41 protein-coding genes, 1 pseudogene and 1 other annotated feature (1 of these 43 only partly in view) are annotated in these 48173 nt (G+C 27.8%); of the genes and pseudogenes, 32 read left to right on the forward strand and 10 right to left on the reverse strand.

The window, feature by feature from the left end:
* The 6 genes from BUB01_RS17470 to BUB01_RS17495 all read left to right on the forward strand — a co-directional run.
* A protein-coding gene (locus tag BUB01_RS17470) for a class I SAM-dependent methyltransferase (protein ID WP_072991062.1) crosses the window boundary here: on the forward strand, positions 1-221 show its final stretch. The gene continues 517 nt to the left of window position 1, outside the view; 221 of the gene's 738 nt are visible here — the last part of the coding sequence; the start codon falls outside the window, past its left edge; the stop codon is at positions 219-221.
* Between the two features lie 212 nt (positions 222-433).
* Positions 434-1516 carry a BMP family lipoprotein gene (locus BUB01_RS17475; RefSeq protein ID WP_072991065.1) on the forward strand — a complete coding sequence of 361 codons (1083 nt, stop codon included), beginning with the start codon at positions 434-436 and terminating at the stop codon, positions 1514-1516.
* Between the two features lie 206 nt (positions 1517-1722).
* Positions 1723-2238 (forward strand): RNA polymerase sigma factor, encoded by a 516-nt coding sequence (locus BUB01_RS17480; protein WP_084108959.1) that lies wholly within the window; start codon positions 1723-1725, stop codon positions 2236-2238.
* On the forward strand, positions 2235-3014 hold the full coding sequence (locus BUB01_RS17485; RefSeq protein WP_072991067.1) for a hypothetical protein: 780 nt from the start codon (positions 2235-2237) through the stop codon (positions 3012-3014). Before BUB01_RS17480 ends, BUB01_RS17485 begins: the two co-directional genes overlap by 4 nt.
* Positions 3011-3886 (forward strand): ABC transporter ATP-binding protein, encoded by an 876-nt coding sequence (locus BUB01_RS17490; protein WP_072991069.1) that lies wholly within the window; start codon positions 3011-3013, stop codon positions 3884-3886. The genes BUB01_RS17485 and BUB01_RS17490 overlap by 4 nt, the downstream gene beginning before the upstream one ends.
* Before the next feature lie 12 nt (positions 3887-3898).
* On the forward strand, positions 3899-5131 hold the full coding sequence (locus BUB01_RS17495) for a hypothetical protein (protein WP_072991071.1): 1233 nt from the start codon (positions 3899-3901) through the stop codon (positions 5129-5131).
* Between the two features lie 266 nt (positions 5132-5397).
* Here the strand turns inward: BUB01_RS17495 and BUB01_RS17500 are convergent, their stop codons facing one another.
* On the reverse strand, positions 5398-5799 hold the full coding sequence (locus tag BUB01_RS17500) for a hypothetical protein (protein WP_072991073.1): 402 nt from the start codon (positions 5797-5799) through the stop codon (positions 5398-5400).
* A gap of 572 nt (positions 5800-6371) precedes the next feature.
* On the opposite strand from BUB01_RS17500, the gene hypB reads away from it, so the two are divergent.
* The 6 genes from hypB to BUB01_RS17530 all read left to right on the forward strand — a co-directional run bounded on the left by hypB (position 6372) and on the right by BUB01_RS17530 (position 13440).
* Complete coding sequence (hypB, locus tag BUB01_RS17505) at positions 6372-7043, forward strand: hydrogenase nickel incorporation protein HypB (RefSeq protein ID WP_072991075.1); 672 nt, start codon at positions 6372-6374, stop codon at positions 7041-7043.
* 91 nt (positions 7044-7134) lie between these two features.
* Positions 7135-9825 (forward strand): FAD-dependent oxidoreductase, encoded by a 2691-nt coding sequence (locus BUB01_RS17510; protein ID WP_072991077.1) that lies wholly within the window; start codon positions 7135-7137, stop codon positions 9823-9825.
* Between the two features lie 194 nt (positions 9826-10019).
* The gene (locus tag BUB01_RS17515; RefSeq protein ID WP_072991080.1) at positions 10020-10361 is read left to right on the forward strand and encodes a hydrogenase maturation nickel metallochaperone HypA/HybF; all 342 of its coding nucleotides are present in this window, start codon (positions 10020-10022) and stop codon (positions 10359-10361) included.
* A gap of 138 nt (positions 10362-10499) precedes the next feature.
* Positions 10500-11522: an ABC transporter substrate-binding protein gene (locus BUB01_RS17520; RefSeq protein WP_072991083.1), complete on the forward strand. Its 1023-nt coding sequence runs from the start codon at positions 10500-10502 to the stop codon at positions 11520-11522.
* 11 nt (positions 11523-11533) lie between these two features.
* A complete protein-coding gene (locus tag BUB01_RS17525; RefSeq protein ID WP_242958431.1) occupies positions 11534-12604 on the forward strand; it encodes a FecCD family ABC transporter permease in 1071 nt (356 codons plus the stop codon).
* Positions 12604-13440, forward strand: coding sequence for an ABC transporter ATP-binding protein (locus BUB01_RS17530; RefSeq protein WP_072991089.1), 837 nt, complete (start codon positions 12604-12606; stop codon positions 13438-13440). Before BUB01_RS17525 ends, BUB01_RS17530 begins: the two co-directional genes overlap by 1 nt.
* A 142-nt stretch (positions 13441-13582) precedes the next feature.
* On the opposite strand, the gene cooS is transcribed toward BUB01_RS17530, so the two are convergent.
* Entirely contained in the window at positions 13583-15496 is a 1914-nt protein-coding gene (cooS, locus tag BUB01_RS17535) for an anaerobic carbon-monoxide dehydrogenase catalytic subunit (protein ID WP_072991092.1), read from the reverse strand.
* Positions 15497-15773: 277 nt separating this feature from the next.
* On the opposite strand from cooS, the gene BUB01_RS23735 reads away from it, so the two are divergent.
* Positions 15774-15959 (forward strand): Ig-like domain-containing protein, encoded by a 186-nt coding sequence (locus BUB01_RS23735; RefSeq protein ID WP_072991095.1) that lies wholly within the window; start codon positions 15774-15776, stop codon positions 15957-15959.
* Between the two features lie 276 nt (positions 15960-16235).
* On the opposite strand, the gene BUB01_RS17545 is transcribed toward BUB01_RS23735, so the two are convergent.
* On the reverse strand, positions 16236-16478 hold the full coding sequence (locus BUB01_RS17545) for a DUF4318 domain-containing protein (protein WP_242958432.1): 243 nt from the start codon (positions 16476-16478) through the stop codon (positions 16236-16238).
* A gap of 387 nt (positions 16479-16865) precedes the next feature.
* On the opposite strand from BUB01_RS17545, the gene BUB01_RS17550 reads away from it, so the two are divergent.
* From BUB01_RS17550 to BUB01_RS17575, 6 genes are all read left to right on the forward strand, one after another.
* A complete protein-coding gene (locus tag BUB01_RS17550; RefSeq protein WP_072991098.1) occupies positions 16866-17348 on the forward strand; it encodes a flavodoxin family protein in 483 nt (160 codons plus the stop codon).
* A 334-nt stretch (positions 17349-17682) separates the two neighbouring features.
* A complete protein-coding gene (locus tag BUB01_RS17555) occupies positions 17683-18024 on the forward strand; it encodes a zinc ribbon domain-containing protein YjdM (RefSeq protein ID WP_072991101.1) in 342 nt (113 codons plus the stop codon).
* 544 nt (positions 18025-18568) lie between these two features.
* Complete coding sequence (locus tag BUB01_RS23525) at positions 18569-19063, forward strand: DUF1284 domain-containing protein (protein ID WP_072991104.1); 495 nt, start codon at positions 18569-18571, stop codon at positions 19061-19063.
* A 51-nt stretch (positions 19064-19114) separates the two neighbouring features.
* A complete protein-coding gene (locus BUB01_RS17565; protein WP_072991107.1) occupies positions 19115-19948 on the forward strand; it encodes a PHP domain-containing protein in 834 nt (277 codons plus the stop codon).
* 130 nt (positions 19949-20078) lie between these two features.
* Entirely contained in the window at positions 20079-20516 is a 438-nt protein-coding gene (locus BUB01_RS17570; RefSeq protein WP_072991110.1) for a MarR family winged helix-turn-helix transcriptional regulator, read from the forward strand.
* 23 nt (positions 20517-20539) lie between these two features.
* Positions 20540-21964, forward strand: a complete 1425-nt coding sequence (locus BUB01_RS17575; RefSeq protein ID WP_072991196.1) for an MFS transporter — start codon at positions 20540-20542, stop codon at positions 21962-21964.
* Between the two features lie 90 nt (positions 21965-22054).
* Here the strand turns inward: BUB01_RS17575 and tyrS are convergent, their stop codons facing one another.
* Positions 22055-23281, reverse strand: a complete 1227-nt coding sequence (gene tyrS, locus BUB01_RS17580) for a tyrosine--tRNA ligase (RefSeq protein WP_072991113.1) — start codon at positions 23279-23281, stop codon at positions 22055-22057.
* Between the two features lie 96 nt (positions 23282-23377).
* Positions 23378-23637 (reverse strand) — a binding site (T-box leader).
* A gap of 937 nt (positions 23638-24574) precedes the next feature.
* On the opposite strand from tyrS, the gene tyrP reads away from it, so the two are divergent.
* The 4 genes from tyrP (at position 24575) to BUB01_RS17600 (ending at position 29917) form a co-directional block, all read left to right on the forward strand.
* A complete protein-coding gene (tyrP, locus tag BUB01_RS17585; RefSeq protein WP_072991115.1) occupies positions 24575-25978 on the forward strand; it encodes a tyrosine-tyramine antiporter in 1404 nt (467 codons plus the stop codon).
* A gap of 89 nt (positions 25979-26067) precedes the next feature.
* Entirely contained in the window at positions 26068-27921 is a 1854-nt protein-coding gene (gene tdc / locus BUB01_RS17590) for a tyrosine decarboxylase (protein WP_072991117.1), read from the forward strand.
* Positions 27922-28356: 435 nt separating this feature from the next.
* Positions 28357-29124, forward strand: coding sequence for a flagellar motor stator protein MotA (gene motA / locus BUB01_RS17595; protein WP_072991119.1), 768 nt, complete (start codon positions 28357-28359; stop codon positions 29122-29124).
* Between the two features lie 31 nt (positions 29125-29155).
* On the forward strand, positions 29156-29917 hold the full coding sequence (locus BUB01_RS17600) for a flagellar motor protein MotB (protein WP_072991121.1): 762 nt from the start codon (positions 29156-29158) through the stop codon (positions 29915-29917).
* 128 nt (positions 29918-30045) lie between these two features.
* On the opposite strand, the gene BUB01_RS17605 is transcribed toward BUB01_RS17600, so the two are convergent.
* On the reverse strand, positions 30046-30942 hold the full coding sequence (locus tag BUB01_RS17605; RefSeq protein WP_072991123.1) for a cation diffusion facilitator family transporter: 897 nt from the start codon (positions 30940-30942) through the stop codon (positions 30046-30048).
* Positions 30943-31326: 384 nt separating this feature from the next.
* Between BUB01_RS17605 and BUB01_RS17610 the strand changes: the two genes are divergently transcribed.
* Both BUB01_RS17610 and BUB01_RS17615 read left to right on the forward strand, forming a co-directional pair.
* Positions 31327-31503: an HTH domain-containing protein gene (locus BUB01_RS17610; RefSeq protein ID WP_072991125.1), complete on the forward strand. Its 177-nt coding sequence runs from the start codon at positions 31327-31329 to the stop codon at positions 31501-31503.
* A 390-nt stretch (positions 31504-31893) separates the two neighbouring features.
* Complete coding sequence (locus tag BUB01_RS17615) at positions 31894-33090, forward strand: glycosyltransferase family 4 protein (protein WP_072991127.1); 1197 nt, start codon at positions 31894-31896, stop codon at positions 33088-33090.
* 93 nt (positions 33091-33183) lie between these two features.
* Here the strand turns inward: BUB01_RS17615 and BUB01_RS17620 are convergent, their stop codons facing one another.
* The 3 genes from BUB01_RS17620 to BUB01_RS17630 form a co-directional block, all read right to left on the reverse strand.
* Positions 33184-34206, reverse strand: a complete 1023-nt coding sequence (locus BUB01_RS17620) for a lysylphosphatidylglycerol synthase transmembrane domain-containing protein (protein WP_072991129.1) — start codon at positions 34204-34206, stop codon at positions 33184-33186.
* The gene (locus tag BUB01_RS17625; protein ID WP_072991131.1) at positions 34196-35254 is read right to left on the reverse strand and encodes a glycosyltransferase family 4 protein; all 1059 of its coding nucleotides are present in this window, start codon (positions 35252-35254) and stop codon (positions 34196-34198) included. The genes BUB01_RS17620 and BUB01_RS17625 overlap by 11 nt, the downstream gene beginning before the upstream one ends.
* Positions 35255-35450: 196 nt before the next feature.
* Positions 35451-36788: an aminotransferase-like domain-containing protein gene (locus BUB01_RS17630; RefSeq protein WP_072991135.1), complete on the reverse strand. Its 1338-nt coding sequence runs from the start codon at positions 36786-36788 to the stop codon at positions 35451-35453.
* 139 nt (positions 36789-36927) lie between these two features.
* Here BUB01_RS17630 and BUB01_RS17635 point away from each other — a divergent pair, with 139 nt between their 5' ends.
* Positions 36928-37425: a P-loop NTPase family protein gene (locus BUB01_RS17635; protein WP_072991138.1), complete on the forward strand. Its 498-nt coding sequence runs from the start codon at positions 36928-36930 to the stop codon at positions 37423-37425.
* A 210-nt stretch (positions 37426-37635) separates the two neighbouring features.
* On the forward strand, positions 37636-38178 hold the full coding sequence (locus BUB01_RS17640; RefSeq protein WP_072991141.1) for a metal-dependent hydrolase: 543 nt from the start codon (positions 37636-37638) through the stop codon (positions 38176-38178).
* A 73-nt stretch (positions 38179-38251) separates the two neighbouring features.
* Here BUB01_RS17640 and BUB01_RS17645 read toward each other — a convergent pair whose 3' ends face one another.
* Together BUB01_RS17645 and BUB01_RS17650 are read right to left on the reverse strand one after the other, a co-directional pair.
* Positions 38252-38554, reverse strand: coding sequence for a hypothetical protein (locus tag BUB01_RS17645; RefSeq protein ID WP_072991144.1), 303 nt, complete (start codon positions 38552-38554; stop codon positions 38252-38254).
* A 575-nt stretch (positions 38555-39129) separates the two neighbouring features.
* Positions 39130-40449 (reverse strand): MATE family efflux transporter, encoded by a 1320-nt coding sequence (locus BUB01_RS17650; RefSeq protein WP_072991147.1) that lies wholly within the window; start codon positions 40447-40449, stop codon positions 39130-39132.
* 108 nt (positions 40450-40557) lie between these two features.
* Here BUB01_RS17650 and BUB01_RS17655 point away from each other — a divergent pair, with 108 nt between their 5' ends.
* From BUB01_RS17655 to BUB01_RS17675, 5 genes and pseudogenes are all read left to right on the forward strand, one after another.
* Positions 40558-41385: a MerR family transcriptional regulator gene (locus BUB01_RS17655; protein ID WP_072991150.1), complete on the forward strand. Its 828-nt coding sequence runs from the start codon at positions 40558-40560 to the stop codon at positions 41383-41385.
* A 313-nt stretch (positions 41386-41698) separates the two neighbouring features.
* Positions 41699-43024, forward strand: coding sequence for an erythromycin esterase family protein (locus BUB01_RS17660; RefSeq protein WP_072991154.1), 1326 nt, complete (start codon positions 41699-41701; stop codon positions 43022-43024).
* Positions 43025-43474: 450 nt separating this feature from the next.
* Positions 43475-43921, forward strand: a complete 447-nt coding sequence (locus tag BUB01_RS17665; protein ID WP_072991157.1) for a hypothetical protein — start codon at positions 43475-43477, stop codon at positions 43919-43921.
* A gap of 186 nt (positions 43922-44107) precedes the next feature.
* Positions 44108-45808 carry an ABC-ATPase domain-containing protein gene (locus tag BUB01_RS17670; RefSeq protein WP_072991160.1) on the forward strand — a complete coding sequence of 567 codons (1701 nt, stop codon included), beginning with the start codon at positions 44108-44110 and terminating at the stop codon, positions 45806-45808.
* 438 nt (positions 45809-46246) lie between these two features.
* Positions 46247-48173: pseudogene (locus BUB01_RS17675) on the forward strand (hypothetical protein); the annotation flags it as partial.

Raw genomic sequence — 48173 nt, forward strand, 5'->3', positions numbered from 1 at the left:
TTGATGAGGGGATTCGTAAGGCTAATTTTTTAGGAAAAGAGGTAATTAAATATCATAAAACACTAACTACATATATTAATACTTTGCTAAATTGTGGCTTCAAGGTAAAAGAGGTTATTGAACCAAAGCCACCAGAAGAAATGCTAAGAGATGATAGAGATATGCAAGATGAGTTACGTAGGCCTATGATGTTACTAATATCAGCGAGAAAAGATAAGTAAGTTCAAGTTATGTGGATGTTGAAGTACTATGTTTAAGTATTAATAGCCAAAAAGATAAATAATTAAATCTCTAAGTAGAGAAAAAAAGTGGCAGATGGGATTTACAATGTAGCATGTATTATTTAATAAGAATATGCTTAAAATAAATTTAATGTATAATAAAAAAGTGCAATATGTATTAAAAGTAGTAAGAGGATATTTGGGGAGGGGTTATGAGAAAGAGAATACTTATAGTTACAATGGTTTTGATAATAGTTTTTACATTTATTAACTATGGGGAGAATACAAATGCTAAAGTTATAGAGTTGCAAGATATTAGGGTTGGAATGGTTACGGATTCGGGTACTCTTTATGATAATTCATTTAATCAATCTACTTGGGAAGGTATACAAAAAGCAGCCAAAGAATTTAATTTAGATAGTACATATTTCAAACCTATTGAGCCAACGGAGAGTTCATTTATTCAACAAATTAATAATTTAATTGATTCTGGATACAATCTTATAGTAACTCCAGGAGTTAGATTTGAAAGTACTATATTTAAGGCTCAGAACCAATATAAAAATGTAAAATTTATAATAGTAAATACAGTACCAACAGATAAGGGAAAAGTATATGTAGCAGATAATACAGTTGCAATATTACTTTCAGAACATGAGGCTGGGTTTTTAGTAGGGGTAGCAACAGCCATTCAATTAAAGGATGGAAAGGTAGGCTTTATAGGTGGATTAGAGGTGCCAACAGTGCAAAGATTTAATTGGGGATTTCAGCAGGGCATAAAATATGCAAATAAAAATTTTGGGACTAAGATTGAAATAAGCCCAGAAGATGTTGTTTATACAGGTTCATTTACTAATTCTACTGAGACTCAAAAATTAGCAGCAGAAATGTATAATAGAGGTGTTAGGGCTATATTTGTTAAAGCCAGTGAATCAGCAATAGGTGCTATAAATGAGGCTAAAAAGAGGGCTTTTTCAGGGAAGGAAGCTTGGATAATTGGAGTTGAGAGAGATCAGTATGATGAGGGTATATATATGCCTAGAAAATCTGTTATTTTAACTTCAGCAATTAGAAAATTAGGTGATGCTACCTATGAGGTTATTAAAGATTCAGTAGAAGGTAAATTTCCTGGAGGAAAAACATTAATATATGATACTAAAAATAATGGCGTAGGTATACCGGAAAAGAATCCTAATTTAAGTGAAGAAACTATTAAAAAAGTTAATGAAGTATATGAAAAAATAAAATCAGGAGAGATAAAAATATCTCCAGAAAAAGATGGTTTAATAAAATAAAATACATAATTATTAAGTATTATATATTATGTATTTCTAAGTATTAATTTTATGAATTAACAGAATATTTAATTTAGAAGAGTAGAAGTTTGATTAAATTTCTACTTTTTTTATTTGAAATAAAAAATTTTGAAAAAATTTTGATATGTTGACTTTTTTAGGGTTACAATCGTTATAGTGTATGAAACGTTTCGGAGGTGATAATAGTGGATGATACTAAATTAATATTAGAAATAAAAAATGGTAAAGTGCATTTGTTTGATGAACTGATAAAAAAGTATTATGAAAAAGTATACTACTATTGTTACAGGCATTTAGAAAATAAGCAGGCTGCACAGGATTTAACACAGGAAGTTTTTATGAAGGTAATAAAAAGTATTGAAAATTATAAGCATTACGGAAAGTTTGAAAATTATCTTTATGTAATAGCGGGAAACTTATGCAAAGATTTTTATAAAAAGGAGTCACGATATATTTTAAAGGAAGTAGAGGAGGGAACTTCAGAAGAAGAAATTTCTAGGTTAGAAGATAAAGTGATGATTAAAGAAGTGTTAAATAAGCTTTCAAAAGAAGAACGTGAAATAGTAATACTAAGGTTTTATCATGATTTAAAAATCAAAGATATTGCTAAAATTATGAATTCTGGTATTTCTATAACGAAGTATAGATTGAAAAAAGCAATGAAGATAATCGGTGAGAATATGAAAGGAGGACAACTATGAATAATAAGGAAAGAGAAATAAAAGAAATGTTAAATAAGTATTCTGTACCTAGTTATGATAAGGATGCACCTATGAAAGTAATTGAATTTATTCATGAGAATTCTTTAAGCATACCAAAGTTTAGAACAAGTAATAAGCAGTTCGTTATATCACAAATTGGTTTTATCAGAAAAAGAACATGGGCTCTTCAACTTATAATTTTAGGATTTCTATGTTTAGGTTTTTATAATGTAGGAACTGGAGACGTTTTAAACTTTAGAACTTTTTCTTTAATGTCAATTTTAGCTCCTCTTTTACTGATTATTAATGTTGAGGAAATATCAAGAATTTACAATAAGAGTATGTTAGAAATCGAATTTTCAACAAGGAATTCAATTAAAAAAGTTTTAGTTACTAGGATGCTTATATTAGGAGTTGTAGATTGTATTTTACTAATAATTATGATGATATTTGCAGGCAATTTAACTAATGTAAGTATACTTAGAGTTATTATGTACACACTTGTACCTTTTAATTTTGTATGTATAGGGTTTATGAAGCTTATGAATTATTTTAAAGGAAAAGAACTTAATTATGCATGTATGGCTTATAGTGTTTTATTAATAGCAGTTCTTCTTTTTGCAAGAGTTGATGATTTAGGAATTTACACACAAGAATTTATAACAGGTTGGATTTTAATATATGTTGTGACTACAATTATGTTTTCTGTTGAAGTGAAAAAAGTGATAAGGCGACTAGAGAATTTTGATGATGTCATTAAGGAGGCTATTATATGAATTTAACAATAGAGAAACTAACAAAAAGATATGGCAATAAACTTGCAGTAGATGAACTTTCTTTAGATTTAAAGGAAGGAGTATATGGTCTTTTAGGTGCTAATGGTGCTGGGAAAACTACTTTAATGAGAATGATTTGTGGAGTGTTAACTCCGAGTGAAGGAGAAGTTAAAGTAGATGGTAAAAATAATATTGATATGGGGGAGGACTATAGAGAGCTTATAGGATATCTTCCTCAGGACTTTGGGTATTATCCTGATTTTACAGCAAAGGAATTTATGTTATATGTAGCATCTTTAAAAGGGTTAATGCCAGGTTTTGCAAAAGAAAAAACTAAAGAATTATTAACTATGGTCGGCTTAGAGGCCGTTATGAATAAAAAAATTAGAACTTTTTCAGGAGGAATGAAACAAAGACTAGGGATTGCTCAAGCGGTATTAAATGATCCTAAAATATTAGTCTTAGATGAACCAACGGCTGGACTTGACCCAAAAGAGAGGGTAAGATTTCGTAATATAATATCAGATTTTTCTGAAGATAAAATAGTAATATTATCTACTCATATTGTATCTGATGTTGAGTATATAGCAAATGAAATACTTATAATGAAAAATGGAAGTATTATTGCAAAGAACTCAGTTGATGAGTTAACAAAAGGAATTTCAAATTGTGTATGGCAATGTACAGTAGCAAAATCACAAGTAGATTACTTATGCAATAAATATTGTATTATAAATTTACAACACAATAATGATAATTCTGTAGATTTAAGGATAGTTAGTGACACTAAACCAATAGATAATGCAATTAATGTACCTCCATGTTTAGAGGATTTATACTTATATCATTTTCAAGATAAGTTAGAAGGATAGGAGGGAAAGCTTATGAGTAGTTTAATAAAGTTTGAATTTAAAAAATTAGCAAAAAAGAGAACTAACATTATAACTGTAGTAGTAACTACAATATTAACTATAATCTTTTTTTCATTACCTGCTATAAACTTTGAATGTCTTGATGCAAAGGGATTTAAGGCGATAAGCTTAGCAAGAGATAATATAAAAAACATCTCAATTAAAATGACGGAAGAACAAGTAACAAAAGATATTAAAGAAATTCAGAGTCTATATGCAGATCCCAAAAATGTTACAAAAGATGAAAAAGGTGAAAAATGGTTTAACAACGATGTTTATGATAAGTTTATAAACCCAAGGCGTGATTATCTTTCGATGATATCTGAAAATTATGCTAACCCTAAGGAGTTCTTATGGATTTCTGGATTAGTAGATATAAAACTTAAAGATGGTGCAAAGTTTTATGAAACTAGGGATAGTAAAGTTTCTAAGCTATTAAATCAGAATCATGAAGGTGGTAATTATTCTGAGCAAGAAAAGAAATTTTGGCTTGATAAAAATTCTAAAATAGATAAGCCATATACTTATGGTTATTATCACGGGTGGGATGGAATACTTGGAATTTTTGGCTCATTAATTTTTATGCTTTTAGCTATATGCATAACTGTTGCACCAGTTTTTGCTGGTGAATATCAATGTGGGGCTGATGCGGTTATTTTATCATCAAAGTATGGTAAAACCAAAGTAATAAGAGCTAAAATAGGAGCAGTATTTATATTTGTAACTATGGTATATTTTGTAAATGCTATTTTTGCAGTTGGAATGCCTCTTTTAACCTTTGGAGTTGATGGGTGGAATTTACCTATTCAAATTTGTAATACAATAATACCTTATAATCTTACATTTGCATCGTGTACTCTTATAAGTGTTGGAATATTTTATTTAGTTATGCTTGGTATAGTATCATTTACACTTTTTATATCAGCTAAATGTAAGTCTCCGTTTACTGTTTTAATAGTTGATGTGCTAATTTTATTTGTTCCGTTATTTTTGGGTGACGGGGCGGATAATGGTTTATATCAGCATATAATATATCTATTACCTTATCAAAAATCTATGATACATCTGTTTTCAGCTTATATATCATATTCCTTTGGAGGATTAACATTAAGCTTAATTTCAATGCGTATGTTAGCTTATATAGTTATGACAATTGCATTCTTGCCTTTTATAGGAAATGCTTTTAGAAAACATCAAGTACAATAATTTTAAAATATGATATCATTTAATTTTTTATAAGAAAGATAATTAGTTTTATCAATGAAGCTAAAGCTGATTGTTTAGTAATAAAAAAATTAGGAAATCAAAGATAAGCTTTACTAAGAAGAATTTAACAAATAGCATTAATATTTAATTAGAGAATATTAATGCTATTTTTTTATGTATAGAAAAATAATTGATTAGATATTACAACATAAACTAGGAAAATTGTACAAAACTACTTTTGTTTATGGATTATTTATATAAATTATTTAATTCAATTGTACTATATTTTCATCTTTAGTATTAAAAAAGAATATAATGCTAGATATTAAAATTAGCATTAATGGAACCCAGAATGCTCCATCCCTAGTATATTCAACACTTTTTTTTAATACTTCTATTAAAGAAATTGTGTTAAATGATATAGAATTGATTAACTCTACAATAAAAAGTGCTAAAATTGAAAAAGAAAATAATATCATACATGATTTCTTTTTATCAAAGTCCAATATTTTAAGTAATAAGAATATCAATAAGTCGAAAACAACCATATAAAAACATTTAGTTTTATCTTCAGTTTGATAAGCATAATTAAGAAAAAATAAATATAAATCTCTAAGTAACTGTAATTTAGCGCCTAGATAGCCTATCTGATATGCAGCTTTTTTCATAAATTTTTACCATCTCCTATAAATGCATCATATAAATTTATATAAATATTAACATTAAATTTATTGTTTTTCAATATAAAATTTATATTAAACAATATTGGGATTATAAAAAAATATTATTAAAACTTAAATTAATTATTGAATCTTCTGCGTCCATAGTTAAAACTACTCCCAAAAGCATAGTTTTAAGATTTAAATTATTATGTCTAGGTATAAAGGTATAGCTTAGAAATATTAAAATAGAAAAGGATAGTATACATTTTTTATTATATATGCTATTTTTTAATGAATAATAATTATATTTTTTAAGAACTTTTAGGCATAAAAAAGATACGTTTAGGAATTAATATTAGTTTAAAATATAAATAGAAAATATATAGAAAAAATGAGGTAGTATGCGCTAGAAATACTTATTTTTACCATATTGCAACGCATACGAATATAACGCATACGAAATATATTTCATTAATAAAGAGTTTGTGATACAATTTGCTTATGGGGAATACTTTTTTATTATTTAAAAATAAAAAGTTAAAAGATAAAATTTAAATTAAGATGGAGGTATGGATGATATGGAAAAATTTAAGGTTCTAGAAATTAAGCAAAGTGTTTTTGAAGATAACGATAGACAAGCGGATTTGCTTAGAGAAGAATTAAAAAAAGAGAAGACATTTCTATTAAATCTAATGTCATCACCAGGTTCTGGAAAAACAACAACTGTTTTAAGAACGATTAATGCTTTAAAAGATGAGATGAAAATTGGAGTTTTAGAAGCTGATATTGACTCAGATGTGGATGCGCTTACTGTTTCAAAGACAGGAGCAAAAGTAATCCAATTACATACAGGGGGAATGTGTCATCTTGACGCAGACATGACAAAACAAGGTCTATTAGGACTTGGAACAGAAGAAATCGATTTCGCTATATTGGAAAACGTGGGAAATTTAGTATGTCCGGCTGAATTCGATACTGGTGCATCAAAAAATGCTATGATTTTAAGTGTTCCAGAAGGTCATGATAAACCTTTAAAATATCCTTTAATGTTTTCAATTGTGGATGTTGTATTAATTAATAAGATTGATGCAATAGATTATTTTGATTTTGATTTGGAGGCAGTTAAAAAATACATAACAAAGATAAATCCGAATGCAAAAATAATTCCAATATCAGCTAAGACTGGAGAAGGAATTGATGAGTGGGCAGATTGGGTACGTGCTCAAGTTAAGGGATGGAATGAAAAATAGATAATAGATTTATAAAGTTTTGATTCTTGATTTATAAGTTAAAAAGATAGGGATAAAATTATAATAAAGATAAAAGATAGGGGAATATATTATGGTAAATCAAAAAGTATTGGATCTTGCTAATCATATAAGTATGAAAAAAAGTGGTTCAAAATCTGAAATTAAGCCTGATCATCCTGAATATAAGGTTCTTGAGCCTGTTGTTACAGATGAAATGGCAGAAATAGGGATGTATCTTGAATTCCGTAAGAAGAAAAGTGCAGAAGAAGTTGCAGCTGAATGTGGTAAGTCTGTAGAGGAAACAGCAAAGTTATTATGGGATTTAGCTGTTGCTGGTGTTTGCTTTGTTAATGAGATAGATGGTGTTGATAGATACTGGTTTGATCTTTGGGTTCCAGGACAAATGGAAATGATAGTTAATCACCCTAATAGAAAAGATATAGAAAATTACAAACAAATAGCAGAAGCTTTTGAAGCGTATGGAAGAAAAAAAGCCCCTATGACAGCAGGTGTTTTTTCAGTTGGAACAGGTCCTATGCGTGTTATACCTATAGAAACAGCTATTGAAGGTGAAACTAGAAGAGCTTCGTATGAAGAAGTTTCTAGATATCTTAATGAAAATACTGTATTCTCAGTTTCAGACTGTTCTTGCCGTACATCGAGAGAAGCTATGGGAGAAGGTTGTGGCCATTTAAAAGAAGATATGTGTATTCAACTTGGCCACGCTGCAGAATATTATATACGTACAGGTAGAGGGAGAAAAATCACTAGAGAAGAAGCTTTTGATATAATTAAAAGAGCTGAAGAAAATGGATTAATGCATCAAATACCAAATGCAGATGGTCCAGGACATACTCATGCTATCTGTAACTGTTGTGGATGTTCATGTTATGCTACAAGACTTGCTGGAATGTTCAGAAATAATGATATGGTACGTTCAAACTATGTTTCAAAAGTAGACAAAGACAAATGTGTTGCTTGTGGAGAATGTGTACAAGTTTGTCCTGTTAATGCATTAAAATTAGGACAAAAATTATGTACTAAAACACCAATAGTTGAAAAGAAACAAGAAGATTTTGCTCACAATACAGAGTGGGGAGAAGACAAGTGGGATGTTGATCATCGTATTAATAGAAAAAATGTTGTTGAAACTGGTACAAGCCCATGTAAAACAAATTGTCCAGCTCACATTTCAGTTCAAGGTTATATTAAATTAGCTTCCCAAGGAAGATATAAAGAAGCACTTGAACTTATAAAGCATGAAAATCCATTTCCAGCGGTTTGTGGACGTATTTGTCCAAGAAAATGTGAATCAGCTTGTACTAGAGGAGAAATTGATGAAGCTGTTGCTGTAGACGATATTAAAAAATTCCTTGCTGAACAAGATCTAAATATGGAACATCGTTATGTGCCAAAGAAAAGACATGATTATGGTAAGAAGATTGCTATTGTTGGAGCAGGTCCTTCAGGTTTATCATGTGCTTTCTACTTAGCAATTGATGGGTATAAAGTAACTGTATTTGAAAAGCAACCAGTACTTGGTGGTATGTTAACGCTTGGAATACCATCTTACAGACTAGAAAAAGATGTAATAAATGCTGAAATAGATGTATTAAGAGAATTAGGAGTAGAATTCAAAACTGGTGTTGAAGTAGGTAAAGATGTAACTCTTAATGACTTAAGAGAACAAGGTTATGAAGCTTTCTATCTTGCAATAGGTGCACAATCAGGAAGAATGCTTGGTATAGAAGGAGAAAATGGAGAAGGTGTTATGACTGGAGTTGATTTCTTACGTGAAGTTAACTTAGGAAATGATATTAACCTAGATGGAGAAGTAGTTGTAATTGGTGGTGGTAATGTTGCCATTGATGTTGCAAGAACAGCTACAAGAGTAGGAGCGACTAAAACTTCTATGTTCTGTCTTGAATCAAGAAAAGAAATGCCTGCTTTAGATGAAGAAATAGATGAAGCTTTAGGTGAAGATATTGAGGTTAATAATTCTTGGGGACCAAAGAGAATATTAACTGAAAATGGTAAAGTAGTTGGTATCGAATTTAAGAAATGTCTTTCTGTTTTTGATGAAAACAGAAGATTCAATCCAAAATTTGATGAAAATGAAGTTAAAGTTGTTAAAGCAAGTCATATTCTAATTTCTGTTGGACAAGGAATGGATTGGGGTAACCTTTTAGAAGGAAGTAAAGTAGAATTAAACCCAAATAAAACAGCTAAAGCTGATTCATTTACGCTACAAACTGGAGAGCCTGATGTATTTGTAGGTGGAGATGCATTAACTGGACCTAGATTTGCTATAGATGCTATTGCACAAGGTAAAGAAGGGGCAATATCAATTCATCGTTTTGTTCATCCAGGACAAAGCTTAATATATGGTCGTGATAGAAGAGAATATCGTGAATTTGATAAAGGAAATTTAGTTTTAGAAAGTTATGATCATATTAAAAGACAAAAAATAGCTCATATAGATGGAGCTAAGTCAAAACAAACATTTAGAGATTTACGTGCTACATTTACAGAAGAACAAATGAAGAAGGAAACTGAACGTTGTCTTGGATGTGGTGCTACAACGGTAGATCAATATCAATGTATAGGTTGTGGAGCATGTACAACTAGATGTAAGTTTGATGCAATTAAACTTGAAAGAAAGTATGATGCACAAACTGTAGAACTTAATGAACTTAAAAAAATAGTTATAAAAAATGTAATTAAGCGTAAAATTGTAATTAAGGCTAGAAAAATTAAGAAGAGCCTTACAGGAAACTCTTAATTAGTTAATAGAATATTGCATAGTTAGGATTAAGGGGGACTTAGAGTTCCCCTTAACTTTTGAAACTTTAAGTAGTCTTATAGCATTCAAAGGGAACTAGTAGAAATTTTTGATGGCTTGGAAACTATTAAGGTGAAGTAAAAAATTCTATAAGTTACTTTTTCTTATTTAAATAAAGGTGGAGGTGAATTAATATGCATGAATTAGGCGTTGTATTTCAAGTAGTTAAAACAGTTGAGACATTTGCAGAAAAAAATGCATTAACTAAGATAGATAAAATAGTTCTTCAAATAGGAGAGCTCTCATCAATGATTCCTAAATATATAGAATCTTGCTATCCAGCAGCAGTAGATGGAACATTATTGGAAAATACCAAACTGGAAATTGAAATACTACCAGGTAATGTTTTATGTAGAGAGTGTAGTAAAGTTTATAACCTTCTTCAAAATAAGGATGAATGTCCATATTGCAAAGAGAACAATTGGGAATTATTAAGTGGTAAAGAGTTTATTATCAAGGAGATTGTTGCTTGTTAAACAAGAGATTTAAGAATTAGTTTAGATATGTAAATTAGAGAAATAATATTTCAGTATATAATATTTTGAGATATTATTAGTTAACATAGCTGAGGAGTGCTTTATATAAAAACATATGATAGGGGAGAAAAGTAAGGGATGAATAAAAGATTAAGAAATTTTGTTATAACATTAACTATAATGGGATTAGCTTTAGGTGCAATGGGTTGCTCTAATAGTTCAAAGGATAAGGACAAAAAAGCAACAAATGAAGTTCAAGAAAGCAAATTTGAACCTGTAAAATTTGTATATTCAAATGGAGCTAAGAATTATGATGTAACGGTAAAATCTCCAAGACAAAAGGCTGTAACATTATCTCAATTCATGACAGAGATGTTATTGGCTTTAGGCTTAGAGGATAGAATGGTAGGAACAGCGCTTTTAGATAATCCTATACTACCAGAATTTGAAGGTGCTTATAATAAAATACCACAACTTAAAATTAAAGAAGGTCATTCTATATCAAAGGAAGCTTTTATGGCTACAGGTTCAGACTTTGTAAGTGGATGGGATTCATCAATAAGTGAACAAACTACAGGATCGCCTGAAGAACTTATATCAAAAGATATAACTCCATTTTTGGCGAAGTCTTATAAAGCAGATTCAACCATAGAAGATGTTTATGAAGATTTTGATTTACTAGGGAAAATATTTGGAGTACAAGATAAATCTAAAGAAGTTATAGATAAAATGAAGAAGGATATAAAGTCTGTAACGGACAAAGTTGGAAATGTAAAAGAAGAAGATAGAGTTAAAATGATGGTATATGATTCTGGAGAAAATGATGCAATGGTAGTTGGAGCAGGCCTTGCTAATAATCTAATAAACCTTGCAGGTGGAAATAATGTATTTGGAAAAGATGCAAAGAAGCCTTATATTCATGTTTCGTGGGAAAGTATAGTAGCTAATAATCCAGAAGTTATATTAGTGACTGATTTTATGGCAGGGGAACCAGTACAGAAGAAAATAGATTTCTTAAAAGCTCACCCTGCACTTAAAGATGTACCTGCTATAAAGAACAACAAAATATATGTTGTAGGCTTAGCTGATTTATCTCCAGGTGTTAGAAATTCCAAGCTTATAAAAGAAGTGCATGGATACTTATATGGAGAAAGTAAGTAATGCAGAACTCTTTGAAAAGTAAAAAAAGCCTTTCTAAAAAGAAAGGTTTTTTATTTTGGATTATAGCATTAAGTTTAATTTTAGTAGGGACAATAGTTGCTGCAATAGCTATAGGTAGTACATATATTGAAGCTGGAGAAGTATATAAAGTGCTACTTAGTAAATTAACAAATGGAGCAATTTACAGCGATATTGGAAACAAAATGACACGAAATATAATATGGGAGATAAGATTTCCTAGAGTATTATTAGGTGCTATATGTGGGGCAGGACTTGCTATTTGTGGAGTACTTATGCAATGTGTTACTAAGAATCCAATAGCAGAGCCATATATATTAGGTATATCATCAGGGGCATCCTGTGGTGCTGTTGCAGTTATAGTTTTAGGTGGTGTGTCAGCACTTGGAATAAGTAGTATAACGACTGGAGCTTTTGTAGGCTCTCTTATATCAGGAATATTAGTTTTTGCTATAGGTACACAAATGGGGAAAACAATATCTACTACAAGACTAGTATTATCAGGTATGGCTATATCAACAATCTTTTCGGCACTTACTAATTTGCTTATATATTCAGCAGAAAATTCTAATCAAGCAAAGAGCGCTTTGTTTTGGACTGTTGGTAGTTTAGGGGGGGCAAAGTGGGGTGTATTATTAACTCCATCTATTATTTTGATTATAGTTATAGTGATATCACTAATAATGTCCAAATCATTAGATATCTTACTTTTAGGTGATGATAGTGCAGTAGTACTTGGAATAAATATAAAGAGAATAAAGTCTATAGTTTTGATATCAGCTACATTGCTTACATCAGCACTAGTTGCAATAACAGGTGCCATAGGTTTTATAGGACTTGTTGTGCCACACATATGTAGAACCATAGCTGGAAGTAATCACAAGAGACTTATAGTACTTTCATCATTAGTAGGTGCTATATTTTTAATAATGTCAGACATTATAGCTAGAGGACTTTTCCCGCCAATAGAAATACCTATAGGAATAATAACCTCTCTAATTGGAGGACCTTTCTTCTTATATTTAATTTGTAAGAAAAATTATTCATTTGGAGGAAAGCAGTAATGTTTAAGATTCAAGTAAAAAACTTAAGTTTTAGTATAGATAATAAAGATATATTAAAAGATATATCTTTTGATATTCCAAAGGGTTCATTTGTAGGAATTATAGGGCCTAATGGTTCAGGAAAATCTACATTACTTAAAAATATTTATAGAGTTTATAAGCCATCAAGTGGAACTATATTATTAGATAATAAAGAAATAGCTAAAATGAAGGATAAAGATTGTGCAAAGGAGATTGCAGTATTAGCGCAGGAAAGCAATTCTCATTTTGATTTTACTGTTGAACAAATAGTGAAGATGGGGAGATATCCATATAAATCAGTTTTTGAAGATTATTCTAAGGAAGATTTAAGAATGGTTAAGGAAATGATTCAAAAGGTGGGATTAGAAAACTATAGTGATAGGAATTTTTCTCAGTTATCAGGAGGAGAAAAGCAAAGAACATTAATAGCAAGAGCTTTGGTTCAAAATACTGATTTCTTAATATTAGATGAACCAACAAATCATTTAGATATAGGTTACCAAATTCAACTTATGGATTTAGTAAAAGGACTTAAAATAACTACATTAGCGGCTATTCATGATATGAATTTATCAGCTATGTATTGTGACTATTTAATTGTAATGAAGGATGGAAAGGTAAGAGATTTTGGCGTGGTAGAAGAAGTAATAAATTCTAAAATGTTAAAAGATGTATTTGGTGTAAATGCATATGTTGGAGTTAACCCTGTAAATAAAAAATTGCAAGTATCATTTATGCATACACATGAGCATATTGCAGGATTAGGGACTGATCATGTGCATGAAGATGGATTTACAGGAGTGCACACTCATTAAACCTATATAAATAAATTTTGAAATTTGTAGTTTAATTATATAAATAATTTCTTACATATTAAATAGTTAAAGAATAACCCTTCCTATCACTTTTTTAAAAGTTTTAGGAAGGGTTATTTATTATAAAAGGTATATGTAAAAGTTAGCTTAGACCTAATCCTCTTCGCTTATTAATTATGTGAGCTTCAATGTTATTAGCCACTTCTACTGGGTTATCCCCTAATGCAATTTTTCCACCAGTTAAGTTTTCTACATCTTCAGTAAGAAGTTTTACAAGTTGTTTTGCACCTGTTAAAAATGGTGTTGGTGATAAATGTGTATAAGCTCCATAAGCTACGGCGAATACACCATCTATTGTAGCTTTTTGTTCCATCCACTCAGGAGCTGTTACAGCTATAGGAAGATCAGGTATATCAACATCAAGAAAATTAGCAAGTTCAGTAACTAGCATAGATATTCTTCCTGTATCAGTACAAGTTCCAAAGCTTAGAACAGGAGGGATTTTTAACATACTGCATACTTCCTTAAGACCTTCACCAGTTATATTTAAAGCATCTAGATTACAAAGCCCAGCTACTTCAAGTGCATGATTACCGCAACCACCAGCTACAACTAAAATATCTTTTTTAATTAGTTGCTTTACTAAATTAACAGAATTCCAATCTTGAGGACCGTTTCTTAAAGTTGAACAATTTGCTAAGGCTACAATTCCTTTTATTTTACCTGCTTTAATAACATCAACAAGAGGATCAAGCTTATTCCCTAAGGCGTTTAAAACTGCTTCAGTAGAAAAACCTGCTATTGCTTTTTGAGTTATTTTAGGCACTTGTGACGTAATCTTATTTTTTCTCTTCTTAAAGTTTTCAAGTGCTAAATCAATTAGTTTATCGGCCATTTCATCTACCTTTGCCGGATTATATTCAATCATGTGATTAAGTCCTGGAATACCTATAATAGTGCTTACACCTACTAATGTTATTTGATATTTTTCAGCATAATGGTCTATAGCAGGTGGGGAGCAGTTTTCTTCCATTGCAAAAACATCTACTGTACCTGTAGCTAAAAGGGGCTCTATTGATAGCCAATTTCCCATAAGTCCAACAAATACATCATTTACTTCAAATCTTTGAAGTAATTCCTGTCCAGTTTCAATTGAACCAACTATTCTAAGACCTTTTGCACCAACAGCCTTTGCTTTATCTTGTATTTCTTTAAGATTAGCTTTTTTAATAGTAGCAGCACCAGCCCAAGGTTGATGTCCGTTAAATACTATATTTACATATTCAGGGTCCATAATTCCTAGGTCAACATTTACTTCATGTGGAGTAGGAGTACCAAATAAGATATCTTGTGTCATTTCAAGACCTATCTGAGCTGTATAAATAGTAGCTAAGCCAAGACTTAAAGCTTTTTTAGCAAGAGATACATAATCTCCATCAACATTTGTTAAACAACTGGCTACAGCATTTTGTTCTTCATGAACCACTCCTGATGGATATATGCCAAGATCTTTCCATACCTGTTTTCTCTTTCTTGGAGCAAATACATCTACCATTACACTTGGTTCTTCAACATCTTTGCCCATTTCAGATTCTAAGAAATTAGCCAAATCGATAGCCATTTTGTTTATGTCTTGGTTAGTATTAATTCCAACTTTTTCACACATCCATTTAAGCTTATTAGCATCTTTAATTGTAAATGGAGTTTTTCCTTCACCTGTTGCTCTTAATGTTCTAAATGCTTCATAGGCGTGATGACTGTATGTACCAGCTCCCATAACATTTTTCAATAACATATTTCTCATTGCCATAGCATCTGGGCTTATACCACAAACACCTTTTTCTTGTTCTCCTTTAAGATTAATTCTACATGGCCCTTGAGAACATAATTGACAGCTTAGGCCTTCTAAGCAGAATTTACACCTGATTTTTTCTTGTGATGCCCATCTATCAAATACATTTGACATCCCATCTTTTCTTATTTTTATAAGCATTTCTTCAACAGAATCATGATAACTAACACGACCTTCTGTTTTTTCTAATATAGTTTCACTCATATAAGTAACCTCCTATCTATTTACTTATTTATAATTTGAATAAAGGAAGATTTTTATACTTAGTATTTATAGAAGCTCTGATTTAACATTATAAAATGATATTTTGGATAAGGTAGCTGATGTTAATATCACTTTGCAAGTAATTAAAAGATAAATTACATAAAACATAACTATTAAAATACTTTAATTTATAATTTTGTTGCAACATACAGTGTAAAATTAAAAAATATACATAATAATCTTAATCGTTATAAGTAATAATGTTGATATTGAAAATATGAAAAGGTTACTAAATGATATAAAATCAAAATTTGAACCTATAAAGCTAAATATAAGTGTATATCAAAACAGTAATTATAATTCACCAACTAAAGTTAATGCAAAAATAAATAATGAGGATAAAGAGGTTAATGTTGTTTGGAATAATGATATAGATACAAGTAAATTAGAAGATGTAAAATAGGAATGTAAAGTAGAACAATATGATAGGGTTGTTGAATTAAATCTTAAGGTAATAAAAATTGAAAAGTTAAAAAAGATAGGTTATTTATACAAAATATATGAAGAAAGTGGTAAAAGAAATTTAAGTTTTGATGGAATAGAACTTTTCCAAGATAAAGATGCTAAAGACAAAACTTCTGAAAAAGAGGCTATAAAAGATGGAGTTAAATTAATTAATAGCATAAAAGCTACAAAAAATCATTTGATTTTTGTAGCTTTTTATAATAGTAAATAATTATTATATTTCTTTACAATGTAAAATATATCCTCCTCGCGCCATACCTACTGTAGCTTCATATAAAGTATTATCTAATCTGAAGGTAACAGGAGTAGAACTTTTTATAATTTCAAATGTTTCTTTATTAGCGATACAATACTTTGTTACAGCTTCACAGATTTTTTTAGGGGAAGGATAGTTTAGGGAATCTTCAAGATCAATATAAAAGGCCTTTTTTAAAAGGTTATTAACAATTTTACTCAATGCTATACGCCACCTTTAAAATAAAAACTTAATATTATTACTAATATTATAGTATTTTGTAATAATAAGTCAACTAATAAGTAAGATAAATAATAAGTATAATTAAGGAATATATAAGTATTAAAATAATTTAAAGATATAGGTTTTAAATAAATAATCTATATATAATATTTAGACTTTGTTATATTTTCGAATAAATTGTATATAGAAAATTAATTAGAATTTATATATAAGGAAATAAAGTACTAAAAAGATTAGTTGGGTCAATAATATATATAATAGTTAATTAAATTAGCTGAAATTTATTAATAAGTATTAATAAAAAAAGTAGATAAATAATAATTAAAAAATGGATACATAATAAATAATTTTATAAGGGGAATGAAAATGAAAAAATTAGTAGTTTTTTATTCGTTAGAAGGACATACAAAATTTATTGCAGAAGCTATAGCAAAAGAACTGAAATGTGATTTATTAGAGCTAAAGCCTGAAAAAGAGATAGCTAAAACAGGTTTTAAAAAGTATTTCTGGGGTGGTATGAGTGTAATGCTTAAAGAAAAACCAGCTTTACAAAATCAAATTCCGGATTTAAAAGAATATGATAGTATTTTTATAGGTACTCCTGTTTGGGCTGGAACATATGCTCCAGCTGTTAATACATTTTTATCTAATAGTATAATAAATCAAAAAAAGATTGCCTTATTTGCTAGTCACGGTGGCGGAGGAGCTCAAAAATGCTTTGATAAGTTAAGGATTGCTTTGAGAGAAGATACTATATTAGGGGAGATTGATTTTGTTGATTCAAAGGAAGATGAAATGGAAAGAATAAAGAAAATTAAAATGTGGTTAGATGAGATGCTAATAAAATAAAGCTTATATATTTTATTTGCTAAATGGGTAGGGGCAAATGCAGTATAATTTGGGTTCTAATGCTTAAAGGTAATAAAAATTTGATAATCATTCAGAATAATTATCCAGATATATTTAATACTAAAATGTTAAGTTAAGGAAATTTTAGTTTTGTTATCTAGTTTAGTTAAGGGTACTATTTGTAAATGTGATAATACTATGGTAGTATATAAAAATATAAGGGTTTTCCTTATATTTTTTTTGCCAATTTAAGTATCAAAATTGGCTTTTTACAAAAGTGTAAAATTAATTCTTATGTTTAAGAGTTAAAAATAAACAAATGGAGGAATGAATTATGTCAAGTTTACCAAATTGTCCAAAATGTAATTCAGAATATACTTATGAAGATGGAACTCTTTTAGTTTGTCCAGAATGTGCTCATGAGTGGTCATTAGAATCAGTTGATGTAAATGTTGAAGAGAGTTTAGTTGTTAAAGATGCAAATGGAAATATATTAAATGATGGTGATTCTGTAATATTAGTTAAAGATCTTAAGGTTAAAGGAAGTTCGTCAGACTTAAAAAAAGGTACTAAAGTAAAGAATATACGTTTAGCTTACGGCGATCATAATATTGATTGTAAAATAGAAGGTTTTGGAGCTATGGCTTTAAAATCTGAATTTGTTAAAAAGATATAACTTAGATTTTGACATGTTATAATAAAAGAGAAAAAATATAATTTGTATAAATAGTAGTTACTTTATTAAGTGACTACTATTTTTGCAATTGTAAGTAAATATGATTTTAAAGTGGGAAAAAATATATATAAATGCTCAGAAAATAGAAAAAGGTTGGTAGAAAAAATAGTGTACTAATGTTTGGAAAGGGTAACATGCCTTTTTTATATAAAAATAAAGTTTAATAAGGAACATATATTAATAATTATCAAAGGCAAAAATATGGTAAAATATTATATATAATTTATATGTATTGAGGAGTATTTATAAATGAATAAAAGAAAAATATTGATTAAGGAAATAATCGTATAAAAATGGTGTATTATGATAAGGTCAGTATTAGTGTTGAGTTGCATATAGATAAAGGTAAATTTGAAAAGGTTAGTTTTTAATAATAATGTGTAATACATTTGATTAAATTACAAATTATAATTTAAGAAGATGATACAATCATTTGGTAGATATATTTATATGGAGATTATACTTAAGGTGAGGGTTATTAGATATGAGTTTTCAAGGACAATTACAAAATAAAATTGTGAATATAGTAATAAAGCCACATCATTTTTTAGATATTATAAAGTTATATGGAAAAGGAATAGAACAATTTATTCCTAATATTGAATATGGACATAATTTTTATGGTATAGCAAATTTAATAATTAGAAATAAAAATATAATTATTGAATTAACTATAGATAAAGATGATATATGTGGCCCGTGTAAATATATTGGTAAAAATGGATTATGTACTGATAAAATTACACATATTAATAAAATTACTTCAAAAGATGAATGGAATAAAATCTTAGATACAAGAATTCTAAGCGGTTTAAATCTTGAACAAGGAAATAAATTTACTGCTTATGATTTTTGTAAATTACTTTATTTAAATAGTGAGAAGATATTTGAAGTTTGGAAAGAGGAAACTAAGGAAGCTAAAGATAAAAGATATGAGGCATTTTGTATAGGGGCAAAAAGATATTTAGATGTTTTATAATAATATAATGTGTAAAAATAATTTGTAAGACTTAGGAAGGGAATTTCATAAATGACAAAAGTAGATTTGCATATTCATTCAAAATATAGTGATGATGGTGAATTTTCACCAGAAGAGATAGTATGTATGGCAATTGAAGCAGGAGTAAATAAAATTGCTATAGCAGATCATAATTCGGTTAAAGGTGTTAAAGAAGCTGTTGAATATAGCAAAAATAGGGATATAGATGTTATATCTGGTATAGAGATTGATTGTACTTATGAAGGGGTCAATCTTCACATATTAGGATATGATATTGATTATAATGAGGTATGTTTTTTGAAGTTAGAAGAAGATATAATTAATCAGGAAATAAATGCAAGTGAAGAGAAGATAAAAAAGATAGAAGAATATTTAAAGGTTAAAATAAATAGAGAAAGTATAAAAGAATTAGCACCTAATGGAATAGTTACAGGAGAATTAATAGGAGAAATACTTTTATCTGATGAAAGTATATATAATAATGAGTATCTTAAACCTTATAGAAGTGGTGGAGAAAGATCGGATATGCCGTTTGTAAATTTCTATTGGGATTATTTTTCCCAAGGTAAGCCTGCTTATGTTGAGATTAAATATCCATCATTAAAAGATACGATAGCTATGATAAAAAATAGTAATGGATATGCTGTTATTGCTCATCCAGGAAACAATTTAAAAAATAAATTAGACTTACTTGATAGAATTATAGATGAAGGTATAGATGGCATAGAAGTATATAGTAGTTATCATAATAAAGAGCAAAAGGAATATTTTTCCAAAAAGGCATTAGAGAATAATTTGATAATAACTTATGGAAGTGATTTTCATGGTAAAAATAAACCTAATATAAGAATAGGTGAAATATAACATAAGCTTAGATAGTAAATAGGATTAAAAATATTTACTATCTTGTTTTTATATTAAAATAGTTGACTGGTCAACTATTTGTGTGTTATCTTATTTAATATGGTTGACTAGTCAACTAAAGGAGGTTTTTATGGAGAAAAGAAGTCTTTTAACTAAGTATATGTCTATGATATACAGAGCTTCACAAGGTTATCTTGATAATAGATTAAGGGAGTATAATTTAACTTCTGGAACATATCCTTTTATATTGGGGATATATGATAATGAGGGAATAAGTCAAAATGAGTTAAGTGAATATGTAAAAGTAGACAAGTCTCTTTCAGCAAGAGCTATAAAAAAATTAATAGAACTTGGATATGTAGAGAAAATAATTAATAGTGAGGATTCAAGAGCGTATAAATTATATCTTACAGAAAGTGCAAAGGAGGTAGTACCAAAGCTTTTAAATGAATTAGATGGATGGGTAAATATAATAACTAAAGGTTTAACAAATGAGCAAAAAGAAACTTCAGAAATACTATTAGAAAATATGTATTTGAATGTTAAAGAACTTAAGAATAAGGAGTAGGTTAAGGAGCGAAAAGAATGTATATGACAAAAGAAAAAAGTAATAATATAACTCAAAATAGATGGTTAATACTTGCTATAGTAGTTATGTCGCCTTTCATGGCATGTTTAGATAGTAGTATAATAAATGTAGCTTTACCGGTTATGTCAAAGGATCTTTATACTAATATGGCAGGAATACAGCAAGTAGTAACAAGTTACCTTATAGTTATTTCAGCGACTATTCTTATATTTGGGAGATTAGGCGATATACATGGAAAGACTACAGTATTTAAGTATGGATTTATAATATTTGTTGTAGGGTCTTTTTTATGTGGAATATCAAGGACTCTTAATTTCTTAATATTTTCCAGAATAGTTCAAGCGATAGGTGCTGCTATGACTATGTCTACAAGTCAAGGGATTATAACACATGTATTTCCAAAGAATGAAAGAGGGAGAGCTCTTGGTATTTCAGGAACATTTGTAGCACTTGGAACTTTACTTGGACCTCCATTAGGTGGGTTAATAATATCAGTAGTAACTTGGGAATACATATTTTTAATAAATGTACCAATTGGATTAGTTGCTTTTATAGCAGCTATGAAATATTTACCTAAAGATAAGTTAACTAGTAAGCAATCTTTAGATTATAAAGGAGCTATACTTTTTCTTGTATTTATAGTTGCATTATTTTGGGCTATGCTTAAAGGGCAACAAATTGGATATGAAAATATTTATGTTATTGGAGCTCTTGTAATAGCAACAATAAGTTTCTTTATTTTTATTTTATTAGAAATTAAGATAGAAAATCCTATGTTAGATTTATCTATATTTAAAAATAGAGTTTTTTCTGTAAATATATTTTGTGCATTTGTAAGCTTTTTAGGAATTAGTTGCATAAATATAATACAACCATTTTATCTTCAAGAAGTATTAAAATTATCACCTGCCAAAACTGGTTTTATAATGATGGCATATCCTATAGTTTTAACAATTATATCACCACTAAGCGGTCATTTATCAGATAAAATAGGTAGTAAAATTCTTACTTTGACTGGACTTATGATAACCACTATTGGCTTATTATCAATGATGCTTTTAAATGAAAGTTCATCTATAATAGCTATTATTATAGCAATATCTTTAATAGCATTAGGTAATGGAATTTTCCAATCACCTAATAATGCATTAGTTATGTCATCAGTTGAGAAGAATAAACTTGGAATAGCTGGAGGAATAAATGCTCTTATTAGAAATTTAGGTTTTATTTTTGGTGTTACACTTTCAACTACTATACTATATAATAGGATGAGTTATAAGATTGGTTATAGAGTACTTAATTATGTAGAAGGTAGAGCAGATGCATTTATATATGGAATGAAATGGGTATATGCTGTTGCTGCATTAGGATGTTTTATAGGATTTATTATATCTGTAATTGACAAAACTAAAAAGAAAAATAAATAATAACTATAAAAAAACTCGCCTTTTTAGGCGAGTTTTTATTGTAAATATATAATTTTTTATGCAATTACTTAAAGATTAACTTATTAATATTTACGTTAATACTAATTTAGTGTAATTCTTTTTACCTCTTTTAATGATAGCAACTCCATCTTTGAAGTCAGCTTCAGTTAATACTGCTTTAACATCAGTAACTTTTTCATCATTTAAAGTAAGACCGTTTTGAGTTATTAATCTTCTAGCTTCTGATTTTGAAGGAACAATAGCAGTTTCAGCTAAAATATCCATTATTAAAGATCCTAATTTGTTTTTAGTAATTTCAACAGTTGGAACATTGCTCATATCAGAACCACCTTCAAATAAAGCTTGTGATGCAACAACCGCTTTATTTGCTTCTTCTTCACCATGAACAAGTTTAGTTACTTCAAATGCTAATACTTTTTTAGCTTCATTTATTTGAGAACCTTCTAAAGAACATAATCTGTTAATTTCATCCATTTCAACAAAAGTTAAAAGTTTTAAGCATTTTTCAACATCTGCATCTGCAATGTTTCTCCAGTATTGGAAGAATTCAAATGGAGATACCTTGTTTGGATCTAACCATAACGCTCCACCAACAGTTTTACCCATTTTTTCACCCTCACTATTAGTCAATAGTGAACAAGTCATAGCGTAAACACTCTTTTGTCTTTTCTTTCTTACTAAATCAACACCAGCAATCATGTTTGACCATTGGTCATCTCCACCTAACTCCATTTTACAACCGTAAGTATCATTTAAAACTAAGAAGTCGTATGCTTGCATTAACATGTAATTAAATTCTAAGAAAGATAAACCTCTTTCTAATTCGAATCTTTTCTTGAAGCAGTCAGCTGCTAACATTTTATTTACTGTAAAGTGTCCACCAACTTCTCTTAAAAAGTCAATGTAGTTTAATCCTCTTAACCAATCAGCGTTGTTAACCATCATAGCTTTTCCATCTGAGAAATCTATAAATCTTTCCATTTGAGTTTTTATTGAATCAACATTTTGCTGTATTTGTTCGTCACTTAACATTTTTCTCATATCAGTTTTTCCACTTGGGTCACCGATTGTTACAGTTCCGCCACCTATTAGAGCTATTGGTCTATGACCAGCTCTTTGCATGTGAGCCATGAACATTAATGCTATAAAATGACCTACATGTAGACTATCAGCAGTTGGATCAAATCCTATATAGAAAGTTATTTTCTCCTTTTCAAGTAATTCTCTTGTTTCGTCTTCGTGTGTGAATTGTTTAATATATCCACGTTCCATTAGTGTGTCTAATACATTACTCATTATAAATACCTCCCTAAAATTTGAACTTTAAAATATTATTTAAATTATTTATTAATACAAAATTTCTATGTGTAATAAAAAAAGCCCTCGTCCTATATAAAGGACGAGAGCATACTCACGTGGTACCACCTTAATTTATCACAAAATTGTGACCTTATTAAAATAAACACATATTGCGCAATTGTGTTTATAGAGTTATTAACGGAAACTATCCGAAAGCAGCTTACTACCAAAATAAATGGATTCAGTGCTTGGCTCCAAGATGTATTCAAGATAATTTCCTTAGCCCCTCTCACCAACCGGGAACTCTCTGTTAAGGGTAAAATACCTTTACTTGTTCTTTTCATAGCCTTTAGTTATAAAGTTTTGAAACAAAATGAAATAAATTTGTTTATATGGATTATACTACTATAAAATTTTATCGTCAACACTATTTTAGAATAAAATTTAATTTTAAATTATTCAATTTAATTGTAAAAAAGGATTTGAATTGCATGCATAATTAATTAATTTAGTATGAATAATTAATTAATTTAGTATGAATAATTAATTAATTTAGTATGAATAATTAATTAATTTAGTATGAATAATTAAAATTATAACAAAAGTCGAATAAAAGCCAAATAAAAGTCGAATAAAAGTCGAATTTCAATAATAGCCAAAATAATTCAAAATTTTACAAAAAATTTCGGATAAGAACTATTGTTTTAAAAAATCGAGTATTTTTTATACTAAATATTTAAAAGAAATTTAATATAAATTAATATAAAATTAAAATTTCATAAAATTTTTGCAAATATATTCATTATTAAAAGAAAATAAGGTATACATGCTTAAAAAATACAAAATGTTTAAAAAAAATAATATTTCTCTATTAATTTAACAATAGAAAATACGAAAAAAATTCCTTAATTTAACAAAAAGTTTGACGAAATTTAAAAAAAAATATAGAATTAACTTGTAGTTAAGAAGAACGGAAATATTAAAAAAAATTGAGTTTTTTGGATGAAAAAAGTGTGATTTAAAGTAAGAAAAATATTAAACTTTATCAGGTTAGTAAGGTAGAACGGGATTACAGAAGAAAAGATGAAAAAGTTTACACAAAAATATTTTATCTTATATTTACGCCAAGAGTAATTTATAAAAATTCAGATAAAAGTGTTTTAATTGTTTAATAATTTTTAAATTTGTTACTTTATTGTGATATTGGTTTAAGATTATTGAATTATTAAATAAATACAACTTTTTTTAGTACTATTAAAAAAGAATATGGAAAAACAGGAGGAATTACGTATGGAAAACGGAAAGAAAAAACTTACGCTGTTTCAATTAATCGGTATAAGTATAGCCTTCTATGGAAGCGTTAGAAGTGTTCCGACATTAGCAGTTGTAGGCTGGCAACAAATTTTCTTTATGGTTGGAGCGGCAGTTTTATTTGCAATTCCAATATCTTTAATTTCCGCAGAACTTGCAACAGGATGGCCTGAAGAAGGTGGTTCTCAAGTTTGGGTTAAAGAAGCTCTAGGAGAAAAATTTGGATTCGTAACGTCATGGTTACTATGGGTTCAAATGTTCTTTGGAATGGTAATGGTTAGTTCAACAGTAGGTGTTTTATTAGGGTATGTAATCGGAAGACCAGATTTATCTCAAAATAACATCTTCGTATTCGCAATAATAATAATTTCTTATTGGACTGTAACATTACTAAACTTAAAGTATGATATGGACAAGGTAGTTGGATCAATTGGTTCAGTTGTTGGAATATACATACCATTTGTTGCATTAGTAGCTTTAGGATTATGGTGGAGCTTTAAACATGGAATAGTAAACCTTGGAACATTAAACTGGGGAACAGCTATACCAAGTTTATCATCAGTAAATAAGCTTTCAATATTCTCAGGAATAATATTTATATTCGCTGGATTAGAAATAGCATCTGTACATGCTAACAATATAGAGAATCCTAAGAAAAACTATCCAATATCAGTTTTCTTATCAATGGGACTTCTTATAATATTCAACCTTATAGCAGGTTTAACAGAAGCAAATGCAATACCAGCAGATAAAATACAATTATCAAATATAACTCAACCATTCGAAGTATATTTCAATGAGTTAGGGTTACCTTGGTTAACAAATGTTATTTCAGCTATGATAGCTATAGGGGTTCTTGCACAACTTAGTGCTTGGGTATTAGGACCTTCAAAAGCAATGATAAAAGTTGCGGAAGATGGTAATTTACCTCCAGTATTCCAAAAGAGAACTAAGCGTGGAGTTCCAATAACTTTCGTGTTAATACAAGCTACAGTAGTTTCTTTAGTTGGAGTATTATACGTTATTATACCAGATGTAAATAGTAGTTTCTTTATGATATTAATATTAACAACAATATTATATTGTATAGTTTACTTAATGATAATATTATCAGGAATAATATTAAAATATAAGAGACCAGAAGTTGAAAGAGCATTTACAATTCCAGGTGGAAACTTTGGAATGTGGATAACAGCTATACTAGCTTTATCTGGTACTGTAATAACACTTATAGTTAGTTTAATACCACCAGAAAATACAAATCCTACAATGTATCTAGCAGTTCAAATTGTTGGAACAATAATATGTGTAGTATCACCATTAATAATCTTCAAATTAAGAAAACCATCATGGAAGAAAAATTCAGAAGATAATGCTGCATAATTCAATTGTATTGTAATTTATTTAAAAAAATGTAAGAAATTATTATTAGAAAATTATTATAAATAAAAGTGATTAAGGAGAGAGTAGAAATGGATAAGAATATGGATTTAAAAGCTTTATTTTTAGGACCTAAATCAGAAAACAAAGACATTTTTGAACAAAACCTTAAAATGTTATTTGAAGATCACAGCCAATGGAGAAAAAACTATCATCCAGAAGATGATACTATAATAAAACCAAATGATAGATCATCAGAAAACTTTATAGCTACTAGAAACAGAATGGAACAAGTTCTTACTGAACTTTCATCAAAATTAAGAGCTGGGTCAGTTCCATGGCATTCACCAAGATTCCAAGGACACATGAACTCAGAAACTTTAGTTCCTGCAATATTAGGATACTTTGCAGCAACATTATATAACGGAAATAACGTTGCTTACGAATCTTCACCAGCTACATCAGAAATGGAAGAAGAAGTAGGAGCAGATTTCTGTAAATTAATGAGCTACAAAGCAGGAGAATCATGGGGACATATCTGTGCTGACGGTTCAATAGCAAACTTAGAAGGTATGTGGTATGCTAGAAACTTAGCTTCATTACCATTAGCTGTAAAAGAAATAGCTCCAGAATTAGTAGAAGGAAAAACTGAATGGGAATTATTAAATATGTCAGTTGACCAAATACTAGATTTAGCAGACAAAATTCCAGAAAAATTAGACGAATTAAAAGCTAAATCAGCTAGAGCTGGTGCAGATAAAATATCAAAAGTAGGAAAATGGTTAGTTCCACAAACTAAGCACTATTCATGGTTAAAAGCTGCTGATATATTAGGAATCGGATTAGATAACGTTATAGCAGTAGAAGTTGGCGACAACTACAGAATGAGCATGGATGCTTTAAGAAAAACAATAGATGAATTAACAGCTAAACAAATACCAGTATTAGGAGTTGTTGGTGTTGTTGGATCAACTGAAGAAGGTGCAGTAGACGACCTACACAAAATACTTGAAGTTAAAGCTGAATATGCTGCTAAAGGCATAAACTTCTACTTCCACGTAGATGCTGCTTACGGCGGATATGCAAGAGCTATATTCTTAGATGAAGAATATAACTTCATACCTCAAGAAGAATTACACGCTAAATATTTAGAATATGGTGTATTCCAAAATGCTGAAACTCAATGGCCATCAACTGATACTTATGAAGCATTCAAAGCTATGAGCCAAGCTGATACTATAACAATAGATCCACACAAAATGGGATATATTCCATACTCAGCAGGTGGTATAGTTATAAGAGATAAGAGAATGAGAGATTACATTTCTTACTTCGCAACATACGTATTCGAACAAGGAATGGACATCCCTGCATTACTTGGAGCATTTATATTAGAAGGATCAAAAGCTGGTGCTACAGCTGCTTCAGTTTGGACAGCACACAGAGCATTACCTTTAAATATAACTGGTTACGGAAAATTAATGGGAGCTTCTGTTGAAGGTTCATACAACTTATATACTAGATTCAGAGATCATGGAAGATATGTAATCGGAGATAAAGTAGTTATATTACACCCACTAGTTAGACCTGATTTCAACATGGTTGACTTCGTATTCAACTATGAAGGAAATACAGATTTAGCAGTAATGAATGACTTAAACCACCAATTCTATGAAGAAGCTTCATATGTTAGAAATGGTTTATATTCAAATGACTTCATAACTTCACATACAGATTTCGCTGTAGAAGATTATGGTCACAGCCCATTAAACTTTGTATTAAGCTGCGGTCCAGACAAAGAACAATGGTTAAAAGAACAAAAAGTTACTATCTTAAGAGCATGTGTGTTATCACCATACTTAAACAACAAAGAAGTATTTGCTGAATACATGGGTAAAATAGATGCAGCAATAACTAAGAAGTTAGAAAACATAATATTAAAATAATTTAAGTTTTGAATAACTTCACCTTAATCTAATAAGATTAGATAATTTAGAAATAGAAAGCTATGAATAAGGAGTTTTAAACTCCTAGTTCATAGCTTTTTTATTGTTTAAAATTTCTACTTATCAATGAAATATTCTTTTAGAAAAAACTATAAACAAGAAGCATCAAGAGTAGTTAATTGGGATTAATTACAGGTATTGAAAGCGACAAATACTTAATTTATCAAAAAATTTAATGTATGAAGTTAAATATTAAACTTTTTAAAATAAAAAGTTTTATAATTTTAAATTAATGGTTAATATTGCACTTTAGAAATAAATTTACCAAACGATAATAATATGTAAACATATGTATGAAAATATATTTTTAAATTATAAAGGTACGTTTATTTTAAATAGATATTAGTGACGTACTAAAGAACTAGGAGGGGTATGATGGATTTTTTTCTACTTATAGGAATTGTATTGGGACTTGGATCAGTAATTGTAGGTATGATGGTAAAAGGTGCCAATATAGAGGTTTTATTAAATCCTGCAGCTGCCATTATTATTCTTATAGGAACTTCTGCAGCTGTAATGAATTCATTTCCGAGAGAGGAGTTTCTTAAAATTCCCAAAATATTAGGAGCACTTTTTTCAGATAGGAAGAAATATAATGCAGTTGAAATTATAGAGGATATAGTTGAGATGTCTAGAACATCTAGAAAGAATGGCTTATTATCACTTGAGCAATTAATAGAAGGTATGGATAATGAGTTTATGAAAAAGGGCTTAAGAATGGTAGTAGATGGTATAGAGCCAGAATACATAAGAGAAGTTTTAGAAGGTGAGATTGAAAGTTTAGAGGAAAGACATCGTCTAGGAGCTTCAATTTTTACAACCGCAGGAGGAGCATCTCCAACGCTAGGAGTTTTGGGTGCTGTTGTAGGTCTAATAGGTGCACTTGGTAATTTAGAGGATGTTGGAAAGTTAGCCCATATGATAGCAGGAGCATTCGTTGCAACGTTATATGGTATATTTTTTGGATATGTAATATGTCATCCATTTGCATCTAGATTAAAGAGAAAATCTCAAAGAGAAGTAAAAGGTATGAGTATTATACTTGAAGGTATTTTAGCAATACAATCAGGAATGAACCCACAAAGTATAGAAAATAAGCTTGTAGGTATGTTGGAACCAAAGGAAAGAATAAAATTTCAATAGAGAATAAATAAAGAGGTAAGGAGAGTTTAAAATGAGTAGGAAAAAAAAGCATGAAGAAGATCATATTGATGAAACGTGGCTTATTCCTTATTCAGATATGTTAACACTTCTATTAGCTTTGTTTATTGTTATGTTTGCTATGAGTCAGGTAAATCAGCAAAAGTTTCAAAAAGCAGCTAAAGAATTTAATGCTGTTTTTTCAGGTGGAAGTGGTGTTATGCCTGAAGGAGGAAATTCTGTAGCTGTATTACAAGAAACTAATAGTTCAGATGAAGCTAAAAAAGGTGTAATTGAAGAAGATAAAATGACTGAAATTAAAAAAGGTCTAGAAAAAGGTTTTGCTGAAAGTGGCTATGCTGATAAGGTAAGCGTTGGACTTAATGGCGAGGGGTTAGAAGTTTGCATACAGGATGCTGTGTTATTTAATTCAGGTGATGCAAATGTACTACAAGAACTTTCCCCTGTACTTTTAGAAATTTCAAAGAAGGTCAAAGACTTAGATAATAATATTAAAATTATAGGTCATACAGATAATAGACCTATAAAAACAGCAAAGTTTGGTTCAAATTGGGATTTAAGTGCTATGCGTGCTATAAATGTAATGCATTATATGGTTGATATAGGAGGACTTAAACCTGAAAAATTATCAATACAAGCATTTGGAGAGTATAAGCCTAAATATGATAATTCAACAGAGGAAGGGCAAGCTAAAAACAGAAGGGTAGAAATTTTCATAGTTCGTAATTATCCTAAGACTAATAAAAAAGTTGATGGTTTTAGTAAGCCAAATTAATATGGGAAAATATATGTGTAAACTAGTAGTATTAAACTAAAAATTAATGCTACTAGTTTTTTATTTTAATATCAAGATAATTTATAAGATTAATTTTAAAATTAAAATTAGTGATTTTCTTATACCTTTTATTTTTTTATGTCGATAATAGAACATTCATTGCAAGGCTTTTCACAGGATTCAATATGTATTAAAACTTCAGTATTTTTTAAAAGAGCTTCTATATCATTTTCAATTATATCACATAAATCATGGGCTGTTTTAACATACATATTTGGTGGAAATACTAGATGTAAATCAATATATTTTGTCATTCCAGATTTTCTAGTCCTAAGGTTGTGAAAATTGCAATAAACAGAATTATGTTTACTAATTTCTTCAGTTATTATTTTAATTTCATTTTCTGATAGTTTTACATCTACAAGTGGATTAAAAGCTGATATTAATAATTCATAAGATTCCTTAAGAATAAATATAGCTACACCTATAGCAACTATAGGGTCAAGAAAGTGAAGTCCTGTAACCCAAATAAGTAATAATCCAAAACCAACTCCTAAGGAAGTGTATACATCTGCTTTAAGGTGAAGAGCATCAGCTTCAAGAGCAATTGAATCCTCTTCTTTAGCTACTTTATATAACTTTTTTGAAACGATATAGTTTATAGAAGCAGATATGAACATAACAATAAATCCAAGACTCACAGATGCTATTGCTTCTGGATTAAAAAGTTTTTTTATCCCCTCAATTATTATCCATATAGCTGCTACAAAAATAAGCAATGCTTCTATAACGCCAGAAACATTTTCGAATTTTCCATGTCCATAAGGATGATCATAATCAGCTGGTTTAGAAGCTGCTTTAACTGAAAAAAATGCGATAAGTGCTGCAAGTAGATCCATAGTTGAGTGGATTGCTTCAGAAATAATACTAACAGAGCCACTTATAAGACCGACAGCTAATTTTAATATTATTAAGGTTGTATTAGAATATATAGATAAACGAGCAACTTTAGTTTTATTATTCATAAAAACCTCCATATATAATATGTAAAGAAATGTATTAAATTGTATAAAAGCTTTCATAATTAATTTAAAAGTTTATTAATTTCAGTAATTTTGAATCTATGGGCAAACAATAATTTGTCCATAGATTTGAAATTAATGCGTATATTTATTATTTCCTATATTGATTTATATATTCTATATTTTGCCTTCTTAATTATATATAAAACCTAGAATTAATAATAATGTTATACCTTTTTATAAAAGATATAAGACTATTAGCAGAGCTCAAGTTTAGACAAGCTTATTTAATAAATATTAAAAAATAACAAATATTAAGTACTTGTAAATTTCCGGGTAACATATTAAAATAATTATAAATCATATTAATATATTTGGAGGTTTATTATGGATATAACAGAAGCAATATTAAAAACTTTAAAAGAGGTAGGAGAGCCTATGAAAGCTGGTGAAATAGCTGAAAAGGCAAATGTTGATAAAAAAGAAGTAGATAAAGCTATTAAAGCTTTAAAAGCAGAGGATAAAATAACTTCACCCAAAAGATGTTTTTATGCAATAAAATAATAAAGTAAACTAATATAAATTATAAAAATGTGTTAGAATGTTATTCTAACACATTTTTGTTCTTTATTTACAGAATTATTTCGTAAAGTGTTAAATGTATTTGATTCCTTATTTTACATTTGAAGTTAATTTATTATCAAATAAAATAATTATTATGCTAAAGTATGTTTTTTTTATTTATTACTGGAAATACTAGATATGTATTTTATAATAGGTAATTATTATTTAGATAATTTTAATACACAAGAATAAAAGTTATTGCTTATAACAAGATGATTTTAAGAAATAACTTTTTAAATTACGTAAATGATTATTTAGTATATGTAAATACATCTAATTTTATAAATTATTTATACAATTTTTAGATTGTATTTATAGGAGGCTAAGAGGATGAAGATTTTAATAACAACAGATGCATATGTTCCTATGGTGAATGGAGTTGTTACATCAGTAAATAATCTCTATAAAGAATTAAAGTATAACGGGCATGATGTTAAGATTTTAACTTTATCACATAATAGTGAAGAAAGAGTAGAAGGTGATATATATTATTTAAAGTCTATTGGAGTAGGTGTTTATCCAGAGGCTAGGATAAAGGTGCCTTTATATAATAAATTAATAGATCAGATTATTAAATGGAGTCCTGATATTATTCATTCACAAACGGAATTTTCTATGATGTTAGTGGCTAAGCATATTTCTAATAGATTAAATATTCCTCATATACATACATATCATACTTTATATGAAAATTATTTAGATTATTTATTAGGTGGAAAGGTTATAAATAAAAGTAGAGCTGCAAAAATAACAAAATTACTTTTAAATAGTCTAGATGCAGTAATAGCACCAACACAAAAGACTAAGGATGTTTTATTAGGTTATGGTGTAATTAAACCTATTTATGTAGTGCCTACAGGAATAGATTTAGCTAGATTTAAACAAAATATTTCAATTGAAGACAAACGTAAGATCAAGTTAACTCTAGGACTTAGTGAATCAGATAGAATCATAGCATATGTTGGAAGAGTAGCTGAAGAAAAGAATATAAGTGAAATATTAAGACTTTTTAAGCAGGTTATAGAGAAAGAAAAGAACATAAAACTTTTAATAGTAGGAACAGGTCCATATTTGAATTGCTTAAAAACTCAGGTTAAAAAAGAAAATATTCAAAATAATGTTGTTTTTACTGGTATGATAAAGCCAGAAGAAGTTTATAAATATTACAAATTAGCAGAAATTTTTGTTACTGCGTCTATAAGTGAAACTCAAGGATTAACTTATATAGAGGCATTAAGTAGTGGATGTCCTATAGTGTGCAAGGAGGATTCATGTATAGAAGGGGTAGTAAGGCAAGGAATCAATGGATTCTCATATAAAGAAAAAGATGAGTTTTTTTATTATATAAGTAGAATATTGAAGGATAATAAGTTGAGAAATAATATGACTAAAGAAGCTGTTAATACAGCCAATAAATATTCCAGTAGAACTTTTGCAAATAATATGATAGAAATTTATTGTCGAGTTATGTGTGCTAAGGAAGAAGAGAATATAGAGATGCTAAAACTGACAGAGAATAAAATTTAGGAAATTAGCGTATGTAGTATATATTAAAAACTAACATAATTTAAATGAACTGCTCTTTATCAACTAGATGAGGGCAGTTTATTTAAATTTATGCTAAGTTTTATGTTTTCTTAAATTTGAATTTGGTATTATAAGCGTGAAGATACTTCCAACAGCTACAACTGAATAATAGGTTATTATTCTCCAAACAAAAAGAGCTGTTATAATTGAATCGCCTTTAAAAAACAAGCTGTAAATTAAATAAAAGCCACCCTCTGCACCACCTTCTGCACCAGGGAGTGGGATTATTGCCATGAAGTTTGTTAGAAAGATTTGGGCAGCAATCATTGTGAGTATATCTGTTGAATTAAAGCCAAAGCTTCTATAAATGCAATATGGAATACTAGAAAAAGATAAACATTCAAGAAATGTCAGTATAGCTATATAAATACACATTTTAATATGTTTACTCATTAAAGAAGCATTTTTATGAAATTCATTTAATTCAGTTTCAATTTTTTTATAAGTATTTTCAGTATTCCTAGTTAAATGAAATTTTTTTAATATTTTAAAAACAAATTTAAAAATACTTTTTGGTATTTTGTTATTAATTGAGAATAGTATTGCAAATATGGTGATTATTATATGAATAATAACTCCGGAAATAGAAAGATATAAAAAATATTTAACTTTGGAGCTAAAATAATTGAATTTAAATACAAAGGCTAATAGTAAAATAAATATATTTATAGCTTGATATATTATAAATTTTACCATCAAAATAGATCCAGCTATTCCAGCAGGAATTTTACTTTCAGTCATTGAATAAAGTTGAGCAGGATGACTTCCAGCCGAAAATGGGGTAACAGCACCAAAAAATTGCCCAACTATTTCAAATTTAATTGAACTTATGAGTAAATTATCTGTATTATAAAAGTTTTTAGTTATTATATATAGTGTAAGCATTTCAAAAATTAAAAATATAAGCATTAGTAAAATAGCTAGTGATATCCATGATGTATTAAGTAACTTTAAATCTTCAATTAAAGAATTTAAACCCTTATTAAAAATGAAAAATGATACAAAAATACAGGCGGAGACTATTACTACAATAGAATTAAAAATTTTATTTTTCATTTGTAGTACTCCTAAGTTTTTTATTACTATGATAGTATATATCATCATAGAAATCTTTCCACATCTTTAGAACATAACTCTTTGAATAAAATTCATGACATTTCCATGAATTATTGCACCAAGTTTCATACTTATTATCTTTCTTTTCTAAAGAGAGTATTATTTGAGAGAAGTCTATTATATCTTTTCCTTTTAAATAATAGTCAAATAAAATATCATGATATATATCTAATTCTCTTAAAAGTATAGGTGTTTTTAATGCCATAGCTTCAAGAATGGACATTGGAAATAATTCATTATAAGATGGTAAGAACATCAAATCACAAATATTATAGATATCATTCATTTTATTTCTATTAATGATACCTAAAAATTTAACATTTTCAGGTGGGTTGTCAAAAATCCATTTAAGTTCTTTGTACCCATCAGTTATTGAACCAAAAGAAAAACCTCCCGCCCATATAAATTGAATATGTGGAAGTGTTCTGGCAACTTCAATAAAATCCATAACGCCTTTTCTAGTTTGGACTTGACCTACACCTAAAACTACAAATTTTTCTAATGGAATATTATACATTTGTTTTATAGTATTAATTTTTTCTTTATCATACCTATAAAAATTATCTTCTGATACGAAGTTTGGTATATAAGTAACTTTATTCTCATTTATTGCATATTTTTTAAGGACATTAATGAAGTAGGGATTAACTACAACTAAATGGTCAACGCTTTTATAGAACCAGATTATGTACTTATAGAAAATTTTTTTTATAAAGCTAGGAAGATTTAAACTTTCTTCTATTGTTTCAGGAACAAAGTGAACATAAGCTACATTTGTACCAAATAGTTTTGAAAAAGGTATATTTAGAAAGAATTTAAAATCAATAGTATGATAATGAGTTATATCACACAAATTAAATGTATTTATCTTAACCTCATAATCTTCACCAAGCCCATTTCTAACTAAATTTACCTGTTCAAGATAAGCTGATAATACTCCATGCCCCTCTACCTTATCGGCTGAAGAAAGCATATTAATAGTAGGCATAAAAAGACTCCTTTCAATAATATTGATACATATATCTTTTGTAATTTTTTATTATATATTCTGATTTTTTCTTGGGAGTCTTTTAGATAGTAATATTATTAGTTTTAAGCACAAGTAAATTGTACAGAGGGTGTATAATTTTTTATTAGGAGTGAGTCATAGTAAAAATATACACTTTCTATTTTTTATATGATATTTAGTATGTTAATATTTTATCAGAAATTATTTTTAAACCTTTTTCAAGCTCTTCCTTATTTGTTCTAGCTATACTTAATCTTAAGCCATGTTCACCAAGTTTTTCATCTAAGAAATATTTTTTACCATTAAAAATAACTATGTTTTCACTTTCTAGTTCGTGCATTAGTATATTAGGATTAATATTGTTTGGTAACTGAATATAAGAGTAAAAACCAGATGAACCTCCAATACACTTAATACCTTGTTGTTTTAATTTTGAATAATACTTATTCAAAATTTTACTTCTCTCTAAATAGTCTTTTTTAATAGAGTTGGTTTGTTTTTTTAGTAAATTACTCTTTATATATATTTCTAATGTAGCTTGAGATACTAATGAAGCAGAAAAATAAGAGTAATAATATGCAAAATGCAAGTATTTTCTGAATGCATCTAATAAATCAGTTGGGATTATAGAAATGCCTATTCTTATTAAAGGCAGTATTTTAGAATAACTTTTTAAATATATATGATGTTTCTTATCACCATAAGAATAAATAGGATCATATTTATCTATATCAACATCACCAAAATAATCATCTTCAACAATATAAACATCATATTTTTTAGCTAATTCAGCTATTTTTATTCTTTGGCCTTTATTCAAACTTGTTCCTAAAGGATTATGATTCCTGGTTACCGTATAAAAAAACTTTATATCATAGTTTTTAAATAGAAAAGCTAATTTATCTAAATCTAAACCTTTTTCAGTTCTTTCAATAGTCATTGTTTCAACCTTAGAGAATTTCAAAAATTGTATGAAATAACTATAGGTTGGTTGCTCTATTAAAATAATATGTTTTCCGTTAGGAAAAGGCATTTGAGTTAAGATGCTTAAAGCCTGCTGAATACCTAAATTAACAAAAATATTTTCCTTTTTAGTGAATACTTGAAAATTTGCCAAATAACTTGGCAGGATAGATCTTAAACTATCTATTCCTAAAACATTATCATTTAAGGACATATTTCCATAACTATCTACTGATCTATCTAAACAGTGTTTTAAGTCGGGAATATATAAATCATTTATATCAGGGTTTCCGCTAGAAAAGTCTAAAACATTTTTATTTTGAGTGTTGTTTCCTATAATACCTTCAACTATATAATATCCACTTTGAGGAACAGCATAGACAATGTGTTTGCTTTTTAATTCTTCATAAGCTTTAATTACTGTATTTTTGCTACAATTATATTTTTTACAAAGAATTCTTACTGAAGGTAATTTTTTTTTTGCTCTATATTTATTATTTATTATTTCTTCTTCTAAATCTTTCACAATAGTTTTATATATTAAATCCATAAAATCCTCCAAATTGTGATAGTACAGTTTAATTATATCATTATTAAAATAATGGGGTTATATAATATATAATTAAATTAGATAAATGACAAGTAGATTTTGAATCTTTATTAAAATATAGAATTATGAAGGAGATAGTATGGATAAAGCTTTTAAAGTATATATTATAGGATCTGTGGCTAGCGGAAAAACGACCTTAGCTAAAAAAATATCTGAAAGTTCAGGAATACCTTACTATGAACTAGATAATGTTATATGGAAGAAACATGAAGATGGAGATATTAAAAGAACAGCTGAGGAAAGAGATGAGATTTTTAATAATATAGTAAATAAAGATAGCTGGATTATAGAAGATGTTTGTAGATCTTGTTTTAAAGATGGACTTAAGAAAGCCGATTTAATAATAGTATTAGATATACCAGCTTTTTATAGAAAAAAGAATATTTTATTACGATGGATAAAACAAAATTTAGGGTTAGAAAAATCAGATTATAAGCCTACTATTAAAATGCTTAGATTAATGTATAAATGGTGTAATGAGTATGATGATAAAAAGGATCAGTTTATGAAAAAAATAGATCCATATATGGACAAGGTTAAAATTATGAAGACTTATCCCAAATATGATATTATTTAAGTTATAAAGAAGAATATACTTATTGATTTAATAATTTTATAAATGATATTATAAATAAAAATATTAATATATATTCAAGTTTAAAATTAATAATTGTATTAGTATATTTGTTAAACATAAAATAAGACAACATTAAATTTAATTTGTGAAAATCATATTATAATATATATGAAGATAAAAAATTTATTTAACTAAAAGAAAGGGAAAAGAATGATTTTTTTTGGACATATAGGGGTAACTACTGGAATCTGCAAGGCTTATGAAAAAATAGTTCATAAGGAGAATAATATTCATATTAAGCCAGCGATTGATTATAGAATTGTTTTAATTGGTTCAATATTGCCAGATATAGTAGATAAACCAATAGGTGCTTACTTTTTTAGAAGTACATTTCATAATAGCAGGATTTTTGGACACACATTAATAGTATCATTAATACTTGTAGTATTAGGCTTATATATGATATATAAAGAAAGGAAAAATAAGATTTTAACGCTTGGAATGTCTACATCTATTCATTTGATTTTAGATAGTATGTGGTTATATAAAGGTATATTGTTTTGGCCCTATTATGGTCTAAGATTCCCAGAAAGACCAGAAGGTAATTGGGTAAATATGAATATAGTACGACTTTTTACAGATCCAAGTTATTATGGTCCTGAAGTTATTGGTTTTTTTATTATTGCATATTATTTTTCAAAATTAATAAAGAAAAAACAGTTAAAATTTTTTATAACTGAGGGAAGATTATAGTAAAAATAGTAGATATGTTATAAAGGATGAAGTTTAAACTTCATCCTTTTTTGTATTAGATTTTAAAACATTATTACTGATTATTAACTTCAGTATTAGTTTGTGTATTGGTTTGATTATCAGATGATTGAGAAGCTGCTTTCATTTTATTGAGAGCATCTGCAGCTTGAGGACTTAATTGTAAAGTGTCTGTTCCATTAGTCTTAGTTATTCCGCCATCATCGCTCTTTTTTATGTGGTGATGATTATGGCCATGTTTATGTTTTCCTTTAATACCTTCAGTTTTATCAGTCTTATCAGCATTAGTAGTTTTATTTACATAATTATTAGGAGTTGTGTTAGCTACAGAGTATGGATTATTGCTACCTATTATCATTTGTAATTCCTCCAGTAAATATATATTTTGATTTAAGCTAAAATATTGAATTGATTTTTTAAATACTTTGTTTTATGACTTAATTGAATTATAAAATACTTTTGTGTTTTATTTGTGGTTAAATTTAAAAACTTTGTTCATAATTTTTAAGAAATAGAATTTTAGAGAATTAATTTATTGATTAGTGAATGAATTTTTTAGAGTAGAAATGAGATCTAATGAGCCTTTTTATCTTTTATTTTATTTTTTATTTTAATCTATTTTTAATGTGATTTTTAGGCCTTTTTAATTTAGTATGTGTAACATAGTGTTAAAAGAATTTTTAAAATTGTGGATGGAGGAATGAAAAAATGGAGAATATTTTTTATAAAGTAAAAATTTTTGTTAAAATATGTAAAAGTAGCTAATAAAAGCTATAAAATATACTGCTTAGAAAAGTAAAATATTGAAAGAATAAATAAAATATGATATAATGTTATAAATTTTAATTATGAAAGTCAACATATTTAAATAAAGTTAAAAGGCTACCCATATATTGGGTAGTCTTTTTCACATATAAGAAGTTTGCTTAACTTTTAAGTTATTGGATTTCTTTTTAAAACCGTTATAGAAATCAGGATACATAAAATTTCAGAAACTAAAGTAGCTATCCATATACCTAAGTCATTAAATAAAGTTGTCATAATAAATAGGGATAGGATAATAGTTACTAAACCTCTAGATAGAGATATTGCTATGGCTTTTGTAGGTTTTTCTATGGAAGCGAAAAAACCTGATATAAGAATATTATATCCAACTACTAAAAATGATGTAGAGAATAATTTAAAAGCATATACTGAATAATTAAAAAGATCCACATCAGCATTTTTTATAAAAACATTGACTATTGAACTAGAGAATATGAGCACAGTTGAGAAAATAAATATAGAAACAAAGGCTACTGTTTTTAAACTCATATTAAATAATTTAGAGATAGTATCAGAGTCACCTTTACCATAATAATAACTAGATAATGGCTGCATACCTTGAGTTATTCCAATCATAGTCATTAATACAAGTGTGTTTACATAAGATATTATTCCAAAGGTTATTATTCCATTCTCACCTAATCTATTCAATATAACTTGATTAAAAATAAATAAAACTACTCCAGTTGACATCTCGGTTATAAAATCAGGTAAGCCAATAGATATAATTCTTTTTAAGATATTAAAATCATATTTAAATTTTACAAATTTTAATGTAGAATTCTTTTTCAAAAAATGTACTAGAAAAAATACGCAAGCAATGACTTGAGAAATACCAGTGGCGTAAGCAGCACCAGCAACTCCAAAGTTTAACTTTATAACAAATATATAATCTAGAAAAATATTAGTTATAGCGGATAAACATACACCTATAATTGAGAAATATGGAAAACCATCTGTTTTCACAATAACCTCTAAATAGTAGGAAATTACAAAAAATGTATTGAAAGATATAATTATTCTTAAAAATTCTTTTACCATAGGTAATGTGCTATCAGTTGCACCTAAAAATATAGCTAATCTTTCAAGATTTAATAAGCTAAGAATTAAAATCGCTATAGAAAAAATAATCATGGAAACTATATTTAGAGTAAAAACTTCATTGGCACTTTTTAAGTTTTTTTTACCTAAATATATAGAAATTATAGTTGATGCACCAGTAGAAAATAATACTGAGCAAGCGAAAATAAAATTAACAAAAGGCATAGCTAAGTTCACGGCAGCTAAGGCATTGGGTCCAACCCCTCTTCCAACAAAGATACCATCTATGATTGTATATAAAGAATATACCCACATTGCAGAGATCGATGGAAGTGTATATTTAAAGAATTTTCGTCTTAAAGCTTTTGTCTCTTGTTCGTTCTGCATATAATCACCTCTCTAAAAGAATTATAAACCTTGGCATTATACCAAGGTCAAGTTATAATTATAATAGTTAGTCTAAATTGTGAAAGGGATAATTATAAGGTGTTAATTATGAAAGAGTATTATAAGATAGGAGAAATTTCAAAAATATATGAAATAGGTAGAGATTCACTAATGTATTACGAAGAAATTGGAATACTTAAACCTTTTAGGGATAAAAATGGATATAGGTTATATAGAGTGAATGATATATGGAAACTTAATCTAATAAAAGAACTTAGAACCTTTGGATTTTCTATGGCGAAAATAAAAGAATATTTAGATATAAGAAATATAGAAAATACTAAAGCAATGTTAAATGAGGAAATTTTTTTACTAGATAAAAAAATAGATCAACTTAATAAATTAAAAAAGAATGTTATAAAAAGATTAGAGGATATAGAGGAGGTAACTTTAAATAAGAATTTATATGAAATACAAGTAACCTTCATAGAAGATAGAAAGGCTATAAGATTAAATGGAAATATAATAAGAGATGAAGAGGTAGACTTTCTAGTGAAAAAATTACAAAAGAAGAACGAAGATAAGTTTTATTTGTTAGGAAATTATAATGTTGGAGCAGTATATTGTATTGATAAGATAAGGAAAGGGATATTTAACGAATATAAATCTGTTTTTTGTCTTTTAGATAAGGATGATGAAGAATATGATTTAATATTGGGCGGAGGATTGTATATAACATATTCCTATAGTGGTAATTATAAAAATAGTGAAAGACATATACCTAAAATTCTCAGGTTTGTAGAAGATAATGGCTATAAAATAATAGGTGATCCCATTGAAATATATAAGATAGATATACATGAAACTGCAAATATAGAGGAATTTATTACTGAAATTCAAGTACCAGTGGTTAAAGATTCATATATAGAAAACTAACATTAAAATTTTAATATATATGTTGTAATATGATTTCTACAAATTAAATTTAATATTACCTTTAAATAAGCTATAAAGACTTTATTTAAATAAATGTAGATTTAAAATTGCAATATATATATAAGTTAAACGTTAAATAGGTAAGGAAAATGTTATTTTTGGAAATAATGGATTGTTAATAATATAGATATTTTTGAAAAATATTAAGTTAGCTGATTTTTAAGATAATTATATTCTGAACATTACTTGACATATTTTTGAAATAGATACATAATATGTATAGGGTGAAACTAATATTTTGGGAGGGGTCATAATGAGGATAAAGAAATCAGGATTAGCATTTCTTCTATCTGTATCTATGTTATTTTGTAATGGAGGAATTGTTTATGCACAAACGAATGATGAGACAAAATTAAATCTTAAAAATAATATTACACCAATATATAATATAAAGGCTGAGAATGGATTTGAAGATTTAATTAAATGGAAACCAATATTAAAAGATAAAAAGATAATTGCTGTAGGTGAAGCTACACATGGAACGAAAGAATTCTCTCAAATTAAACATAGGATGTTTGAATTTTTAGTAGAAAAGATGGGATATAGACTTTTTGCGATAGAAGCAGACACAGCATTGATGGAGGAAGTAAACGATTATGTGCTCTATAATAAAGGAGAGCCTAATGAGATTTTAAAGAAGTTTTCTTGGATGCTAAATACACAAGAAATGCTTGATATGATTAAATGGATGAGAAATTATAATGATAATCCTATTCATAAGCAAAAGGTAAAATTTTATGGAATGGATATGCAGAGTGGACCGACAGCAATTCCTAGGGTTATAGAATACATTAAGAATGTTGACAATGAAAATTTAGAGAATTTCGAAAGAATACTAAATAATGTTAGTGGAAAAATATTATATACATGTGATGAGAGTACTTTTGAAAATATAAAAAATCAATCAATTGATTTAGAAAGTAAGATGGAAAAGAATAAGGATAACTATGTTAAAGTAAGTTCTTTAAGTGAATATGAGTTAGTTAAACATCATTTATCTGTTCTAAATCAATATATAGATATTACTAAGATTGCTAGAAAAAGTATTTCGATGGAGTATCTGTCTAAAAGAGATTATTACATGGCTCAGAATGTAAAATGGATACTAGATCATGAAAATGAATATGGAAATGATAAAATTATGCTTTGGGCTCAAAATGGACATGTAAGTAAGAAAGAAAGCAATTTTATACCTATGGGAGAAAATTTGAAAAATATATATGGAGACAAGTTTTATTCTATAGGATTAGATTTTTACGAAGGAACTTTTAAAGCACAAGATTGTAATAATGCTGATATGCCGCTAGTAGATTTTAAATTTGATAATTCACCAGAGGGGACTTTAGTTTATGAATTTGCTAAAACTGATTTAGATGCTGCATTTATGGATTTTAAAACTGCATCAAAAAATAAGGATATAAAAGAGTGGTTAAGTAAAAGTAAATTAGTTCATAATGTAGGATGGGGATTCGGTGAAGATTGGTCATATATGTATCCTGAGGATGTTACAGGTAATTATGATGGATTTATATTTTTTAAGAAAACATCACCTGTAACAGTTTTATCAAAAACTTCTTAGTAAGATTTTTAAAATAATATATAAGTTTTCAGTTCAAGAGCTATATAACTGATAATTACAATGTAGTGATATATTTAATAGTATTCTTAAATATGTTTGAAATGGGAATGTAAGTTATATATTTTTTAGATAATGTTATATTATAAGTTTATATTTAATAGTTTATATTTTTAGTGTTTTTAGGCTGTAAGAAGGGGATTTACTTCATTGCAGCCTTTTATAAGTGTAGTTAATAAAATTTTAACAATATATATTTTAAACTTTAGGAACTACATACTTTGAGTTTATTGTTAAAGAAGTGTAGACATCATTAAATTAAAAAAGGGAGTAGAAAGTCCAATAATTAATGAATAAATGCAACTTAGGTTTTGATATTAAAACTTAAAGTTGTATTAATATAATATTTTTTGAATAAGTATAATAGAGAATTATTTATAATTAGGTTTTAAAATGAATTTTGAAGATTTTTTTAATGATTGTTATGCATCAGCTAAAAATAATACGAATAAGAATGAAGGTTGTAATGATATACCTGGGGGATTTCAAGATCTAAATCCAGAGTTGTTTACTATATTGGGAACTATTGTAGGAGATGTTATGGCTGGAAATATGCCGTTTAATGTACAAAATGCAGTGGGAAACTGGTTAGAGCTTGTGGGTCAGATAATCTTAGTTTATAATGCTCAACAGCAATATTTTCAAGCTGGCCCAGGTAGGTATTATAATATTAACAATAAGAATATAAATAATCCTTTTTGTCAAACCAATTCGAACTCTTCATCAAGCAATAATAATAATTATGGAGATGAAATAGATAAACTTAAGGAAATTATAAACTCATTAGTATATGAAGTTGAGGAAATTAAGAAACAAGTAAAAAATATAAAAAATTATTAGATATACAATCAAAATCCATGAGAATTTTCATAATTCCATGGACTTTATTTTTGGGTAATAAAAATTTTATATTTATACTAAGTTTATTCTAAATAATAAAATAATTCATTATGTTATAATTAATTTAATTAATAAATTTAATTAATAAATTTAACTTAATCTATAAAAAGTTAAAAGGAGAAGTAAATGAAAAATTCACAAATATTAAAAAAAGATTTAGATAGAATAGATGGTAAAAGTTATAGATTATATAAAGATTTAGAGGGAGAATATGATTTTCAAGACTATAAGCTTAGCATAGATCATGTTCAAGGTGATCCATTTGCATCACCATCAAGAGTTAGAGTAATAGTAGATCAAAGGATGGCTAAGTTTCCAAAGGAGCTTTTTGATAAGAAACATAAAAATATTGCTGTAGTTGATTATTTAACAAGAGAATTCTATTTTAATATAAATAAATATGGAGAAAGAGTTTTTGGTTCAGGAAAAAGTGGGTTAATATTTATAAGTAAATGTCCACAAGAAATATTAGAAAGAACTTCGATAATTATAGATGAAGAGAAAATAGAAGCAAGATTTTATGTGGGGTTTCCTGCTAGAGGCAGAAGTGTTTTATCAAAGGAGTTAGAGAAGATACTTTATAATGTTATACCAAACCTTGTTGAAAGAACTTTAATATACAAGAATATTAATAGTAAAGCACTAATAAATAGAGTAAAACTAGTAGAGGATCAAGAATACATAAGGGGAGAGTTAGATAAAAGAGGTCTTGTAGCCTTTGTAGCAAATGGATCTATGTTACCTAGAGAAAGTGGTATATCTACTAAGCCTTTAAAGTCAGGAAAAGCTTTTATTTCACCAAAAGAGTTAGAAGTAGAGTTTAATACTATGACTCGAGGTGCTATTAAAGGGATGGGGATTAAAAAAGGAGTTACAATTATAGTTGGGGGAGGCTATCATGGTAAGTCTACTTTATTAAAAGCCTTAGAAAGTGGAGTTTATAATCACATTGAAGATGATGGAAGAGAATTTGTTATAACAGATGGTTCTGCATTAAAGGTAAGGGCAGAGGATGGAAGAGTTATAACAAAAACAGATATATCTTTATTTATAAACAATCTACCAAATGGTAAAGATACTGTAGAGTTTTATACAGATAATGCTAGTGGAAGTACATCACAAGCAGCTAATATTATAGAAGGCATAGAAAGTGGAGCAAAGGTGTTTTTAATAGATGAAGATACTTCTGCTACTAACTTTATGATGAGAGATGAGCTTATGCAAAAATTAGTGTCTAAAGATAAAGAGCCTATAACACCGTTTATAGAAATAGTAAAACCTTTATATGAGCAAAAGGATATATCAACAATATTGGTAGTTGGAAGCTCAGGTGACTTTTTTGATATAGCAGATTCAGTAATACAGCTTGATAATTATGAAGCTATAGATGTTACTAAGCAGGCCAAGGAGCTAAGTAAAGGTAACATTGTAAAAAGAATTAATGATAGAGATTTAAAGATAAATATTTCATTTAATAGAAAAGTTAAAAAAGGAACAATTTCTGAAGGCCCAAAGGGTGTAAAAATAAAAACTATTGGATTAGATACAATAAGTATAAATAGAGATGATATAAATTTAAGATATATAGAGCAGATAGTAGATAATGAACAATTGAATGCAATAGGTTCGATTATGAAGTATGCTGAAAATAAATATATGAATAAAAATTTAAGCTTTGAGGCTATGATAGATAATATAATTTCAGATATAGATAAAACTGGTTTAATGTCAATAGAAAAAATAAAAGGTGGAAGTGGAAGTTTAGCAATGCCTAGAAAGCAAGAAGTAATGGCTAGTTATAATAGATATAGAAAATTAAAGTTATAGAAGATTAAACTTTTTCCAAAAGTTTAGTATAATTTATATGTAATAGGTACGTCTTTTAATTAAAGAAATGTTTTTTGTTAAGTAATATCTTTAATCATTATTTTGTTAAGGTAATGATTAAAGATATTTTTTTATTATATTAGTAAATTTTTGTTAAAAGTCAACAAATAATTATAATACTTAAAAAATCAGAAGGAAATGTAATATATGAATAAACAAGTAAAATTTAATAGGTGAAAGTTTCTTAATAATATGTAAGAATTACTTATAGGTTAGTAATGTAGTATAATTTATAAAATTTCGAAATATAATACTAAAATTCGACAATTAGTGAAGCATGGATAATTTTATACGATAATAATATGTAAAAAATTAAATTAAATTTAAGTTATTAATGTATTGGGATTATAAATTTTAAATTAGATTCATTGAGTTTATATGTTAGGAGGTAGTAGTATAGCTTTTTTAAAATGGAAAACAAATGTAATAATTAAAAATATTATAATTATTTTTTTTATTATAGTTTGTATAAATATTTTTCAAATTAAACCATGTTATGGAACGACAAAGGAGATATTTCATGCTAACAGTGGAATAAATCTTAATAAAACTTTTTGGGGACATTATGGTGGTGAGCTTGATAATACTGCTAGTTCATATGCAGATGGAGGAAATATAACATATTATATTAATAACAATTTTATACCGGCTAATCAAGTTGAAAAAAAATATATATGCTATTATTTCTGTGCAGAAAATAGATATATAGATAGTGGAACTATTTTTAAATTTGATTCTTCATATCAGGTAACATTTATTACTAATGGGTGGGCTGGAGACTTTGAATTATTAGTAGCAGATAATGATATGAAATGGCAGTCAGTGGGTATAATTAATACTCATTATCCAACGGAACATACTTTTGATGGTGATAAATTGCCAATAAAGAATGTAAGGTATTTTAGAGCTCGTTCGATAAATGGGGGTAGCGTATCTCCTTTAGATATTTTTAATGTGAAAATTAAAAAGAAGGACTTAAATGATCCTAATAGTGGAATGGTTCAAATATTTGATGCTTTTAGTGGGGTAGATGTTAAAGATGCTTTTTATGGACATTTTAGAGGTGATTTAGATAATACAATTAGTGCATATGTTGATGGTGGGTATACGACCTTTGAAAAAGGATTTATAGCTTCGGATAATCTATACTTGAAATCGGATAATATATATTATTATAATGCACAAAATAGATGTATAGATTCTGGAAGAATATTTGAATTTGATTCGTTAGATAGTATTAAATTTTCTTTAGATGCACATCCAGGGAAATATGAATTATATGTAGGCGATAATGACATGAATTGGCATTATGTTGATACAGTAGAAGCAGACTCCAATCATAAAGCTACATACTCAATAGATGGTTCAAAGGTACCAATTAAAGATGTAAGATATTTTAGAGCATTTTCACCAAAAGGGGGAAATGTGGCATCTTTAGATATTTTTGATGTAGAAATTGATAGAAGTGATGATGTTCAACCTAATATATCTTTGTCACAAAATACAGTTGAATGGACAAATAAAAATGTAACAATACAAGCAATAGCTACAGATAATGAAACAGGTATAACAAAATTAACTTTGCCTAATAATAATTCTACTCAACAGAGCATAGCAATATATGAAGTAACTCAAAATGGTATATATACATTTGAAGCTGAAGATGAATTTGGAAATAAAAAAACAGAATCAATTAATATTACGAATATAGACAAAATCAATCCAGAAATTAACTTAGAATTAAATAATACAATTACACCTAATGAAACAATTTTAGTGAAAGTTAATGCAAAGGATAATGAGAGTGGTATTAAAGCAATAGAGCTACCAAATGGAAAAATAGAATTAGCAGATAATATTACATATGAGATAAATGTGAATGGAAAATATATTTTTAAGGCTATTGATAAAGCTGGTAACGAAATAGTTAAAAGTATAGATGTTATAGATATACCACCAGTAAATGTTGATACTACATCACCAGAAATCAAGGTAAGTACAAGCACAACAGATTGGACAAATAAAAAAGTAATAATAAATGTAGAAGCCATAGACATTGAAAGTGGAGTAGACACAATAACTAAGCCAGATGGAAGTATAATAAATCAAAGTATAGCTTCATATGAAGTAGATAAAAATGGAGTATATACTTTTGAGGCAAAAGATAAAAAAGGAAATGTAAGTAAAAGGGATGTAGTAATAAGTAATATAGATAATATTAAACCTAAGTTAAAAATTCAAGCAGATACAAGTGGTGTATTAATAGGAAGCGTTAAGATAAATATAGAAGCAGAAGATGCTGAGA

This window comes from Clostridium cavendishii DSM 21758 (assembly GCF_900141845.1).
Classification (GTDB): Bacteria; Bacillota; Clostridia; order Clostridiales; family Clostridiaceae; genus Clostridium_AG; species Clostridium_AG cavendishii.

Coding starts and splice junctions, on each gene's coding strand:
- BUB01_RS17510 (WP_072991077.1), top strand. CDS start 7,135: ATGGTAAATCAAAAAGTATTGGATCTTGCTAATCATATAAGTATGAAA.
- BUB01_RS17660 (WP_072991154.1), top strand. CDS start 41,699: ATGAGGATAAAGAAATCAGGATTAGCATTTCTTCTATCTGTATCTATG.
- BUB01_RS23525 (WP_072991104.1), top strand. CDS start 18,569: ATGAGTTTTCAAGGACAATTACAAAATAAAATTGTGAATATAGTAATA.
- BUB01_RS17635 (WP_072991138.1), top strand. CDS start 36,928: ATGGATAAAGCTTTTAAAGTATATATTATAGGATCTGTGGCTAGCGGA.
- BUB01_RS17485 (WP_072991067.1), top strand. CDS start 2,235: ATGAATAATAAGGAAAGAGAAATAAAAGAAATGTTAAATAAGTATTCT.
- BUB01_RS17575 (WP_072991196.1), top strand. CDS start 20,540: ATGACAAAAGAAAAAAGTAATAATATAACTCAAAATAGATGGTTAATA.
- tyrP (WP_072991115.1), top strand. CDS start 24,575: ATGGAAAACGGAAAGAAAAAACTTACGCTGTTTCAATTAATCGGTATA.
- BUB01_RS17555 (WP_072991101.1), top strand. CDS start 17,683: ATGTCAAGTTTACCAAATTGTCCAAAATGTAATTCAGAATATACTTAT.
- BUB01_RS17605 (WP_072991123.1), bottom strand. CDS start 30,942: ATGAATAATAAAACTAAAGTTGCTCGTTTATCTATATATTCTAATACA.
- BUB01_RS17650 (WP_072991147.1), bottom strand. CDS start 40,449: ATGCAGAACGAACAAGAGACAAAAGCTTTAAGACGAAAATTCTTTAAA.
- BUB01_RS17615 (WP_072991127.1), top strand. CDS start 31,894: ATGAAGATTTTAATAACAACAGATGCATATGTTCCTATGGTGAATGGA.
- BUB01_RS17530 (WP_072991089.1), top strand. CDS start 12,604: ATGTTTAAGATTCAAGTAAAAAACTTAAGTTTTAGTATAGATAATAAA.
- BUB01_RS17495 (WP_072991071.1), top strand. CDS start 3,899: ATGAGTAGTTTAATAAAGTTTGAATTTAAAAAATTAGCAAAAAAGAGA.
- BUB01_RS17640 (WP_072991141.1), top strand. CDS start 37,636: ATGATTTTTTTTGGACATATAGGGGTAACTACTGGAATCTGCAAGGCT.
- BUB01_RS17500 (WP_072991073.1), bottom strand. CDS start 5,799: ATGAAAAAAGCTGCATATCAGATAGGCTATCTAGGCGCTAAATTACAG.
- BUB01_RS17620 (WP_072991129.1), bottom strand. CDS start 34,206: ATGAAAAATAAAATTTTTAATTCTATTGTAGTAATAGTCTCCGCCTGT.
- BUB01_RS17570 (WP_072991110.1), top strand. CDS start 20,079: ATGGAGAAAAGAAGTCTTTTAACTAAGTATATGTCTATGATATACAGA.
- tyrS (WP_072991113.1), bottom strand. CDS start 23,281: ATGAGTAATGTATTAGACACACTAATGGAACGTGGATATATTAAACAA.
- BUB01_RS17610 (WP_072991125.1), top strand. CDS start 31,327: ATGGATATAACAGAAGCAATATTAAAAACTTTAAAAGAGGTAGGAGAG.
- BUB01_RS17665 (WP_072991157.1), top strand. CDS start 43,475: ATGAATTTTGAAGATTTTTTTAATGATTGTTATGCATCAGCTAAAAAT.
- BUB01_RS17490 (WP_072991069.1), top strand. CDS start 3,011: ATGAATTTAACAATAGAGAAACTAACAAAAAGATATGGCAATAAACTT.
- tdc (WP_072991117.1), top strand. CDS start 26,068: ATGGATAAGAATATGGATTTAAAAGCTTTATTTTTAGGACCTAAATCA.
- BUB01_RS17600 (WP_072991121.1), top strand. CDS start 29,156: ATGAGTAGGAAAAAAAAGCATGAAGAAGATCATATTGATGAAACGTGG.
- BUB01_RS23735 (WP_072991095.1), top strand. CDS start 15,774: ATGAAAAGGTTACTAAATGATATAAAATCAAAATTTGAACCTATAAAG.
- BUB01_RS17515 (WP_072991080.1), top strand. CDS start 10,020: ATGCATGAATTAGGCGTTGTATTTCAAGTAGTTAAAACAGTTGAGACA.
- BUB01_RS17565 (WP_072991107.1), top strand. CDS start 19,115: ATGACAAAAGTAGATTTGCATATTCATTCAAAATATAGTGATGATGGT.
- BUB01_RS17550 (WP_072991098.1), top strand. CDS start 16,866: ATGAAAAAATTAGTAGTTTTTTATTCGTTAGAAGGACATACAAAATTT.
- BUB01_RS17645 (WP_072991144.1), bottom strand. CDS start 38,554: ATGATAATAGGTAGCAATAATCCATACTCTGTAGCTAACACAACTCCT.
- BUB01_RS17655 (WP_072991150.1), top strand. CDS start 40,558: ATGAAAGAGTATTATAAGATAGGAGAAATTTCAAAAATATATGAAATA.
- cooS (WP_072991092.1), bottom strand. CDS start 15,496: ATGAGTGAAACTATATTAGAAAAAACAGAAGGTCGTGTTAGTTATCAT.
- BUB01_RS17630 (WP_072991135.1), bottom strand. CDS start 36,788: ATGGATTTAATATATAAAACTATTGTGAAAGATTTAGAAGAAGAAATA.
- BUB01_RS17520 (WP_072991083.1), top strand. CDS start 10,500: ATGAATAAAAGATTAAGAAATTTTGTTATAACATTAACTATAATGGGA.
- BUB01_RS17625 (WP_072991131.1), bottom strand. CDS start 35,254: ATGCCTACTATTAATATGCTTTCTTCAGCCGATAAGGTAGAGGGGCAT.
- BUB01_RS17670 (WP_072991160.1), top strand. CDS start 44,108: ATGAAAAATTCACAAATATTAAAAAAAGATTTAGATAGAATAGATGGT.
- motA (WP_072991119.1), top strand. CDS start 28,357: ATGGATTTTTTTCTACTTATAGGAATTGTATTGGGACTTGGATCAGTA.
- BUB01_RS17475 (WP_072991065.1), top strand. CDS start 434: ATGAGAAAGAGAATACTTATAGTTACAATGGTTTTGATAATAGTTTTT.
- hypB (WP_072991075.1), top strand. CDS start 6,372: ATGGAAAAATTTAAGGTTCTAGAAATTAAGCAAAGTGTTTTTGAAGAT.